Source organism: Deinococcus arboris, from assembly GCF_009755355.1.
GTDB classification, from domain to species: domain Bacteria; phylum Deinococcota; class Deinococci; order Deinococcales; family Deinococcaceae; genus Deinococcus; species Deinococcus betulae.
On record NZ_WQLB01000017.1, the window covers coordinates 1 to 56740 of the forward strand.

Consider the following 56740-nt stretch of genomic DNA (forward strand, 5'->3'; position numbering starts at 1 on the left):
TAGTCCCGGCTCAGAGCCTGAGGCTGTGACGAGCCGTTGGCCTGGATGAACTACAGGGGGACGCTGACCCACCCACCCTGCCGGGGAAGACCACGGCGAAACCCAGAGTCCCGCGCTACGCTGCCCCATGCCTCTGCCCGACGCGCCGCTGACCCTGGACACCGCCATCAATCTGGCCGACATCGAAGCGTTGGGCCGCGCCCAGCTGGACCGAAACGCGCTGGAATACTACGAGAGTGGCGCCAACGACGCACTGACCCTGCGCGAGAACCGCGCCGCCTACCACCGGCTGCGGCTGCGCCCGCGCGTGCTGGTGGACGTGTCTCAGATTGACACCTGCACCGAGGTGCTGGGCCTGCCGCTGCAAAGCCCTATCGGCATTGCGCCCAGCGCCTTTCACGGCCTGGCACACGCAGACGCCGAACTGGCCACCGCCCGCGCCGCAGCGGCGGCTGGCAGCGTCATGACCCTCAGCACCTTTTCCAATAAGTCCATTGAAGAGGTGGGCGCGGCGGCGGCCGGGCGGCTGTGGTTTCAGCTGTACCTGTGCGCTGACCGCCAACTCAGCCGCGACGTGATTGCGAGGGCCGAGGCGGCGGGAGCCCGCGCCCTGGTATTTACCGTGGACGCCCCCTACCTGGGCCGGCGCGAGGCGAACGAACGTCACCGCTTTGCCCTGCCGCCTCACCTGCACGCGCCCAACGTGGGCACCCGCGAAACGCTCGCGCAGGTAGAAACCGACACAGGCTCTCAGCTGGCCAACTATTTTCAGAATCTGGTGGACAAGACCTTTACCTGGGACGACCTGGCCTGGCTGCGTGCCCAGACCCGTCTGCCGATGGTGCTGAAAGGCATTCTGACGGCCGAGGACGCCGCGCTGGCGGCTGACCACGGCTGCCACGTCTGGGTCAGCAACCACGGAGGGCGGCAGCTGGACAGCGCGGTCAGCAGCCTGGAAGCCCTGCCCGAAGTGGTGGACGCCGTGGCGGGCCGCACCGAGGTCTACCTGGACGGCGGCGTCACGCGCGGCACCGATGTCCTGAAGGCGGTGGCGCTGAGCGCCCGCGCGGTGTTTCTGGGCCGGGCGGCGCTGTGGGGCCTGGCGGCCGGCGGCGAGGCCGGGGTGGCCCGTACCCTGGCGCTGCTGCACGACGAATTCCGGCTGGCCCTGGCGCTGTGCGGCAAGCCAACTGTGGCCGCGCTGGGGCCAGAGGTGGTGCGGAGGTAAGTGGACAGTCGGAAGTGGATGAACCGGCATGCCATGTGGGGGGCCTACCGCCCGGGATAAACCCGAGGGGCGGTTGCACCCTCTCCTCGCAGAGTGACATAAGACCGGGCGTCTCACGCTGCGTGGCGCGAGGCGCCCTGCTCACAGCGACTGCGTGGCCAGCTTTTTTCCACTGACTACTTCCCACTTCCCACTCTCTATATCTCTGTATTCATCGCCTGCACCAGAGCATTCAAGGCTTCAGGCGGCGCGGGGCGGCCCGTCAGGTACCCCTGCACCACCTCGCAGCCCAGGTCACGCAGGGCCTCCAACTGCGCCCCGGTTTCCACGCCCTCGACCACCACGCGCAGCTGGAGGCCGCGTGCCAGGGCCAGCAGCGCGCCGACGACCCGCTGGTCCAGCGCCGAATCGGCCACGCCGGTAATCAGCGAGCGGTCCAGTTTCAGTTCGTCCACCGGCAAGTGCAGCAGCGTGGACACCGAGGACTGCCCCATCCCGAAGTCGTCCAGCGACAGGTGAACCCCCAGCGCCCGCAACTGCGAGAGGCGCCGCGCCGCCAGATGCAGGTCGCGCACCGCCAGGCGCTCGGTGAGTTCCAGTTTCAGGGCGGGGCCACTCAGGCCGTGCCGGCGCAGCGTGGCGTACACGCCCGCAATAAAGTCGTCCTGCGAGACCTCCAGCGGCGAGACATTGACCGCCACCGGCACCCTCAGGCCCCAGGCTGCCGCCTGACGGCAGGCCTCGTTCAGCACCCAGGCGCCCAGCGGCTGAATCAGGCCCGAGTCCTCTGCGACCGGAATAAACCGTGCGGGCGACACGGCGCCCAGGAACTGGTCGGTCCAGCGCACCAGTGCCTCTAGACCCACCAGCTGACCAGTGCGGGCGTCCACCTGCGGCTGGTAGTGCAGGTGCAGCCCGCCGGTCTGCGGCGCGTCCAGCGCGCGGCGCAGGTGGCCCTCAATGCGCAGCTGGGTGTGGGCGGCCACGTCCAGGGTGGGTGCAAAGAAACGGACAGCATTTTTGCCTTCGCGCTTGGCCTGGTACATGGCCAGGTCTGCCTGCCGCAGCAGGTCGGCCGGCTGGGCGCTGTCGGGCGGATGCAGCGCGATGCCCACCGAACTGCGGACCGTTACCGCCGAGCCGCCCAGCGTCACCGCCGGTTCCAGCGCCGCCTGAAGCCGCGCCGCGTCGGCTGGCCCGCCCAGGTCGGGAATCACCGCCACAAACTCGTCGCCGCCCAGCCGGGCCACCGTGTCGGCGGGGCGCACCGCACCCTGAAGGCGGCGGGCCACCTCACGCAGCAGGTCGTCCCCGGCGTCGTGGCCCAGGGTGTCGTTGATGCGCTTGAAGCCGTCCAGATCGATAAACAGCGCGGCCACCGCCCGCCCGCTGCGGCCCACGCGGCGCAGTTCCAGGTGCAGGCGGTCCAGCAGAAGCGTGCGGTTGGGCAGGCCGGTCAGGGCGTCGTGCTGCGCGGCGTGGGCCATCTGGGCGGCCAGGGCTTCAAGCTGCGCGTGCGCCCGGCGCCGCTCGGAGATGTCGCGGTCCTGCCCCAGCACATGTTCGCGCCCGCCGACCATGACGAGGCTGCTGGCGGTCTCGATGGGAAAGACGTGGCCGTCTTTGTGGCGGTGTTCGCCCTCACCCTGCACGGGATGCTCGGCCCGAATCCAGGCCAGCAGGCGCTCGCCCTCGTCGCGCATCAGGGGCGTGGGGTGCAGCAGGTCAATGGACTGCCCCACCAGTTCGCCGCAGGTGTAGCCGTTCATGGCGCCAAACGCCGCGTTGCAGTCCACGATGCGCCAGGGCACCTGAGGGTCGTGGGGGTCCAGCAGCACCAGGCCGTCAGCCGACTGGTCAAACACCGCCCGGAACCGCGCCTCGGTTTCCTGCCGCGCCTGCTCGGCGGCCCGCTCGGCCGTGATGTCCATGCCGGTGGCCACCACCAGCGAGACCTGGCCATCCGCGTCCAGCAGCGCCGTGTTGGACCACAGGATGTACCGCCGCTGACCACCCGCCGCTCGCCAGTGGTTCTCGTAGCGGCCAGGAAAGTCGCCAGCCGTCAGGGCCGCGAACACAGTCATGACGCCAGGCACCTCTTCGGGGTCCAGCACAAAGGGCCACAGCACCTGACCGCGCACGGCATCCTCGGTCAGCCCCGTCAGCCGCTGACAGGCCGGATTGAAGCGCACCACCCGCCCCTGCGGGTCTAGCACCACGACCAGCGTGTCGGTGACGCCCAGCACCGCCTCGGCCAGCCCCCCGCCGCCAGAGAGAAGTTGTTCCGCGTTGGGCGGCTGCATACCCGAGCAGCTTAACTGGTTTGCCGCGTTCCCCGATATTCAGTCTGTGCGGGTCTCTGCTCTCAGGGGACGCAGGCGAACAGGGTCATTGGCCCCCGGTCAGCGGCGCTCTTTGGGCCAGGCCCCTGTACTCCAGAGCGCCCACAGCACCAGGACCGGCTGAAACGGCAGCCGGGCGGCGCGCTTGGTGTCCGTGTTCATCCCCAGGGCGCTGCGGTGATGCACAAACTGGGAAATATTGCCGGGAAACACCGCCACAAAAAAGGCTGCCAGACCCCAGCCCAGTGCGCGCCGGGTCGGCGGGGCCAGTGGTGCCAGCAGCGCGGCCCCCAGCGCGATCTCCACCACGCCCGACGCCAGGACGGTGGTGTCCTTGCTCACCGGCAGGCCGTCCGGCACCTGCGCCTGAAACCCGCGGCGGGCAAAGGTCAGGTGGCCTGCGCCCGCCAGGACCAGAAAGCTGCCCAGCAGCAGGCGGCCAGCGTGGCGGCGACCAGATGAAGCAGGAGGGGTGAGGGTCATGGGTCTACCGTAGAGGCCGCGGGCGCGGGGCAGATGTGCGCGGCTTCAGGCGGCGTTGACAGGCGGCTTGACCAAAGTCATGGCGGCGCCGCCGACCCGCACGGCAGCCTGGGGCATGGCCTACGTGATTACCTCTCTGTGTGCAGGCACGCGCGACGGCGCCTGCTTGCAGGTTTGCCCCAAAGACTGCATTCATGACGCGGGCGCGCAGTTTGTGATTGATCCCGAAGAATGCATTGACTGCGGCGCCTGTGCGGTCGCCTGCCCAGTGGGCGCCGTCTTTGACGAGGCCGACCTGCCAGCCGAGCACCGCGCGGCCCCCGACCTGAACCGCGCCTTCTTTCGGTAGGCCCCTGGGCCAGCCTGAAGGGGTGTGCCAGCATAGGCGAATGCCCGGCGCCCTGACCCTGCTGCGCCGCTCGGCGCCGTTTGCGGCGGCCTCGGCCGCGACCCTGAATGACCTGGCGGCGGGGGCGCGGTGGTGCTGGCCTGAACGCGGGCAGCACCTGTTCGGCCCTGGCGACCCGGTGGATACCCTCTTGCTGCCCGCGCAGGCCGGCGTGCGGGTGTATATGGTCAGCCCTGCCGGGCGCGAACTGACCCTGCGGGTGGACGGGCCCCAGCAACCTGTAGAACTGGCGGCGGTGCTGGGTGGGCAGGCCTGGCATGGAGTGGCGGCGCAGGCGCTGGGGGCTGACCCTCAACTGCTTTGTCTGCCAGCTCAGGCGGTGCAGGGCGCCGTCCTCCATGACCCGGCGCTGGCAGCGGCAACCATCACCCACCTGGCCCGGCGCACCGCCGACAGCCAGCGCCACCTGGCCGCCCTGGTGCTGGGCGGCGTCACCGAACGTCTGGCCGCCGAACTGCTGCGGCACGCCGCAGCCCCCTGGCCCCTGCCCACCAACAGCGACCTGGCCGCGCGCCTGGGCACGGTGCCAGAAATCGTGAGCCGCAAGCTGGGTGAGTTCTACCGGCGGGGCGTCATTGACCTGCGGGGCCGCACCGTGACGGTGACAGAACCTGCCACCTTGCAGCGGCTGGCCGAGGGCAGCTGAGAGAATCTTTGGCTGGTTGCTGACCACGCCTCTAAAGACCGAACCCAGGACGGCCACCTGAGACGGTTCTGAGGCGAGTAGCGAGAGTCACGGACGCTAGACGGCGGCCTGGTGTGAACGCCCCTCCTCCGACTTCCAGTTGCGCCATACACACACCAGACGAGAGCGGTTGTCTTCGGGTCCAGGACCTCTTCTGCTCTGTGAGCCATACAAAAAGAGCATCATCACGCCCACGACCTCACTGGCGACTGACCTACTTCTGGACCACGCAAAAGCGGTTGCCGTCCGGGTCGGCCAACACCACGTAATCGGCGCCCGGTTCGTAGCGCCAGTCCACCCGCTGCGCGCCCAGGCCCAGCAGGCGCTCGACCTCGGCCCCCTGGTCATCGGCGTACAGGTCAAGGTGGTGGCGGCGGTGGGTCTGGGCTTCACTGGTCACGAGCTTCAGGGCCAGCTGCACGCCCTCGCCGTGTTCAGGCACCAGCACGGACCAGTCATCAGACGGCGCCTCACGCGGGCGGTAGTGCAGCGCCGCAGTCCAGAAGGCCACGGCGCGCGCCACATCGCGCACACCCCAAACCACAGAACCAATGCGAATCATAGGCTGCACCTTACGGGAGCCGCAGCGACCAGACCAGCCCTGGCGCGGCTGCTCGCCTATATCTCCAGGCTCAATTCAGCGTGTGCCGTGTTCGCCTGTAGAGGGACATGATGACTGCGAATCCGCACGCCCCCCGCTTCCAGCGTAAACCCGTCCCCGGACAGGCGGGCTGCCTCCAGCCCCGGAATAATGATCTCTCGGAAGCCCGAGAGCAGCGGATTAAGACCAGCCGCCACCGTCAGGCACCCCTGACCCAGCACTTCCCCCTCGACCGCTCCATTGGCAAACTGTAGAAACCGGTGGTGGAGGACAGCCCCTTCGCCCAGCACCAGCGTATTGAGTGGATCAAACCCCCGCAGCCACAGGGGCTGGACAGAGCGCAGCACGAGCCGCTGCCCCCGCTGCCCTTCAAAGGTGCGCCGCGCCTCCTGCTGGCGGTGGGCGACCCGCGCGGCCTCTGCCCCGGCCCAGGCCTGGACCTCGGGGCTCATCGGCCCCCGCTCTGCCGGGAGAATATGGGCCGCCAGCAGCTCATCCAGGGCCGCGCCCGACGCTTCCACCAGGGTCTTCCAGTCGAGAGACAGGCGGTCCAGCAGCAGCGCGTAGGCCGCGCCGGTCGTGTAGGCGCGCTGGCGCACCGCCTCCGCAGCACAGTCCACCGGAGGAAACACGGGGACGGCCTGGGCAAATCCCAGTTCAACGTAATGGGCCAGGCCTTCTTTGCGTTCCATTGCCCGCTCATAGGTCACGTGTTCGGCCGCAAGCCGCTCACACCGGGCCTGACGCCAGGCCAGGGCGCGCCCTGCGTGAAGGGGCCAGGTGTTGGCGTCAGGCCGCAGTGCCCGCTGAAGCGCAGCGCTTTCCAGCGCGCGCGCCGCCAGAATGAAAGGGTCAGCCACCGGGTAGGTCAGGGCCGCCAGCTCATCGGCGTCCCAGAGGCCACGGGTGTCCCCTTCCTGATACACATGAAAGGCCTCATGGACAGCCAACCCTGCGAGTTGCAGGGCCGTCAGGTGGCTATCCAGACTGCTCAGCATCAGGCTGGCGGCCAGCCGACCGTCTGGAAGGCGGGTGGCCGTGTTTGCGGTCACGCTGGGGTGTCGTCCTGGGTAGACCCAGGCGTCCTTCTGTTCCTGCCAGCCAGGCTCGGGCGACGGCGCTCTCCAGAGGACGGTGCCGTGACCGTCGTAGATCAGGTACGGGATGGCCGCAGGCACAAAATTCGGCCAGAGGCATCTTGTGTCGGCCTGGATCAGCGTCAGGGCCTGCCGAAACAGAGCGGTGGAAACGGGCATCAGGGTCAGGCCTCCGGGGCAGAGCACACCCCTACGGGCCACCGACGCTGGTGGGCCAGGGGGCGGCTTCCCTTCAGTGTGCAGCCCTGGCCCTGTGTTGGAGGCCCAGGTTGACCGGGATTATTGGAGACGCTCCGTCAGCACCGCTTCAATCTGCCGCACCGAAATGGCCGCCAGCTCGGTATTGGTGTGCTGGTAATAGGGCCACGCCACCGCGCCGATACTCAGGGCCCAGCCGCGCCCGCGTGCCCAGGTGGCCGGGTCGGGGGCCAGGGCCGCGCGGAAGGTGGCGCGCGTGCTCGTATCCAGCAGATTCCAGGCGGGCTGGAGGTCCACCGCCGGGTCGCCCAGCGTCAGCGCGCCCCAGTCAATCACCGCGCTCAGGCGGCCCGCCTGGGCCAGCAGGTTGCCGGGTTTGAGGTCACCGTGCAGCCAAGTGGGCGGGCCAGCCCAGGCGGGGGCGGCCAGCGCTTCCTCCCAGACGGCCAGCAGCTGGGCAGGGTCAAAGACGGGGGCACAGGCGGCAATGGCTTCTCGGGTGCCCTGGTCGCGCTCCAGTAGTGGCCCCCCACGCGAGCCTTGCGGGAGATCAGCGGTGGGCGTAGGCACCCGCCGCAGCGCCTGAATGAACGCGGCCAGGTCACGCGCGAACTCGTGACCGTCGCGCACGGTGTCCAGCGCCGCCTCAGTGCCGGGCAGCCAGCGGTAGACCGCCCACGAAAAGGGAAAGCCCTCGCCCGGTTGGCCCACGAACAGCGGCTCGGGAATGGGGACAGGCAGGGAGGGGGCCAGCCGGGGCAGCCAGGTCGTTTCCTTGACCACATCGGCGGCGGCCCAGCCAATCCGGGGCAGCCGCACGAGCAGGTCGTCGCCCAGACGAAAGATGGCGTTGTCGGTGCCGGCCGAAAGCACGCGGCGCAGCGCAAGGGCGGCCCACTGAGGACACTGCGCCGCCAGCAACCGCGCCACCTGGGCGGCGTCTACCAGCACTTCAGCTTCGTGCATGCGTGTGGGAGGCTCGTCCATTCGGTCTACCGTAAACGGCCCGGCCTGGCCGCTGCATGGGCCAGGAGGCGTATCGCCCGCTCCGGCCGCGCCCTCCTAGACTGAAGGCCATGCTGCACCTTCACCCGATGGACGACGGCACCTTCGCACAGTTTCTCGCGCATACCGTGCCCCAGTACGCCGCCGAGAAGGTTCGGAATGGCCAGTGGACCCCCGACGAAGCGCAGGACCGCGCCGAGGCGGAGTATCAGCAGCTGCTGCCCCAGGGACTCAACACGCCTGACCAGTTTCTCTTTTCACTGCTGGACCCCAGCGTGGGCGCGCCCGTCGGCGTGTTGTGGTACGGCCTGCAACACCGGACTAACGGCACCGCGGCCTTCATCTATGAGATTGAGGTCTTCGAGGCCTACCGGCGCCGGGGCTACGCCACCCAGGCCTTCGCCGCGCTGGAAACGGACGCGGCGGCCCGCGGCACGACCAGCTTGCACCTGCATGTGTTTGGTCATAACACGGGCGCACGGGCGCTGTACGAACGCCTGGGCTTTCAGGTCACGAACGTCAATATGAAAAAAGAGCTGACTGATACGGTCCAAACACCGGCCAGCTGACCTGGCGCTTCAGGGCTGCACCACACCGTCTTGTCGGACCCGGCGGCTTAACAGTGGCACAGGCAGCGGCTCTAGAGCCTTCAGCAACGGGGCTCCAAAGACACAGAGGGTTCTCTGCCACGGATGGCCGAGGGTGCCCCAGGCCAGGCCCGGTCCCAGTGTGATGGCGTAGTCGCCGTCCGGGAACAGGCCGTGCGTGAACGGATGGCCCCGCACAGGCACGGCGCTGGCCTGAGGCATATAGGCAAGGCACTCATGCTGCTAGTCCAGGGCATAGACCTCCTCGCCCGGACGGGTCAGCGTGCGGAAGGCCGTCCAGAAGCAGGCGTACAGTTCATCTATATCCGCCTCTGACATCCGCCTCTGACCAGCGCTCTGGCAGCGCAAACGTCACCGAGGGCGTCGGCTCCCGGAAACCCGGCCAGCGGGACACACTGGGCGAAAACTTCAGCTCTTCGTACACGAAGTCCCAGACCTGCGTGGCTTCCGGTTTCTTCAGCGTTCGCCGGCCTCTCAAGCCGCCTTCTTCTTTCTGCCTCTTAGCGTCTTCTCGCTCTCCAATAGCCTTTTGAGGGCGGCTTCGCTGCGGGTCAGGCCGTCCAGGTCACCTTCACCCTTAGTGGCGCGCGGCTCGTAATCGTCCAGCACCTTGCCGTCCAGGTAGCGGTCGAAGATGACCGGGCAGATGTAGCTGCTGCGCGTTACCGCAGGGGTATTCCCCAGGTCGGCAGCCACGTATTTTACGCACTCCACCAGCACCTTGCGGGCCTGGCGGTCGGTGTCAGCCACACCCGCCTCGGCCAGATATTCGGCGGCCAGCAGGGTGCCGCCCCAGGTGCGGAAATCCTTGGCGGTAAAAGGGCCAATCACTTCCCCCAGGTAGGCGTTCAGTTCCCCCGAGCGGATACGGCGGCGCCCCCCCTCGGCGTCCACCGTCTGAAACAGCCACGGTCCCGGCAGTTCCAGCAGGCGGCTGATGTTGGCGGCCAGCGTGCGGTCGGTGGTGGCCTTGTGCTGGGTGATGCCGTGCTTGCCCTTGAAATGAAAGGTGACGGTGTTGCCCTCCACCTTCACGTGCCGCTGGCGCAGGGTGCTCAGGCCATAGGTCTTGTGCTGCTGGGCGTAGATATCGCTGCCCACCCGGAAGCGGGCCACGTGCAGCAGGCGCGACATCAGGGCGGCGACCTTGCGCGGCGGCAGGCCAGCGGCGCGCAGGTCGCTGCCCGTCACGGTTTTGAGGGTGCCCAGCGCGCCGGCAAAGCGGGTCAGGCGCTGCCATTTTTTCAGGGCGCCCGCCTGCACAAAATCCGGGTGGTAGCGGTACTGCAGGCGACCAGCGGCGTCGCGGCCAAACGCCTGCACCTCGGCGTCGGCGTCGGGCGAGACGAACACGGCCTCGTAGGCAGGCGGCACCGCCAGCTTGGCGATGCGGGCCAGCCCGGCCTCGTCGGCATAGGGCGTGCCGTCGGGCCAGGTGTAGGCAAACGCCTTGGGGTCATGGCCCTCCCGGCGCAGATAATCCTCCTGCAACAACTCGGTGCGGGTGGGCATTACTCCTCGGCCTTCTGAGGCAGTTGCCAGTCAATCGGCCCGCGCCCGGACGCCTCCAAGGCCGCATTCACCTGCGAAAAGGGACGGCTGCCAAAAAACTTGGCCTCGCTCAGCGGGCTGGGGTGCGCCGATTCGATGACCACGTGCTGCGGCCCGGTAATCAGCTTCTTTTTCTTGCGGGCGTAGGCGCCCCACAGCACGAACACCACCCGCTCCTCTTTGGCGTTCACGGCCTTAATGACCGCGTCAGTAAAGTGCTCCCAGCCCTTGTTGGCGTGGCTGTTGGCCTGGCCCTCGCGCACGGTCAGCACAGCATTCAGCAGCAGGATGCCCTGGTCGGCCCAGTGCTTCAGGTAGCCGTGGCGCGGCGGCACAAAGCCGGGCATGTCTTCCTTCAGCTCCTTGTAGATGTTCCGCAGGCTGGGCGGAATGGTCACGCCGGGGCGCACCGAGAAGCTCAGACCATGAGCCTGGCCGGGACGGTGATAGGGGTCTTGCCCCAGAATCAGCACCTTCACGTCGTCCAGCGGGGTAAAGCGCAGGGCATTGAACACGTCGGCAGCGGGCGGATAGATGGTCTGCTCGCGCCGCTCCTGCACCAGAAAGTCCTTGAGGTCATGAAAATACGGCGCGGCAAATTCCGGCTCCAGCGCCCGCTGCCAGGATTCGGGCAAGCCGGCGGGCAGGATGGCTTTGGGGGTCTCGGGGGCCGGGGTCAGGCCAAACAGGTCGGGTTGGTCACTCATGGAATCGGGCTCCTTTGCACCCCAGTCTGGCGTGTCTGACACGCGGATGTCTCGGGGAGATCCTGCGCTTTTCTTTTGGCTCGGTCCCAGGAAGGTAGTGAGCGACTTGCACAACGAAGGAATCGTCATAACCAGCCGCCGTGGAGTTGCGGGGGGTGATGTTCTTGCCAAGGTGTAAAGCAACACCGCTGTGAGGCGGGAGCAGGATATGGCTAGAGCCAGAGCCGCCGCTCTGGGGTGATCGGGGCCGCCAGACTTCGACAGCAACGCGGGCGGCCCCTAAGGAAGGCCGCCCGCGCAGGTGAGGGGAAAAGTGAGCCGGATTCCGTCTGTTCCGTTGGCGAAGTGAAACGGCGCCACTCCGCCAACTCCACGCCCAAAATCCGTTTCGTTCCTGCTCGTTCCGCTCGGATTGGGCCGCTTAATGAACGGCCGAATCGGAAAACTTTTACTGAATAGCCGCCCGGAAGCAGAAGGTGACGCTCTGGCCGGGGAGGAGCACGAAGCTGCCGCCCTGCACGCTCACCTTGCCGCCGCTCAGCACGCCGGCGTCGCCGTCGGCGGCGGCGGTGTAGTACACGGTGCTCGCCGGGGTGGTCACCTTGATGTCCTGCCCCGGCGCAAAGCCGTTCACGCGGAAGGTCGTGTTGGCAGGCACGGTGTCGCTGAAGACGATGTTGCTGGCGTTCAGGCCACCCTCGTTTTTCGTGACGATGCAGTATTCCAGCACGTCGCCGGGGGTGCCGCTGCTGGTCGTGCCCACCGGGCCGCCGCGCGTGATGTTCTGCACGGTCTTATTAACGGTCAGCTTGCTCTGGAACACGGGCGTGACGACCTCATTGGAAGGCACCCCCGTCTGAGGGCCGTCGGTGTAGCGCACCAGCGCCACGTTGCGCACTTCGGCGGGGTTCAGGGTGAAGGGGGTATTCACCGTCACGCGGAAGGTCACCACCGCTTCGTTGTCCAGCGCGTTCGGGGTGGTGTCAATCTTCAGAATCTGGGTGGTGCAGGCGGCTGCGGCCTGGCTGCAAATACCAACGGGTTGGGCGAAGGGGTAAGCGGCGCCGGTCAGCGGCGTGGGGGTGCCGCCCGTCACCGTGCTGGCAAAGCCGTTCACGCGGGCGCTGCCGGCCACGTAGGTGGTGCCGGCCGGCAGGGCGTCCGTAAAGGTCACGCCGCCGGCGGGCAGGTTGCCGCTGTTGCGCGTCACGATGGTGTATTCCAGCGTGTCGCCGGGCTGCACCTTGTCGCCCGTCGTGCCCGCCACCTTGCGCACACTCTTCACGACCTCCAACCTGGGGGCGTAGGAGGGAAAAAAGCAGCTGGCCAGGTCGGTCGAGCCCGGGGCCGAGGTGCCCACAGGGGTGTAGGTCACGCCGACCAGGTCAATCTTGACCAGGCGGCCCAGGTTGTCGCGGGCGTAGATGCCGCTGGGGCTGGCGGCAATGCCGGCGTACTGCGAGCCTTCGGCGGGATTGCTCAGGCGGCCCAGGTACTCGGCGCGCACGCTGGCAGGGGTAATCAGCCACAGGTCAATGCTGCTCGCGCCCGTCACGGCGCTGACCATGTACAGCTTGCCCGCGTTGTCAGCGAAGAAGTCGCCGTTGTCATAGAAGCTGGGGGCCCCGCTGCTGGCCGAGGTCACGGTGCCCAGCTTGGTGACGGCGTAGGGGCTGGCGGTCTCGAAGCGCCAGAAGTTCGCGCCTGAATCCATGGCGTAGCCGATGCCGGTGCTGGTCACGGCCATGCGCACCAGGCGGCCACTGATGTCGCTGAACACGCCGCCGCTAAACCAGGCCTTCGTCAGCGAGTCGTAAATGCGCAGGCGGCCGTCATCGGTGGCGGTGAAGAGGCGCCGGGCGTCGGTCGAGATGCCCAGCGTGGCCGAGGTGCCGCCGTCGGGCAGCGCAGCCACCAGCGCGCCTACGGCGTTCGTGGTCACGTCCAGCACGCGGATCTCGGTGCCGTTCGAGCTGCCCGCCGCGTTGGTCAGGGCGTACACCTGCTGGCAGGTGGGCTGCGCGGTGGGAGGCGTGACGGTGGTGGTGGAGGTGGCGCACTGGCCAGCGGTCGTGGTGCAGGTGCCGGGGTCTGGGATGGGGTCGGGGTCGCCGCCGCCGCCTACGCTGGCCTTGTTGACGATGGTGCCGGACAGGCCGCCGTCCAATGTCACAGCAACTGGGATGGTGACGCTGGCGCCCGCCGCCAGGACAGCGCTGCTCGTGCAGGTCACGGTCTGGCCACTGGTCACGCAGGTCCAGCCATTCGCCGTGAAGCTGGCCGGGGCGCTGACGCCTGCCGGCAGCAGGTCCCTGACGGTGAGGGTGCCGGCCGTGGGCACCGTGCTGGTGTTCTTGACCGTCAGGGTGTAGACAGCGCCGCTCTGGCCCGCCGTCCAGGGGCCGTTGTTGCTCTTGGTGATGGTCAGCTCAGGCTTGACGGGCACCGGGCAGGTCAGTTTCAGGTCGTCCAGCTTCAGCACATTGGTGTCGGCTGCCGTGCCGTCTTTCAGGGTGTAAATCTGGAGGGTGACCTGCGTGCCGGGGCTGGTAAAAGTCGGCACGGTCTGAAGGGTGTAGTCGGTGGTGACGGGCGAGCCGTCCGCCTGGCGCAGCAGCGCGCCGCCGCTGTCACGGAAGACGTAGCGCAGCTGCGTGGCCGTGTTCGAGTGGCTGCGCACCCAGTTCTGGTAACTCAGCTCGGCGCCTGCCGGCACGTTGATTTTCTGCTCGTACAGCAGGCCCGGCGTGGTCAGGGTGCCGCCGTTCTTGCCTTCAAAGCTCTTGATGTTCATATACACGGCGTGGCCGCCGTTGCCCGTGTGGTCAATATCGCGCCACAGGGTGTAGGTGCCGTCGGTATTCGTCACCGTGCCTGCGTCCGCGCGGTAGGCGTGGTTCTGCACCTCGCCCAGCGGGCCGCTGGCGTTGAAGGTCTGGGCAAAGGGCGAGTTGACCGTGCAAACGCCCGTGACCGGCGCAGGGGTGGGCACCGTCACCGTGGTGGTGTAGGTGGCGCACTGGCCGGCCGTCGCCGTGCAGGTGGCCGGGTCGGGCTGTGGGTCGGGGTCGCCGCCGCCGCCCACACTGGCGCGGTTGGTCACGCTGCCCGCCGCGCTCTGGGCCACGTTCACCCCAAAGGTCAGGGTGCTGCTGGCGCCAGCGGCCAGATTAGGTGTGCCTGTACAGGTCACGGTCTGCCCGCTGACCGAGCAGGTCCAGCCGCCCGTGGTAAAGCTGCCGCTGGTGGCCGTGATGCCGGTGGGCAGTAAGTCCTTGACGGTCACAGTGCCCGTGGTGGCCGCGTTGCCGGTGTTCTTGACCGTCAGGGAGTAGGTCGCGCCGCTCTGGCCGGCGGTCCAGGGCCCGTTGCCGCTCTTGGTGATGGTCAGGGTGGGTTTGGCCGGCACCGTGCAGGTCAGCTTCAGGTCGTCCAGTTTCAGGGCGTTGCGGTCCTCACGGGTGCCGTCTTTCAGCGTGTAAATCTGAAGGGTGACCTGTGAGCCGGGGCTGGTGAAGCCCGGCACCGTTTGCAGGGTATAGCTCGTGGTGGCCACGGCGCCGTTCACCTGTTGCAGCACGTTGCCGCTGCTGTCCCGGAAGACGTAGCGCAGCTGGGTGTCGCTGTTCGAGTGGCTGCGCACCCAGTTCTGGTACGCCAGGGTAGAACCGGCAGGCACGTTGATTTTCTGCTCGTAAATCAGGCCTGGCGTGCCCAGATTACCGCCACTGTTGCCGCTAAAGGCCTTGATGTTCATGTACAGCCCGTAGCCGCCATTGCCGGTGTGGTCAATGTCGCGCCACAGGGTGTAGGTGCCGTCGGTGTTCGTCACCGTGCCCGCGTCCGTGCGGTAGGCGTGGTTCTGCACTTCAGCCAGGGCGCCGCTGGCATTGAAGCTCTGGACGAAGGGGGCGTTCACCGTGCAGGTGCCGGGGGTGGGCGTGGTGTTGGTCGTGGCCGTGACCTGGGCGTGCGCGGCGAAGCTGCCGAGCAGAGCCAGGGCCAGGCCGCCCTTCAGGGCGCGCGTCAGACTATGCAGGGGCATCTCAGCGGCCCTCCTCGGTGGTGGGCGCGGCCTCGCCGGGGGCCAGGGTCACGCCATTAGGCTGGTTGTCGTCCAGCATCAGGTCCAGGCGCAGGTACAGGCCCTGACGGGTGTAGATGTTCGTGCCGATGCCGCTGAAGCCCACCGGGTTGTAGCCCAGGGTGACCCAGGTGCCGGGCAGGGCGCGGTAACTGGCTTCCAGACCCAGGCTGCTCAGGGTCGAGCCGGTGGCCGGCTGCACCAGGCCGCGCGCCGCCAAGCCCAGGCCCAGGCGGTCGGTGACGTAATAGGTGCCGCTCAGCGAGCCCTGATAGGTCGTGCCGCCGGCCTGGGCCAGCAGGGTGCGCCCGGCCACGCCGCCGCGCACCGCGAACTGCGGCGTGTGGTACTCGGCGTTGACTTCGCCAATAACTTCTGGGGTGCCGCCGGCCAGGGCGCCGTCCTTGTAGCGCAGGTAGGCCAGGCCCTGCCAGGGGCCGGCGCGCAGCGCAGCAGAGGCGGCGTAGTGGCTGCCCGCTCCGGCTCCAAAAATCTGGGTGGCGTCGGCCGCCAGGGTCAGCTGCTCATTCAGGCTGTAACTGCCGCCCGCCTTGAGGGCCACGCTGAACGCCCCGCCCGTGTTGGCCGCGTCCGCTGAGAGGCTCGCGCTGGCGCGGTCGCCGGCGTAGCGCAGGGCCACGCCCGCGTTCCAGCCGCCCTCGTTGGTGGCGTCGCCGTCCAGATCCAGAATGTAGCTGCCGCCCACCTCCACAGCCGTGGTGTCGTTGATGGGGAGTTTGGCGTCGGCGCCAAAGCGGGCGCGGTTGCCCCAGCCGTCGGCGCCGGGCAGGTCGTAGGTGACCGCCACGTTCGTCAGGCCCAGGCTGGCCTGGAGCCCCAGGCTGGCGCGGTGGCCCTCGTCCCAGTTGATGTCGTCGCGGGCGGTCAGCACTACGTTCTCGCCCACCGGCACGCTGGCCTTCAGGGCGGTGGTGGGGTCGAGGTCGCCGCTAAACGGCTGGGCGTGTTCGGCCGAGACCTTGAGGCGGCCGTTGTCGTACCCGGCGCTCAGGAGGCCAGCCACACCCTGCTGGCTGCCGTATCCGGCGCGCACGCCGGCACCCAGGGTAAAGGGCGAGAACGAGTACAGGCCGCGCACCTCGGCTGTGCCGCCGCTGACTTCCGGCGTTCCGGTGCCCGCCGGGGTGCGGGTGTAGGTCGCGCGGGCACTGACCCCAAAGCGTTCACTGACGGCGTAGGTGGCGCCGGCGCTCAGGCCCAGGCCAGGGGCCGCCGCGTTCAGGCCCGCATACGCGCTGTCCTGGTAGTGCGCCGAAGCGTTGACCGTAAACCGCTCGCCGGTCAGGTCGGCGCTGCCGTTGACCAGCACGCCACCGCCCGCGTAGGCGGCCAGCAGGTCGGCCCGCGCGCCGTCCGCCGCGTAGCGGGCGCGTACGCCGATGCTGGTCACGCCGCCGATATTGACAGCCGCCGCCCCAATGCGGGCATTCTCGCCCAGGCGGCTGCCCACCTGCACGCCCCAGGCCAGTTGCCGGGCGCCCAGGGGATTGTTCAGGCGGTACGACACGCGCACGCGCAGTTCGCGGCCGTCCTCGTCCACCAGATTCAGGGGCCGCTGGAAGTACAGCACGCCCGCCGCCGCGTCCAGGGTGTAGTCCGTCAGGCGAGTCAGGGTCTGCACCAGTTCCTCGGCCCCCGTGTCGGGGTTGAGGCTGACCAGCTCGACGGTTTCGCTGTCGCGCTGCAAGTTGCTCTGGCCCAGCGGCAGCACCCGCAGGCCGTTGGCGGCGATGGTGCGCCGCACAAGGTCACCCGGCAGCGCCGCCACAAAGCCCGACACCTGCGGGTTGCTGCGGGTAAAGCCGCTCAGGGCCGTGGGGGTAATGCCGACATTGAACACGTCCACCGGGAGGGGCGCCTGACGGTACGACACGCTGAAGCCGGGGTGCTCGTAGCGCGCCGCCACCGGGTCCACGCCTTGCAGCGGCAGGGTTTCGGTGCTGCTGTCGCCATAGTTGGGGTAGCGCTCCAGCGGGTTGGCGGTGGTGGGCAGGCCCTGCGCCGTGTCCTGGCGCACGGTGGTCTGTCCGGCGGCGGTGCGGTCAGCCACCACGGCGCCGTTGGCCGCTACGTACAGCTTGCCTTCGCCAATCGGGGTTTCCAGGTAGGCCGCGCCGCGCGCCTCGGCGCTCACCGCGCCGCCGCCCTGCAGCAGCACGCCGGCACTCACCATGCCGATGCCCACGCGGGTGGTGCTGGGCAGCGCCTCAAAGGCCTTGCTGATGGTGCGGTCGCCCAGGCGCACGCTCAGGTCAAAGCGGCCGGGCACCGCCATTGGTTCCAGTTCCAGCACGCCCTCGCCGTCCACCAGTTTCACCTGATAGCTGGCCACGGCAGGCTGGGCGTCGCTCTGGGCGGGTTCCAGGCTGGCCTGCACGGTGACGTTGCTGCTGGCGGTGGTCAGGCCGCCCGCGTCGGTCAGGCGAATGGCCACCCGAATGGGCGTCACGCCGTCGGCCACCAGTTGCTCGGCCTTCAGGTCGGCATTGACGGGCGCACCCGCCAGAAAGACGCGCACCGTCTGGTCGCCGTAGGTAATGACGTTCTCGCCGCTGCGCAGCGCGATGCCGTAGAACTCCTGGCGCTGGGTGCCGTTCGCCGGGTCCACGCTCTTGCGGCCCAGGGTGGCGGGGTCCACCGCTACGCCGTTCACGAGCGGCAGGTCAGTGCTGTCGGCGGGGCTTTCCAGTGTGACGGTAATCCGGTCGCGTTCACGGAACACCGCGCCGTCCAGCGGCAGCTTCAGGGCGCCGTCATTCTCGGCAGCCTGCGGCTGGGCCGCCGCCACCGGGCTCAGAGCGCCCAGGTCGTCCAGCTGGCCCTCGCCCACCAGCACCCGCAGCGTATTGCCCGCGTACTTGCCCACCAGGGTGGGGCTTTCCAGGGCGGGCAGGCTGCCTTCGTGGGTGACCGTGTAGGTCAGGACGCCGCGCGGCGCGCCGGGGGTGGTCCAGTAAAACTTGCCGCCGGGGCCCACCTGGGGGTCGGCCAGGGGCCGGCCGCTCAGCTGGCTGCTGCCGGGCACGTAGGTGCTGCCCTGGGGCGGCTGGTGCGCCACGATGACCTGGGTGGCGCCCCCGGTTCCCGGCACGTCGTAAGGAATCCGCACGGTGCTCTGGCGGGTCTGCGAGACCACCGGCGTCGGCGCCGGAGGCGTGGGGGTCTGCACGGTCAGTACGCCGCCCACGACCTGCTGGCTGTCACAGTTGCTGCTCAGGGTGGCGCGCAGCTGGCCTTCCTGGCCGCCGTCGCCCTTCACGCGGGCGCGGTAGGTCAGGGTCTTGGTCTCGCCGGGCGCCAGTTCACCGCTGAAGGTGGCGGGGTCCAGGGCCTCCAGGGTGGCGCCGGGCTCGTCGGTCAGGGTGTAGGGGGCCGGGGCCGAGGAGGTGTTGCGCAGCGTCAGGGTGACCGTGACGGTCTCGCCCGCCAGGGTGGTGGGCAGCTCGGCGCGGCGCAGCTCAATCTGGGTGGCGGTGGGCAGCACCCGCACCCCGACGGCCTGGGTTTTGTTCCAAGGCGCCAGGGTCGCGCGGGCCTCACCGCCGCCGGGGGCGTCAGCCCTGGCTTCAAAGGTCAGCACGCCGGGGTTGGCGGCGTCCACACGGGCCGTGGCGGTGGTCTCGCCGCTGGCGGTAAAGCCGGCGGGCAACGCCACCCGCAAGTTGGCGGGCAGGGTCTGCCGCTCAAAAGCAGTCTCGGCGCGGGCGGTGAAGGTCACCACGTCGCCCACGCAGACTTCCGGCTTGTTGGCCGTAAAGGTCAGGTCCACGCTGGGCCTCACCTGCACGGCCACGCGCGCCGTCTGGCCCTTGACCACCGTGGCGCTGGGGGCGTCCACAGTCACGTCGGCACCGGTAATCGGCTCGGCGCTGACGGGGTACTCCTTGGCGGGCAGGGTAAAGGGGCCGGCCGAGCCGTTCACGTTGTAGGCCTGCTCGCCTACGGTCACGGTGGCCTGGGTAGGCAGCACCTCGTCGGGCAGCACCAGTTCCGCGCGGATTTCCAGGCGGCCGGTGGTGTCGGCCGTGACGATCTTGATGGGGCCAGTGGTCAGTTCAAAGCCCACCGAGTTGCTGTACTGATAGGTGTCGGCCGGCTGGCGCAGGTACAGGGTGTAGTTGCCCGCGGCTTCAGGCACCGCCACGTCGTCCCACTGCAACTCGCCGCTCACCTTAACGGGGTAGGCGTTGCCCTGGGCGTCGCGCAGCTCGGCTTCCATCTCGGTGGGGCCGTCGCCGTCGTACATGCGGATGCCCATGGGGCCGCCGGGGTTGTAGACGTTCAGGGCGGGCACCCAGTCGTTGCTGCGGATGGTGACGTTCAGGTGGTCGGCTTCCACCGCCGCACTCACCGAGTTCAGGCGGAAGGCGAAGGTGTTCTTGCCGTTGCCCTCGGTGCGGACCTTCAGGGTGTAGGTGCCGGCGGGCAGGTCACTGTTCAGGAAGGTCTGCCAGTCCTGGGCGCCCACGCCGAAGTCCTGCTGCTTGACGACTTCGCCGGCGGCATTGACTAAGGTAAAGGTGCTGCTGACCGGCTCTTTGGGGGTGGCGGCCGAGTAGTTCTCGTCGCCGTACTGGTCGGGACTGCGGTAGTCGGCGGGGTCAAACTGGGCGCCGTAGACGTCCAGTTGCACGCGCGAGCTGAGGCCCACGATCAGGCGCAGGTCCTGGTCGCCCACCGTCCACATCAGCTTGTTGCCGACGGAGGTCAGGGGCAGGGAGGTGGCGATTTCCTGCGCTGCGGCCGTCCCAAGGAGGGCCGCCGTCAGGGTGGTGAGGGCGCGTTTCACTCAGTACCTCCAGCTCGCCGTCGGGTCGGTGACGGCGCCCTTGGGGTCGCCCGCCCAGCGGAAGCGGTAGGTCACCGCTCGCTCGCCGGTGGGCAGGGTGTCGTAGGTCAGGGCGTTCTGGCCGTCGATCAGCACAGCGCCTTCGGGGAGGGGATCGTTGACCTGCACGGCGCTCAGGTCAGCGGTGGCGCTCAGGGTCAGCTGCACGCGGTACTCGCCGGGCGTGTCGTCCACAAACAGCTGCTTGCGGATGGTCAGGACCTGGGGCGTTTGCAGCGGCAACGTGGCGGTCACGCGCAGGGTGGTGTCGCGGATCACTGCGATCTCGCCCAGGTCGGGGGCCAGCGGGAAGTCCACGCTGGTCAGGTTGCGCACGTACACCAGGCGGCTGCCGGGGCGGCCCGCATCCTGCGGCACGCTGAGGTTCTGGGCGCTCACGCTGTTCGGGTCCAGGCGCAGGGCGTGGGTGCCTTCCAGCAGGTTGCGGAAGTGGTAGCGGCCCTGGGCGTCGGTCAGGGCGATGCGGCCGCCGGCCAGAATCACGCGGGCATTCTGCTGCGGAATATCGGTGCCCAGGTCGTAGACGCCGTTGCGGTTGATGTCCATGAACACGTAGCCCACCACGTCGGCGGTGTTGCGCCCGAAGATCAGGGGGTCAATGGTGTTCACGGCGCTGCTGACCGGGGTCTGGGTCTGGCCGTTGTTGCTGATCGCCGTGGCAATCGCGCTGTTGCGAATCTGGGTGCCGGCCTCGGGGGTCACCTCGGCGTCGAAGGTCACGACGGCGGCGGCGCCGGGGGCCAGTCCCGGAATCTCCCAGGTGTAGGTGCGGCCCGAGACCGTCGGTTCAATGGGCGCGCCGTTCAGGCGGCTGCTGCCCTCGATATAGACCAGGCCAGCCGGCAGCGTGTCCTGCACGCGGATGGTCTGCAGGGCGGCCGTGGCGCTGCGGTTGGTCACGGTAAAGGTGTAGGTGATGGTCTGCCCAAACGACACCCGCTCGGGGCTGCTGGTCTTGACCATGCTGAGGTTGGCCTGGTCAAAGACGCCGTTTTCCACGGGGTTGGACTCGGTGGGCGTGGGAATCTCGTCACTGACCACGGTAAAGACGTTGAGGGCCAGCGCGCCGTCCGGGGTGCCCTGGGGCACGCGGGCGCGCAGGGTCAGGCTCACGCCCTCGCCGGGGTTCAGGCGAGAAAAGCGCCACACGACAGCCGTGCCGTCCAGCACGCCACCCTGATCCGCGCTGATAAAGGTCATGGTGTCGGTGCGCACCACATTGCCCTGGGCGTCCAGCACGCGCAGGTTGCGCAGGTCGTCACGGATCACGACGTTGTTCAGGGCAAACGTCTGGGTGTTGGTAAAGCTCAGGGTGTAGGTGATCTCCTGCCCCGGCGCCACCAGGCCGCTGCCCGCGCTGCCCGACTTGACCGGGCTCAGCAGGTTCTGGGACACCGTGGTCACCACGTCCACCGTCAGGTTGTTGGCGGCGCCCTGGCTGCTGGCGGCCGTCAGTTCGATACGCAGGTCCTCGGCCGCCGAGCTGACGCTGCCCGACCGGATGAAGTAGCAGGCGTTGAAGTCCTTGGTGGCCTGCGGGGCCAGATCGGGCACCCGGAAGGGCTCCAGAATGGGCGTGCCGTCGCGCTCGCTAAAGCGGATGGTCGCCTGGCCCAGCGCCACGCGCCCGGTAATCGTAATGGTGTCGGGGCGGTCACCCAGGTTCTGCACCGTGTGCGGGAAGCAGACCTCCTGGCCCAGCAGGGCATTGGCGCGCACCTGCTTGTCGTCCTCGCTCAGTTCGCCGCCGGGCAGGGCCTGTGGATTGTTCAGTGGCCCCAGCGCGATGGCCGGGGTGTAGCGCACCGTCACGTCGGCCGGCGCGTCCACGGCGATGTCGCCGCTGCGCAGCTGACCCACGTTGCGCCGGGTGCCCACCGCGTCAGCGGGCGCGCGCAGGCGGAAGGTCAGCGTCAGGGTCTCATTCGGGGCCAGGCTGGGGGTCCGCACGCGGATGGCCGCCACCGGCACGGTTTCGGCGGCGTTCCAGGCCGCGCCGTCAGCGCTGAATTCCAGCACGCCGCTGCCCGTCACGCGCGCGCTGCCGCTGATAAAGGTGAAGTCGCGCATCTCAGGCGTGTTCAGGAAGTCGGTGACCGTCACGGCGCGCGAGGGGCCGGCGCCGGTGTTGCGGGCAGTCAGGGTCACTTCGGTGTCCTGGCCGGGGCGCAGGGTGGACGGACTGAAGGTCTTAGTCAGCGTCAGCTCGGGGGGCTGGCCCACGCTTAGGCGGCCCACGTTGTCGTCGTCGGTTTCACCGGGGCGACCCGAGGCGTTGGTGGCGCAGGCGGCCACGAGGTTGACATAGGCGTCGCCCCGGTTGGCGGCGGTGGTCGTGGCGGGCACGAACAGCGTGACGGCCGCGTCGGCATCCAGGGTGACGGTCTGCACCGCCGGGTCGTCGGCATCCAGCTGGCCGTTGCCGTTCGTATCGGCCCGCACGCTCAGGTCGCCGGGCGTGAACTGCGAAGCCGCCTCGACCACAGGCCGCAGGCTAACCGTGTTGCGGGCGTTGCCAGCATTTGTCAGGACGTAGCGCAGGTCCGCGCCCTCGCCGGGCAGCAGCGTAAAGCTCTGGCCTGGCTGGGCCACCGTGCCGCTGGGCAGCACGCTGAGCGCGCATACCGGCTGCACGGTGGTCGTGACAGGCGGCGTCGGAACAGAAGTGGGCGGGCCGTCGTCCGGGGTGAATTCCAGGGTGGCCTGGTTCTGAATCACCGTTCCGGCCGGCGTGCCGACCGCGTGGGCTGGGCCAAACAGACCCAGCGCCAGCGCGGCGAGCGTTGTAAGCACCGAAGGGTTTCGCACGTTGCCTCCCAGGGAAAAAGGGGTGAAGTGAAAAGCAGTCTTGTGTTGAGGGGGCGTGGGGGAGCGAAAAAGAGGGGCAGGGCCTGCTCCCCCACGGTGGGGGGAGGCGCGGCCGCCCCTGTGGCGGTCGCGCCTGGGAAGGCTTACTTGACGGTGACGACGAAGGTGGCGGTGATGGTCTGGCCGGGGGCCAGGATGTCGCCGGTGTCAATCGTGCCGTTGCCGTTGGTGTCCACGCCGGCGTAGACGGTCACGCCGTCGTTCTGAGGCGCGGCGATGGGCGCGGCGCTCCAGTTGGTGCCGTTGGTCGAGTACAGCACGGTGCCGGTGGCCGTGCTGGTGGCGGTAAAGCTCTTATAGGTGGTGTTGGCGGGCAGCGTGTCGCGGATAAACGCGCGGGTCACGTTGGCGTTGGAGCTGTTCTTGCCGATGATGGTGTAGGTCAGGTCCTCGCCGGGACGGGCAGTGGCCTTGTCCACCGACTTGGTGGGCGCCGTCACCGGGGTCTTGCCCACCACGATGGTGTCGTTGGTGTCGGGCACCGTCACGCCGGTCGTGGGCGAGGTCGCGCGCTGGGTCAGGGTGATGATCTGGGCAGCGGCGGCGCAGGGCACGTCCACGGCGGCCACCAGTTTCAGCTCGGCGCCGGGGGCCAGCGGGCCGGTGTCGGCCACACCGTTGGTGTTGGTGTCGGTCAGGGCCACGTCGCCGGCGTCCAGCACCTTGTTGCCGTTCACGTCACGGAAGTACACCACATTCACGGTTATGGTGCTGCCGTCCACCAGCCGGATAGGCGCGGTGCCTCTCACGTCAAAGGTGTCGGTCGCGCTGCCCAGGTTGGCGATTTCCATCGCAATGCTGGCGCGCGTGGGCGCGGTGGTGTTGTCGCACACGGCCGGCGGAATGATAGGAGTGCCGGGGTTGCCAGGCTGCCCCACTTCGGGGGTGCCGGGGGTGGCCGGGTTGCCGCCAGGGGTGGGCGTGGGGTTACCGAACGACAGGCCCGGCAGGTTCACGATGTCGCGGGTGTCGTCTTTCTTGCTGGGATCGTTGGAGGAGGTGGTGGTGACCGTGACGGTGGGGGCCGCCGCTGGGGCTGCCGGCGCGCCGCCGGCCGGGAAGGTCACGCGCACCAGCACGTTGGCGGTGCCGCCGGGGGCGACCGTGCCCACGTCGGGCGTGCCGTCGCTGTCGGTGTCGGCCAGGGCCGTGCCGTCAGGCTTGAGCAGCGTCACGGTGGTGCCGGCCGGGAACCCCGCCTGGGCGTAGGTGATGTCCAGCACGTCGGGGCGGTTGCCGCCGTTTTGCACCGTGTTGGTAAAGGTGATGGTCGTGGTGGTGCTGACGGCCTGCGCGGTCTGGGTGTCGGCAGCGCTGGGCGTAATCGTGACGCCCTCGGGGCTGGCGTAGGGCGGGGTCAGTGGGTTGCCGTTGCCGTCGGCGTCGTCTTTCGGGCCAATCAGCGCGGCGTCATTGCGGTTCACGGTAACGGTGTTGTAGTTGTCGTTGTCCACGGGCTGCGTGAACGGCGCGGCGGGCTCAAAGCCCGTGCCCGTGGTGTTGGGCAGGCGCGTGCCCACCGGGTCGGCGCCCAGCTCCTGGGTGTTGGTGGCCGCCGCCGGCACCGTGTACACCTGGAAGAACTGCTTGGCCTGGTTCTGGTCCACGTCCGTGATGGTGGTGATCGGCGTGGCGGCGGCCAGTTCGGCGGCGTCCAGCGTGTTGTCGCTGTTGGTGTCGGCGGCCTTGGCGTAGTAGCGCACGTCGGTGGGCAGGGGCGCGCCCGCCGTGCTGGCCGTCAGGGTGGTCAGCGCGTAGTTCTCGTTGGGCACGTTGCCAGTGTTCGTCAGCGTGTACAGGAACACAGCCGTGCCCCCCGGCACCAGCGTGGCGCGCAGGGCGTTGTTCTGAGTGGGGAAGGTCGGGCCTGCCGGGCCCTCGTCGTTGGGGGTAATGGTAAAGCTGGGCACCGGCAGCACGGTGGTGGTAACCGGGTTGGAGGGCACGTCGGTGGGCGTGTTGCTGCCTTCAGGCGTGAACTCGATAGACGCCTGGTTGACAATCTGGGTGCCGGCCGGCGTGACGGCGAAGGCGGTGCCAGCGGCCAGCGCGGCAATCAGGGGTACAAACGTCCAGGTCTTCTTCATGTCTCTCCTCCGGGGGAATTAGGGGCAGGCTTATTTGACTTTCACGCGGAAGCTCAGCTTCAGCGTCTCGTCCGGGCTGAGGGTGACGGTCCAGCGCACGTTGGTGTAGCTGCTGGGCGGGGCATTTTCCTGCCGGGTGACCGCCCTCCCGTTTTCGGTCACGGTGACGGTGCGGCGGGGCGCGGCGCTAAAGGTCTTGCCGCCGTCCACGCTGTACTGCGCGGTCCAGCGGCTGGTGTCGGGCGTGCCCAGCACACTGAATTCAGTGCCCCTGGGCACCGGCACGTTGACCAGCAGGCCGCTCAGGCGCTGGCCGCTGACGTTACGCAGCGTCACCTGCTCGCGCAGCACGTCGCCGGGCTGCACCGTCTTGGGGTTTTCCACGATCTGCTCGGTGGCCTTACCGCTGACGACGACGCGCTGCACGAGGTCCTGCGCCAGGGTAAAGGCCACGCGCTGCCCCACCGACGTCTGAGCGGCCACGCCGCCCACAGGCAACGTGACCAGCATCAGGATGGAGATCAGGGAGCGGTTCAAAGCGGCGCACCTCCAGTGGCACAAAAAATTGACCGACAGCCCTGGGAAAAAGTCCCGTAGGTTCTGTCGGTCGCGCCACTGGCTCCTCACCTGACATAAGCGCCCGGATGCGCCAGGTGGTTCATTGCCTCAGAGGGTATCTCGGTCGGACAGAATGAGAGCAGCCTCTGGGCTTCACCTCTGACAGATTCATATCTGACTCAGGTGTCACTATGAGATTTCTCACGCTCCGTCCGAGGCTATCATCCCGGCCTGGGTGCCCCGCTGTCAAACCCCTAGGCGCCCAGGCAACGCTTTGGCAATGGGGGTACCAGTGCCCCCATCGAAGGCGTCAATCTCTTCTATAAAGCGGTCAAAGAGGTAGCGGCTGTCGTGCGGGCCGGGGCTGGCCTCGGGGTGGTACTGCACGGAAAACACCGGGTAGCGGCTGTGTGCCATGCCTTCCAGCGTGCCGTCGTTCAGGTTGATGTGGGTGGGCACGAAGGCGCCGTTGGGGATGGAATCAATGTCCACGGCGTACCCGTGGTTCTGCGCCGTGATTTCCACATTTCCCGTTAAGAGATTCTTCACGGGCTGGTTGCCGCCCCGGTGCCCGAACTTCATCTTGAAGGTCCGGCCACCCGCTGCCAGCCCCAGAATCTGGTGCCCGAGGCAGATGCCGAAGGTGGGCAGCAGGCCCATGAGTTCCCAGGCGGTCTTGTGGGCGTACTCCAGGGGGGCCGGGTCGCCGGGGCCGTTGGACAGGAAGAGGCCGTGCGGCTGCAAGGCCATGATCTGCGCCGGGGTGGTGTGGGCCGGTACCACAATCGGCTCAATGCCCACCTCGGCCAGCCGCTCGATGATGGTGTGCTTGATCCCAAAGTCCATCAGGACCACGCGCTTGCCGTGGCGCAGGGTGGGAAAGGCGTAGGGCAGGGCGGTAGTCACTTCACGGGTCATGTCGTGCCCGTCAATGTCCTGGTGGTCACGGGCACGGCCCACGTACACGGCTTCCTCGGCGGGCGTGAACTCGCCGTAGGCGTCTTCCGGGTGGGTGAAGGAGCGGTGGGCGATCACGCCCTTGACCACGCCGCCCTCACGCAGGCGCCGCACCAGCGCGCGGGTGTCGATGCCCTGAATGGACACGACCCCGTACTGCTGCATAAAGGCTTCTAGTGACTGCTGAGCGCGGTGGTTGGAATACTCGCCCGAGAACTCGCGCGAGATAAAGCCGCGCACATACGGCTTGTTGCTCTCCATGTCGTAGATCGCCACGCCGTAATTGCCCACATGCGGGTAGGTGATGGTCACGATCTGCCCGTTGTAAGACGGGTCGGTCATGATTTCCTGATACCCGGTCATGGAGGTGTTAAACACCACCTCGCCCACGGTCTCGCCGCGGTGTCCAAAGGCGTAGCCGCGGTACACGGTGCCGTCTTCCAGGGCCAGGATGGCCCGCTCTTTTCTAATCATGCGTGTGTCCTCCATTCGCGCCTCGCTGGACGCGTTTCATGGCTGGGCCAGCGCAGCACCGTGGTCCCCTGGCGGGGCTTACCAGCGGTAGCGCACGTTCGCCTTGCCGATGATGACATTCCCCGACACGCCGCGCTGTGAGGTCATGCCGTCAAAGCGGTTGATCACGTCGGCCGCCGCGTTCATGACCGGCGCCAGAAACTCGTTGAGGTCCTCGTCTTGCAGGTCTTCGGGCAGGCTGCCCAGCAGGTCTTGGCCGGTCAGGGCCGGCAGGTCAGGGGTATAGCCAAAGGCCGCCGAGGCGGTGGTGTCCAGGCCCGCCGCCCGGAAGGCCGCACTCTGGCCCAGGGTGGCTGGGGTCTCGTCCAGGGCCGCCTGCAGCGCCTCGTCACTGAACGCCGTGATCAGGTAGCCGTCCCGGAAGCCGTAGACCATCTTCAGGCCGGCCAGCAGGGTGTCCACCTGTTCCATGCTCTGCATGGCGGCGCCCAGGCCCACCATGCCCATGCCGCCCAGCGCGTCCATGTCCTCGCCGTCCATGACGCCCTTCATGGCACCGCCCAGCGTCTCTTTCAGGGTGGCCCGCACGCCCTGAATGGCCGAGTTCACGCTGGCCGCGTACTCGGGCAGGTGGGCTTCGGCGGCCGCCTGGTCGGTGACGCGCTGGTAGGACACGCTGGCCGCCAGCGAGGCCAGGGGGTCTTCCTGATTCAGGCTGGCCTTGGTCCCGCCGGCCAGGGTGACCTGCGCGCACTCGCCGCCCAGGTACGCCCCCGAACGTTCCAGGTGGCTGGCCAGCTGGCTGTCGGTCAGGAACCCAAAGGGCTCCAGGAGGTCAATGCGGGTCAGCCAGCGGCCCAGGTACGCGCCCGACTCGGGGGCGCAGGCGCTGGCTTGAACGGCTTCTACGTTGGCCGGAATGATGTCCTGCACGCCGAAGTCGGTGGTGGCGGTCAGGATGCGCCGCAGCGGGGCGTCCTTGCCGGCCGTGTTCACCGCCTGCGCGGAGGTGGTGGTCAGGCCGCTGGCGGTGGTGGTCAGGCCCCCGGCCACCTGGCCCAGGGTGTCAATGGCGTCCACGACGGGCGAGAGCAGACGCGGCAAAAAGACCTGGGTCAGCGAGGAACGGATGACCTTGGCGGTGGCCGAGAAGTTGGCGTACAGCCCAAATTCATTGGTGCCCGCCGCGCGGCTGACTGCCGCGTAAGCCGCCGACGTGGCCAGCGTGGGCGCCGCCTTGCCGCTCAGGCGCCCCAGGTAGGACATCAGCAGGGCCTTGTTGGTCGACACGTACACCAGGCCGCCCGACTGCCCCGCGAACAGGTCGCCCTGGCGCGAGAAGGTGTAGTTGCCCACGCGCGCACCCGGCTTCTTGCTGCCCAGCATCTCGCGTGACAGTTCACCGGCCCGCGCCACGGCCAGCAGCTCTGGGGTAAAGGTGTTGCGTTGTTCCTGCACGGCAAACACGCCCGCCACGCCCTCGCGGCCCAGGAAGTCGGTCAGGAGGGCCTGCACACCGTCCAGCATGGCGGCGGGGCTGTCTTCTTCGTCCAGCTGAACGGCGTCCAGCACGCGTGTCAGCACCCCGCCGAAGCGCTTCAGGGCGGGCGCAGCGTTTTTCGTTTCCAGCGTCAGCAGCGCGCCGGCGGGCAGCGAGGTCGCCAGCGGCTTCTGGGCGCTCTGGGCAGAGGCGGCCCCGGCCAGGCTGAGGGTCAGGAGGGACGCGGCAGTCAGGAAGCGTGTCATCCCCTGCATCCTATCCGCCCGGTCAGCCACTAGGGGCCGAAGATGCCGCTTCATGTCAGGGTCCTGAACATGGCGATTTCGTTGCAGTTCTCGAAGAACGCGCAGCGCTGGCATTCGCTCCAGACCTTGGGGTGGAGGTTGGTCTTGTCAATTCGGACAAAGCCGCATTTCTCGAAAAAGCCCTGCTGGTAGGTCCAGGCAAACAGCGCGGGCAGGTCAATCGCGCGGGCCTCGGCCTCGCAGGCTTCTACCAGTTGCTTGCCCAGGCCCCGCCCCTGCATGTGGGGGTGAATGGCCAGGCCGCGCACCTCGGCCAGGTCTGGGGCCAGAAGATGCAGCCCGCAGACCCCGGCCAGCCCCCCCGGCTTGTCCTCATGCGGCGCCGCCATCACCAGGTGGAAGTCCCGAATCGTCTCGGCCAGCAGCGCGCGCGAGCGCACCAGCATCAGCCCCCGCGCGGCCCAGTACCCGATCAGTTCGTGAATGGCCTCAATGTCCGAGAGCTTGGCTTTGCGCGTTGACAGTGGCGCTTCCGGATGCAGGTCCGGAACGGCGATGGAATCGAGGGCGAGGGTCATGGGGTGCCCTCAGGAGGTAGGCGGGACGCGGGCCCGGCCTTCGCCGCACCCCACGCTGCTGTGCTTAGCCCAGCGTGCGCATCCAGGTGGTGCCGCCGGGGCGCTCGCCGCGCGCGCGGTAGGCCTGAATCTGGGGCGCGTCGGGCAGGTCGCCCATCACGACGGCCAGCGGCACCTGTTGAAAGCCAAAGTTGCTCCAGTCGCCGCTCTTGGAAAACAGGTAAACCGTGCGGTCGCCGCGGCCCTGGGCGTACTCCAGGGCGCTCATGACCAGCCGCCGGCCCAGGCCGCCGCCCCGCACATCGGGCAAGACGGCCGCTCCGCGCAGTAGCGAGGCCCCGTCGCCGTGCTCCAGGCCGATGGCGCCCACCGGCTGGCCGCCGCGTTCCATCACCCAGTAGGTCGTGCCTTCGGCCAGCGCGGCGTCGGTGTCCAGGCCCGCATCGTGGAACACGCGGGTCACAGTGTCTTTGTCGGTGGGGCTGGCCAGGCGAATCTGCACAGAATCGGTCATGGAAGACTCCTTGAAATGGCAGGGGGCGTGGGGTCACGGTGACCACCAGTCGGGACAGGTTGTGCGTGGCGGCAGCATAGCGCAAGAGCCCCTGGAAGCGGTGCCGGTCTGGCTTCACCCCCTCTCCCCTCCCCCGCGCTGGCCCTCCTGGGGCTGCACATCCAGCCGCCAGGCCTGCTCATCGGCAATCCAGCCGCGCGTTAGGCCGCTGTGTACCTGGGGCGCGTCCGGCAGCGCCGCGCTGATTTCGGCCGCCGTCACCGGCACGAAGCCAAAGCGGCGCCAGTAATCGCCCGCTTCCTCGCTAAACAGGTACACGCTGCGGTCGCCGCGCAGGGTGGCGTGGGTCAGGGCACTGCGCACCAGCGCGCGGCCCAACCCCTGCGAGCGGGCGTCCGGCAGGACAGCGGTGGACCGGACCAGGGACACGCCTTCGCCGTGTTCCAGACCAATACAGCCGCCGGGCACGCCGTCCAGCTCGGCAATCCAGTAGGTGCTGCCTTGCGGGGTCACGCTGGCTGTGTGAAGGCCGCAGCGCGCAAGCAGGTCGAGAATGGTGGAAAAGTCTTCGGGCTGCGCCTGGCGCAGTTTGACGTGCATGTCAGTTAAGGTCATGAAGGGCTCCGGGAAAAGGCAGGGGGCGAGTGACGGCGAACAGGACCGGCGGTCATCGTCGTCGCGTCTGGTCCGCCCGGGCCGCCGCTTTCAGGAAGGAGCGCACCCCCGCCCCCGCCGACGCGTCCGTGGCCCAGCGCGGAATCACATGCAGGTGAACGTGGGGAATGTGCTGCCCGCCGACCGGGAAGACGTTCCAGCCCACGGTGTACCCGTCCGGCTGCACTGTGGCGTCCAGATACGCCCGGACCTCAGCCAGCAGAGCGTGGGTGGCGGCGGCTTCCTCTGGTGTGAGGTCAAACACCGTCTCACAGGGCCGCCGGGGGACGATCAGGCCCGAAAACGGCAGCCCCTCGGCGTAGCGCGCGTCCTGGGTATAGACGCACAGCTCGTTCTCCAGCAGCACCTCGCCCCCGGCAAATTCGGCGCGTGTGGCCAGCGGATTCTGATGCGGCGCGGCCAGATGCGCGGCCCACTCCTGCTGCCGCGCCGCCAGCAGGGTGCCGTCCAGGGTCACGGTCACGTCCATGCCTTCAGCCTTCCAGCGCCTGCCGGGCGGCCGCGATGGCTTCAGCCACTCGTTCCGGCGCCGTGCCGCCGTGGCTCTGGCGACCCCGCACGCTTTGTTCAACGGTCAGGGCCTGCGCCACCTCGGCCCCCAGCAGCGGGTGGGCGGCGCGCAGTTCAGCCTCGGTCAGGTCCCACAGTTGGCGGCCCGAACGGCTGGCTATGCCCACCAGGCCGCCCACCACCTCATGCGCTTCGCGGAACGGCACGCCCTGCCGCGCCAGAAAGTCGGCCACGTCGGTCGCGGTGGAATAGCCGCGCGCCGCCGCCGCCTTCGTCACCTCGGCGTGCCACACCGTTTTGGGCAGCATGTCGGCGTACAGCCGCAAGACGATGCTGAGGGTGTCGTAACTGTCGAACACGCCCTCCTTGTCTTCCTGCAGGTCTTTGTTATAGGCCAGGGGCGTGCCCTTGACGACCGTCAGCAGACCCATCAGATTCCCAAAGAGGCGACCGGCCTTGCCGCGCGCCAGCTCGGAGACATCCGGGTTTTTCTTCTGCGGCATGATACTGGAGCCGGTGGTATGAGAATCGGGCAGCGTCAGAAAGCCAAATTCGAAGGTGGAATACAGAATCAGTTCTTCCGAGAGGCGCGAGAGGTGTGCGCCTAGAATGGCGCCCGCGCTCAGAAACTCCATCGCAAAGTCACGGCTGCCCACGCCGTCCAGGCTGTTGGCCGTAGGACGCGCGAAGCCCAGCGCGGCGGCGGTCGCGTGGCGGTCAATAGGCCAGGGTGTGCCCGCCAGCGCCGAGGAGCCCAGTGGCGACTCGTCCATGCGCGCGGCAGCGTCCCGGAAGCGGCCCTCGTCGCGTTCCAGCATCGCCACGTAGGCCATGAACCAGTGCGAGAGCAGGATGGGCTGCGCGACCTGCAGGTGGGTGTAGCCGGGCAGGATGACCTCGGCGGCAAGATGCTTCTCGGCCTCTGCGAGCATTACTGTCCGCAGGGCCCGCGTCTTGTCGGCCAGGTCCAGGGCCGCAGCTTTGGTGAAGAGGCGGAAATCCACCGCCACCTGATCGTTGCGGCTGCGCGCAGTGTGCAGTTTGCCCGCCACCGGCCCGATGCGGTCACGCAGCGCGGCTTCCACATTCATATGCACGTCTTCGCGGTCCAGCCGCCACTGGAAGGTGCCGGCGCGAATATCGGCCAGAACGTCGTGCAGCCCGTCCGCAACCTGCGTCACTTCTTCGGCACTCAGGATGCCAACCTGGCCCAGCATCGCCACATGGGCCAGCGACCCCTGAATATCCTGCTCGGCCAGCCGCTGATCGAAACCAACGGAAGCGTTGAAGAGTTCGACTAGGCCGTCGGTGGCCTCGGCAAAGCGGCCACCCCAGAGCTTTTTGTCTACAGGAGGCTCAAGAGCAGTCTCTAGCGCTGGAGACTGCTCTTCAAAGGGGACAAATTCCTCAGCAATATAGTTGAGCACATCAATTTCTTCTCTAGCAGTACCAGTCTCTAGATCACGACCGATACCAACAAGAACAGTGAAGCTTTGATTATCAAACCCCTCATGAATTGCACGACCAGCGTAACAGTAATTGACGGCAGATCCATGCGAGAATCCAGCATCTTTTAGCCACGCAATCCAATTTCTTCCACCCGAATCGACATACATCTGGCGTGCACTGTATGCCTTGGAAGCTAGTTCTTTTCTTTCGGGCAGTGAGCGCGAATAGCGAAGTTTTATTAAATCACTCTTGACTCTATCAAGAAGGGTCTGACTTTCGCGTGAATGTAATTCAGACATCAGCTAGCTCCTTCACCAGCACCACGGGCGGCGGGCTGGCCGGGTGAGCGTGGGCGTACCGCTCATCCACCGACCTGTAGCCCAACCTCTCGTAAAACGGCAGCACCTCCAGGTTGTACTGGCTGACGGCCAGCAGCACCCGTTCGTAGCCGCCTATCCGGGCGGCGTGTTCGACCTCACGCACGAGGCGGCGCCCCACGCCCTGCCCGCGTGACCCTGGGCGGGTCGCCAGTTTGTTCAGGGTCAGGGTGGCCTCGCCGTCGGGGCGGTAGCCCACACACCCCAGCACCTCTTCACCCTCGCCGTAAGCTAGAAACCCCCCAGCGCCCGGCGAGAACAGTGACCGCTCCAGGTCTGCAGGGGTGGTGCGGTTCCAGCTGCTGCGGGGGTCCATCCCGGCGGCCATCATGACGGCGTGAAAGGCAGGGATGTCGCTGGGACCGACAGGCCGCACACTCACAGCGCGTCTCCCAGTGTCAGGCGCAGTTCGGGATGGGCCACCTCGGCGAAGCCCAAACGCTCATAGATGGCGCGGCCCTGAGCTGACGCGTGCAGCGACACACTTCTCAGGCCCCGCGCCTGCACTTCGGCCAGCACAGCGCGCATCAGGGCCTCAGCCAACCCCTGACGGCGCCGCTGGGGGGCCACGTAGACATTCAGCACGTAGGCCCGCACGGTGGCTGGCTCATCTGTGGTCGGCGCCTTGGGATGAAACATCAGCCCCGCGCTGCCCAGCGGTCTACCCGTCTCCTCGGCCACAAAGCCCACGTAGTCACCCGACGCCAGCACGCCGCGCAGCCAGCCGGTCCACAGGTCCACCTGGGCCTGCGCTTCCTCAGGCGTCAGGTCGCCCATGTCGGTAAACATCTGGGCGCGGTGAGCGGCAATCACCGGGGCGTCGTCCGGTACAGCGCGCCGGAGAGAAGAAACAGGCTGCGCCACCCCTTACACCTGCGCGGATTCCTGCTCTGGCTGCTCGGCCTTGGCGGCCACACGGGCCTGCACCCGCATCCTCAGGGCGTTCAGCTTGATGAATGCACCGGCGTCGTGCTGGTTGTAGTCGCCGCCCGCTTCAAACGAAACCAGATCCTTGTCGTACAGACTCTGCGGCGCCTTGCGACCCACGACGGTGCAGTTGCCCTTGTACAGCTTCAGGCGCGCGGTGCCGGTGACGCTGGCGGCAACGTGGTCAAAGTACACCTGCAGGGCCTCGCGCTCGGGGGCAAACCAGAAGCCGTTGTAGACCAGTTCGGCGTACTTGGGGCTCAGCTGATCGCGCTGGTGCAGCACCTCGCGGTCCAGGGTCAGGCTTTCCACGGCGCGGCGGGCGTGGTACAGCAGCGTGCCGCCGGGCGTTTCATACACGCCACGCGACTTCATGCCCACAAAGCGGTTTTCCACGAGGTCCAGGCGGCCCACGCCGTGCTTGCCCCCCAGTTCGTTGGCCTTGGCCAGCAGGGCGGCGGGTGACAGCGCCTCACTGTTGATGCTGACGGGATTGCCCGCTTCAAACGTTACTTCCACGTATTCGGGCTCGTCGGGGGCCTGCTGAGGGTCGGCCGTCAGCTTAAACATATGCGCGGGCGGCTCGGCCCAGGGGTCTTCCAGAATGCCGCCTTCATAGGAAATATGCAGGAGGTTGGCGTCGGTGGACCAGGGGTCTTTCTTGGTGGTGGGGACCGGAATGCCGTGCTCATGGGCAAAGGCTTCCAGGTCAGCGCGCCCCTGGAAAGTCCAGTCGCGCCAGGGCGCTACCGTCACGATGTCAGGCTGCAGGGCGTAGGCCGTCATCTCAAAACGCACCTGATCATTGCCCTTGCCGGTGGCCCCGTGCGAGACGGCCACAGCGCCTTCTTTCTGCGCAATCTCGACCATCTTCTTGGCGATTAGTGGGCGGGCAATCGAGGTGCCCAGCAGGTAAAACCCCTCGTACAGCGCCGAGGTGCGGAACATAGGAAACACGTAGTCGCGCACGAACTCTTCACGCAGGTCCAATGCGTAGGCCGCCACGGCGCCCGTATTCAGCGCCTTGACGCGGGCTTCTTCGACCTCATCGCCCTGGCCTAGATCGGCGGTAAAGGCCACCACATCGTAGTTCCGCTCAGTCTGGAGCCACTTGAGGATGATGCTGGTGTCCAGGCCGCCGCTGTAAGCCAGCACGATTTTCTGCCGCTGCTCGTTTGCCATAGGGGAATTGTCTCCTGTGTGTGTGAAGGTCATGCAAGGTGGCCCGGCACGCACGCGCCGCCCGACTTCTCTGCGGAAGTCAGGCGGTCGGTTAGCGTCGGGAGGTCAGGGTCTGCATCTATGTATGGTTATGCGTTAAATCCGCATAGCTATGCACAGAGCGTATCAAGGGTGCCCGAGGGGGTCAAGCGGGCTGTCCAGCAGCAGGCGCCTTAAAGGCAGGGCAGCTCTGTCTTGCTGGGGCTTCGGGAGCGGGTGGTACGAAATAGTCCAGACGCCTCGGCCCGTCGTCAGGCCGCTCTGTGGCCGCCAGTCAGGGCGCACTGCACGTCTAGGTGCATCCCCATCCTGGCTTTGTCACCCATCCCAACAACAGAAAAATCCTCTTCCGGTGGCATACGCCGCAAGAAGAAGAGTCAGCAGAGATGATGAATTCTTTCAACGGAGCGGGACGGGACCACCACACATGGTCCCGTCCCGCAGTCCCTGCCCTTAGGGCAGGCGGTAGTTCAGGCCAATGCGAGCGGTGCCGCCAAAGCCGACGGCGCTGCTGCTGACGCCGCCAACGTACACGGCGGGGCCCAGGTCACCTTCCACGAAGACGCTGAGAGGGTCGGTCACGTTGTAGCGCAGGCCCAGCGTGCCGTGGGGGTACAGCACGATGCCGCCGCCCGTGCCGAGGTACAGGCCGGCGCCCAGACCAAAGCCGTAGTAGGGGCTCAGGCCGCCCAGGCTGGCGTCACTGGGACCAAAGTCGGCCAGGTAGTCCACGCTGCCGCCCACCGAGAGCCGGTTGAAGTTAAAGCCGGTGGCGGTCAGGTTCAGGCCGTAGCGAATGGCCGAAGACGGCGTGAGGTCGTTTTGCAGGTGCAGCGAGGCGCCCGAGCCCACCGAGCCGCCCACAGAGGTTGCGGCGGCGGCAGTTGAAACAGCGGTCAGGGCGAGCAGGCCAAGCAGGGTCTTCTTCATGACCCGCAGCATAGGAGGTGCGGGGAATTGTCAGCCAGTCCACGGTGATGACCAAACTTGCACGGAACGTTCATGAAGTGTTTAAGCTCCCAGCGCTGCGCCGCCTCAGCTGCCCAGCGTTAGGCCGCTCATTTACTTCACCAGAGGTGAGGGTGCTGTCAGGTGCGGGCCGCTAGATTCACCCCATGCGTGCCCACTGTCAGCTTGCTCGGGTGGCCGCGTGACCCGCCCGCTTCGCCACTACCAGCGCCTCCTGGCGCCGCCCGAACCCGACACCGCCGAGTTTGCCTACCGGCGCGGCGGCCTGCTGACGCTGCTGGCCTGCGGCATCTTCGTCAGTGCGTTCACGCTGCTGGTGCAGACAGGGCCAGATTTCAGCACGGCGGACCGCCTGGGCCTGGCTGTCATCATCGTCAAGGACGTGGCGCTGACGCTCTGGCTGTGGCGGCGCCCCCGTCATTTTCTGGCGATTGGCCTGACCGAATTGCTGCTTCAGGTCGTTGCCTCGGTGGTGCGGCTGTACCTGACCCTGCACAGCCCGCCCACCTTCAACGGCCTGGGCGGCTACGCCCCCTGGACGACCGTGACCTATCTGGCTGCCTTTCTGGTGCTGCCCACCCGCCCGGCTCTGGGCGTCAGCCTGGCGCAGTTCGGCGGCCTGCTATTGGTGGGCTTGGGCTTCATGCTCAGCCCGCGCAGCGACCCAGCGATGAAAGCGGCGCTGGGCAACACGCTGCTGCAAACGGCGCTGGTCCACGCCACCTTCATCGCCTTTTTAACGCTGCAACAGCGGCTGCTTCAGCACTATGTACAGGCGCTGGTGGGCGCCCGCCACGAGGCCACCCTGGCGGGGCAGGACGCCCTGACTGGCCTGCCCAACCGGCGGCAACTGAATCTGTGGCTGCGCGCGCCGCAACCGCCCCTCCTGAGCGTGGTCCTGTTTGACCTGGACCATTTCAAGCGGGTGAATGACACTTACGGCCACAGCGTCGGGGACGAGACCCTGCAACATGTGGCGCGGGTGCTGCGGCGCACAGTGCGCCAGCATGACCGCGCTGGTCGCTGGGGCGGCGAAGAATTTCTGATTCTGGTGGCGGGCAGTGCCCAGGACGCCGCGCTGGTGGCCGACCGGGTGCAGGGGGCTCTGCGCGCCGCGCCCTACGATCCGGTGGGCACGGTGACCATCAGCTGCGGGGTGGCGCAGGCCGCGCCCGGCGAGACCGCCGATACCGTCCTGCGCCGCGCCGATGAGGCCTTGTACCGTGCCAAACGGGCGGGCCGCGATACGGTGTCTGTGGCAGCCTGAGGGCGGTGCTAGGGGAGAGAAAGAGGGACGGCAGAGTCTTGCGGTATGGCGCAGGTGTGTTGTCCGAGGAGCAGAGGGGGAGTTTGCAGATCGCCTGAGAGCCTGCTTTCAAAGAGTGGCAAGCATGTCCATGCCCCTCACGCTCGGCGGTGATCGGTCCTGCTGAGCCCCTGCTGTTGGCCGCCACGATGGAGGCGCAATCGGCGAAGCTTCAGGGCGGTTGGAATGCTTCGTGGTCAGCCTGTGCAGGTTCTGCCACTCCTGCATGGTGTCTGCTCAGCCTCTTCCAGTGAGTCGGCAGAAGCCGCTGATCGTGCGCTTAAACAGGATGCGCAAGGGCTTGACGGACTTCCCCTGTCGTTCCTGAGCGGTAACCCCAGACGGACGCCCAATCGGCAGCTCCGCGCCAGCGACCAGACGCAGGCCAGTGGTCCGCACGACGCCCCCGCCGCTTCTCTATCCTGGCCTCTGTGCCTCCGTTTCTGCGCGGCCTGACGCTGGGCCTGTCTCTGATTGTCGCCATCGGCCCGCAAAACGCCTTTGTGCTGCGCGCCGGCCTGACGCGGCGGCACGCCCTGCTCTCGGCACTCACCTGCGCGCTGTGCGACAGCCTCCTGATTGCGCTTGGGGTGCTGGGGCTGGGCAGTTGGCTGGCCCGCGTGCCGGTTCTGGTGACGCTGGGCACGTTGCTGGGGGCTGCGTTTCTCGGTTGGTACGGTCTGAAAGCGCTGCGGTCAGCGTGGGCCGGTGGCGGGACTGGATTGGCGGCAGGCGAGAACGAGACGAGCCCCGCCACGCCCAGACAGGTTGTGGGGACGGCCCTGGGCTTCAGCCTGCTGAATCCCCACGCCCTGCTCGACACTGTGGTCCTGCTGGGCGGGGCCAGCGCTGGCCTGGACGGGGAGGGCCGCCTGGCCTTCCTGGGCGGCACGGCTCTGGCCTCGTGGGCCTGGTTTTTCGCGCTGGCGCTGGCGGGGCGCACCCTGGCGCCCATCATGGCCCGCCCGCAGGCGTGGCGGGTGCTGGATACCCTGATCGGCGTGACTTTACTGGTCACGGCAGTGAGCCTGCTACTGACAGCAGCGGCCAGTTTCACACTGGAGACGAGGACCCTCCTCCAGGCCGTTGAGGCGGCTTTCTCTTTCAGGCACTCTTGGCCGCTGTGGCTTTCTCTCTGAGCCTACAGAGCCAGCAGCGGAGTTCCCGACCCTTCCTCTAGGCGACGAATGGCGCTCAAGACCGCGCCCCAGTCAGTGGGGTCTTGAAGCCCCGATTCAGGAAAAAGAGTGAGCTGACGCTGCTGCGCCAGCGAGGTCAGGGCAGCCGCGTCCAGCTGACCCAGCGCGGCCACAGCCTGCACGCGGGCCGTCATGGCGGTGTCTAGGCGCCCACGAAAATCTTCGACCTCTGCCGCGAAAGCCGCCACACTCATGGCCTGCTGGCCCCAGGTTTCGGTCCAGCACAGGTGGCCCTGCACGCGCTGTTCTCGGGTGTCCCAGGCGACATTTACGTTCTCCCCCACCCGCCAGAAGCGCAGGAGGGGCGGCGCCGCCAGATAGCCCATGTCCAGCGCCCGCACGTTCGCCCAGCTGGTGGCCGCTGACCAGAGTTCCCAGCTGGCCTGCTCATCGTCGTCGGGCAGGGCGTGCCACCACGCCGACACCGGGGCGTGCCAGGCGTCCCATGCCCCGGAAGCCAGCGCGGCGGCCAATTCCGCAGGGAGAGGCTCCAGCACCCGCGGCAGCAGCCCCTCCAGGTCAAGCCAGAAGCGGGCGACCAGATAGTCCAGGTGCGGCTCGGGGCCCGGGGGCTGCCCCAGAGCATAGTCAAACTCGGGGTGGTTGGTGGGCACGTCGCCGGCCGGTGTCCTCAACCAGTACCAGCCGTCGGTCAGCCAGTACCAGCCGCGCAGATACGGCAATGGATCAGCCCCTCCTGCCGTCCACCGCTCAAGCAGCTCGGGCAGGGGGCGCAGGCGAAACCCAAACAGCGGCGTCACCGCAGGTCTCCCTTGCCCGCGCGACTCAGGAGCGGCAGGATGGGCAGACGGACGAACGCAGCCAGGGCCAGCGCCGCGCGCACCCGCCACAGGTTCCCGGCCAGCCCGAACAGAGGCCCGCAGCTGACCTGCCCCAGCGCGTCGGCCTGCGAGGCGAAAGAATTGATGGTGGCGCGCGAACCAGGGGGCAAGCCCTGGTTGAGCCACGCGGCGTACAGAGGACTGTACAGGCCGCGCAGCACCCCATGAATCAGCAGCGCCCCCGCTGCCCACCCAAAGCCGGGCGCCAGCGCAAACGCCAGCAGCGCGGCCACGCTCAGCCCCAGGACCACGCGCAGGGTACGCGCCACCTGTGCGGGCCGGCTCAGGTCCAGACGGCGGCGCAGCGGTTCTAGCACGGCCCAGCCTAGCCCAGAACCCACCAGCGCCAGGGCAATAAACCAGCCCTGCGCGCTCAGGCCCCCAGGCAACCCGGTTTCGCGCAGCAGCAAGAACTCGTTCAGCCGGTCCAGAGCTTCAGTGCTGGCGCCGTACAGGGCCGCCGCCACAATCAGCAGGATCAGGACCAGGCGGCCCCTCACCTCGCGCGCGCCCTGAACCAGCGGGGCCGTCAGGCCAACCCAGGTATGGCGCTCGCCAGGAGCGGCAGGCGCAAACTTCTCTTCCGGCATGGCGCGCGCCAGAAACGCCGCCAGGACCAGCATTGTGCCGCCGCCCACCACGATGCAGAGCGCGGGGCCGCCCACACCCGACAGGCCCGCTGCGCCCAGGATGCCCAGCACCCCCGCCACGCGGGCATACTGGCCGCCCAGCAGCAGAGCGCCGCCCAGGCGGTCCTCGCCCAGTTCATCGGCCAGCCACGCTTCCTGGGCGCCGCTGAGGCAGGTGTAGCCCACGGCGCTGACCACCTGCGCCGCCAGAATGACCGCAAACACGGGAAATGAGCCCACCAGCAGCATGGCCGCGCCCAGGGCCGCGCAGCCCACGACCACCGACCACTTGCGCGAAAAGGCGTCGGCCAGGACGCCTGTAGGCACCTCTAGGACAAACGTCGAGAGTTCCAGCGCCGCGCCCACCAACAGCAGCTCAAAGGGCGTGAGGCCCACAGTTTGAACGAAATACAGCCCCTGCAGCGTGTAGGCCAGGGCAAATGCAGCGGCCATGACGGTCTCGGTAACCAGATAAACCCGCAGAGGGCGGGAGGGATAGGACATGACAAACCTCGGGGGGTGAATGTTCAGGGGTCAACGTGAAGCGGCGCGTGGCCTGAAGGAGGCCCGCCGCAGCTTCAGAACGTGGTGGAGGTCAGTTCAGGGTTGACATGGTGAATCACTCCCGAGGTTCGGGATGGGGGCAGGATAGGGGGGCGCGGCGCCGAGCGCGATAAGCCAGGTGGCGCAGAGGGGTGCTCCCTGTCCCGCATGGCTGCATAAGTTTGCAGACTGGCCTACCCCCCAGGCCTCCAAACCGTGTTACGCTCGTTCTCTGGAATGCCTAAGCGTACTGACCTCCAGACCATCCTGATTCTCGGCAGCGGTCCCATTCAGATTGGGCAGGCGGCCGAGTTCGACTATTCGGGCACGCAGGCGCTGAAGGCGCTGAAAAAAGAGGGCTACCGGGTGGTGCTGGTCAACAGCAACCCCGCGACCATCATGACTGACCCCGACCTGGCCGACGCGACGTACCTGGAGCCGCTGACGCCGGAATTCGTGCGCAAGGTCATTGAGAAAGAGCGCCCCGACGCCCTGCTGCCGACCCTGGGCGGTCAGACGGCGCTGAACCTGGCGATGGACCTGAACGCCGACGGCACCCTGGAAGAATTTGGCGTGGAACTGATCGGCGCCAACGCGGCGGCCATCAAGAAGGGTGAGGACCGCGAGGAATTCCAGGCCGCCATGAAGAAAATTGGCGTGGAAACCGCCAAGGGCCAGATGGTCCACTCAATGGAAGAAGCGGTCGAATACCAGAAGGAAATCGGTCTGCCCATCGTGATCCGGCCGTCTTTCACGCTGGGCGGTACGGGCGGCGGCATTGCCCACACCTACGAGGACTTCCTGAAGATCACGGAAGGTGGCCTGCGCGACAGCCCCGTCACCAGCGTGCTGCTTGAGGAGTCCATTCTGGGCTGGAAGGAATACGAACTGGAGGTCATGCGCGACACCGCCGACACGGTGGTGATCATTACCTCCATCGAAAACTTTGATCCGATGGGCGTGCATACCGGCGACTCCATTACCGTGGCTCCGGCGCAGACCCTCAGCGACGTGGAATATCAGCGCCTGCGCGACCAGTCGCTGGCGATCATCCGGGAAATCGGCGTGGATACGGGCGGCAGCAACATCCAGTTTGCGGTGAACCCTCAAGACGGGCGCGTGATCGTCATCGAGATGAACCCGCGCGTCAGCCGCTCCAGCGCGCTGGCCAGCAAGGCCACTGGCTTCCCGATTGCCAAGATTGCGGCGCTGCTGGCGGTGGGCTATCACCTCGACGAGCTGAAGAACGACATTACGCTGTCCACGCCGGCTTCCTTCGAGCCCAGCATTGACTACGTGGTGACGAAGATTCCGCGCTTCGCCTTCGAGAAGTTCCCCGGCAGCAGTGACGCGCTGGGCACCCAGATGCGCTCGGTGGGCGAGGTCATGGCGATTGGCCGCACCTTCAAAGAAAGCCTGCAAAAGGCGCTGCGGAGCGTGGAATCTGACGTGCGGGGCGCTTTCGCCGCCATGAGCGACACGGACCTGCGCGGCCTGCTGTACGGCAACCCCCGCCGCCTGGAAGCCGTGCTGGAACTGCTGCGCCGGGGCGAAGGCGTGGACGCGCTGTTTGACGCCACCAAGATTGACCCCTGGTTCCTGGCCCAGCTGAAAGAAATCACCGACGCCGAGACGGAACTGAGCGACCTGGGCCCCATTGCCGAGTGGAAGTACGAGATCTGGCGCGAGGTCAAGCGCCTGGGCTTTAGTGATGCCCGGATTGGCGAGATCGTGGGCCTGAGTGAACTTCAGGTGCGCGAGCTGCGCAAAACGGCCAAAGCCCTGCCCGTGTACAAGACCGTGGACACCTGCGCCGCCGAATTCGAGGCCTTTACCCCCTACCACTACTCCACCTACGAGTGGGAGGACGAGGTAAAGGCCACCGACAAGCCCAAGATCGTGATCCTGGGCAGCGGCCCCAACCGGATTGGGCAAGGTGTGGAATTCGATTACGCCACCGTCCATGCCGTCTGGGCTCTGCAAGAAGCCGGGTACGAGACCATCATGGTTAACTCGAACCCCGAGACGGTCAGCACCGACTACGACACGGCCGACCGCCTGTACTTCGAGCCGCTGACCTTTGAAGACGTGATGAACATCGTGGAACACGAGCAGCCCGTGGGCGTGATCGTGCAGCTGGGTGGGCAGACGCCCCTGAAACTGGCGAAAAAGCTGGCCGACGCGGGCGCCCCGATCATTGGCACCAGCCCCGAAACCATCCACGAGGCGGAGGACCGCGCCTCCTTCAACGCCCTGTGCGAGCGGCTGGGCCTGCCACAACCGAAAGGCAAGGTGGCCGAAACCCCAGACCAAGCCACGGCCCTGGCCACCGAACTGGGCTTTCCACTGATGGCCCGCCCCTCCTACGTGCTGGGGGGCCGCGCCATGCGCACCGTGCGGAGTATGGAGGAGCTGACCACCTACCTGAACGAGGTCTACGCCGCCGTGGAAGGCCAGCCCAGCATTCTCCTCGACCAGTTCTTGGAAGGCGCGCTGGAACTGGACGTAGACACGCTGTGTGACGGCCAGACGGCCGTGGTCGCCGGGATCATGGAACATATAGAGGCCGCCGGGGTGCATTCCGGCGACAGCGCCTGCATCCTGCCGCCTGTGAATCTGAGCCCCGACCTGCTGGCCCGCGTGAAGGCCGACACCGAACGCCTGGCGCTGGAACTGGGCGTCAAGGGCCTGATGAACGTGCAGTGGGCAGTCAAGGACGGCACTGCGTACATTCTGGAAGCCAACCCGCGCGCCAGCCGTACGGTGCCGTTCGTGTCCAAGGCCGTCAACCACCCACTGGCCAAGAGTGCGGCGCGCATTGCCGTAGGGCACACGCTGGCGCAGATTGGCCTGACCGAAACGCCCACGCCGGACATGTACTCGGTCAAGGAGGTGCATCTGCCGTTCCTGAAATTTGCAGGCGTGGTGCCGGTGCTGGGGCCAGAAATGAAAAGCACGGGCGAGAGCATGGGCATAGACAGTGATCCCTACCGCGCCTTTTACCGCGCGCAGATTGGCGCGAAGAACTACCTGCCCACGCAAGGCACGGCGCTGGTGATGGGCGACGGGCTGGATGACGTGGCGAAAGCGCTGGAAGGGGCTGGTCTGAACGTCATTCGTGAGCAGACCGGTGACGAACTGCCCGCCCTGCTGATTGATACCACCGGCAGCCAGTTGCTGAGAACGGCCCTGGAACGCGGCGTGCCGATTGTCAGCACGAAAGAAGGGGCCGAGTGGACGGCCAAGGCGATTGCGGCGGTAAAGGGTGAGGTGCTGGGCGTTCAGAACTTGCAGGAGTGGGTTAACGCCTAAGCTGAATTCTAGAAAAGAGGGCGCCCTGTGGCGCTCTCTTTCGCTGTTGTAGGCATGATGGAACGGTACGCTAGCGCCACTGTGCCTCTCTTGCGCCTCCGCTTTTTCTTTGACACTGGCTCTGGCATCTGCCTGTGGGCGGGCGATGCGGCCACAGAGGAACGCTGTGGGCTGGCCGTCGAAGCCCAGGATCTCCCTCTGCCGCCCGAGGTGGTGGCCGAGGCCGAACGCCTCATTGACCTCTGGGATACCGGCATTGACTGGAACAATCCAGGCGAGCCATCCCCCTGGACAGCAGAGGATGAGCAGGACTTTCAGGCGCAGGCGGATGCGCTGTTGGGGCGGCTGCGGGCGGCATTGGGGCCAGATTTTGAGGTGGTGGACGAGCGATAATCCCACCCAGACAAAGAGACGGCGCGTCAAGCTGCCGTCTCCTTTTTCTTTGCTCCGTGTGCCCAGCGTTTTTACTGCACAGTGATGCGCGCGGTGGTTTTGGCGTAACGCGTAGAGAAGGTCACGACATACTCGCCTGCCTGGGACAGCCCTGGCACCGACATGGGGTAGCGGGCGCTGCCACCGGGGGCCAGCGTGACGGGCTGGATATACCGCGCGCAAAGTGTAGCGGCCGGGTCCATCAGAGTGATCGTGGCCCCAGTACGAACCGACTTGGCCGTGACTGCCACCGGGCACAGATTCATGTCAACCTGCTGCGACTGGGCCGAGGTATTCATTAAGGTCAGGACGGTGTCAATGTCCCCAGCTCGGGCGACCCGCACCGGCACACGCGCCGTTAACTGAAAATTCTGGGTGGTCTGGGCCGCCACTGGACTGGAGGCGGATGGAGCAGCGGTCAGAGAGGTCTGGCAGGCGGCAAGCAGAACTGGAACGGCAAGCAGAAGAAAACGAACAGGCTGCTGTTTTTTCATAACAAAGCTCCCTGGGCGCCGCTGTGTTCAGCAGGTCACGCCCCTGGCTGAGAAGACCCTGAGTTCATCAGGGCAGTGTCTGATTCGCTCAGTCCCCAGAGAAGCACTCGGCTCAACGAAGACTGACGTCAGGCTTCAACCCCCGTTCACCCTCCGTCAGCTTTCGGGTGTCAGGCTGCCCCCTATGCACAAGATTGTTCAAGCCTCTGCCCTCGCCCTGGCCTTGCTGGGCACCGCGCAAGCCGCCACCGCCGTCACGACCACCACGGCCAATCTGCGCCGCGCGCCTTCCATGTCAGGCCCAGTGGTGGCCGTGGTGCCCCAGGGCCGCCTGCTGACTGTGGCCTGTCAGGGAAACTGGTGCCGCACCACCTTCCAGGGGCGCGGCGGCTACATGGCCCGCACCCTGCTGCGCCCCGTCACCAACAGCGCGCCCTTGGCCGGTGAAGGCACCCGCTTCTTTGCCACCTGCCAGGCTATGCGCAGGGCGGGTGTCGCCCCACTGCGCATTGGCAACCCTGGCTACCGCGTGGCCCTGGACCCCAACCACAACGGCTGGGCCTGCGACGCAGGCGAACGGTAAAGCCAGCTCAAGACCGTGGGAAAACCCCTTCTCACGGCCCTGTCTGTTCTCTCTGCTGACAACTCTAGAGAGACAGGCGCATGACGCCCAGGCCGCCTTTCTTGGCGATATACATGGCCTGGTCGGCATACGAGAGCAGGTCGTCAGGGTCTGGCCGCTCCACGTGTGGCGGCACCTCCACCAGCCCCAGGCTGAGGCCCACCGAGCCGGGCCTGTCTGGAAAGGCGACCAGCAGCTCGGCACTCACCTGTTGCGCGCGCAGCAGGGCGTCTGGTCCAGTAAAGAGCAGCGTGAACTGATCGGCTTTCAGGCGGCCTGCTTGCTCGCCGCTGCGCAGCAGGCTCTGAGCCGTTTGGCCCACCCGGCGCAGCAGTGCGTCTCCGGCGGCGGGGCCATGCGTCGCATTCAGGGCCCCAAACTGGTGAAGGTCAAGCAGGCCCACCACCACCGGCGTCTGGGTAACGGCGGCCTCCTGCTGGGCCAGGAACACCGCGCGCATGAAGGCGCGGCGGGTGGCCAGGCCGGTCAAGTCGTCCCGGAGCGTCTGGTCGTACAGGCGGCGGGTCAGGCGGCGCAGGTGCAGCTCACTGGCCACCAGCTCGGCAAAATTGGACAGCGTGGTTCGGTCAGCGGCGGTGAAGGGGCGCGGCTCCTGGTCAATGACGCAGATGGTGCCCACCGCGTGCCCGGTCTCCGTGACCACCGGCGCACCTGCGTAAAAGCGGATATGAGGCTCGTGCGTGACACCGCGCATGTGGGCGGTGGCGTCCAGGCGGGCCGCGTCCTCAATCACCGTGACGCCCGGCTGCCCGATCACCAGGGCACAGATTGAATCCTGGCGCGGGTCCTCCGAGTGCCGGAAGCCCACTGTGGCCTTGAACCACTGCCGGTCCCGGTCAACCAGGGTAATGGAGCCGTAAGGCGCCGAGAAATGCTGCGCCGCCAACCCCATAATCCGGTCAAACTGCGGTTCGCGCGGCGTGTCAAGAAGCCTAAGGTCATGCAGGTCCGCCAGGCGCTCTTCCTCGCGGGGGTCCAGGGCAACAGCCATACGGCAGGATAGGGCGCGGGCGATGACGGTTTCCTGTCACTGCCCCCTTTTGCGCTGGCCTCTTTCCTTACTTGTACTGCGGCCAGGGCCAGGTTTTAAAGGTCACTTCCTGCCATTTGGGGTGCATGCCCTCGTCTTCTTGCAGGTTGACCAGTTTGCTCATGGCGCATTTCTGGTATTTCATCAGCAGGTCTTTTTTCTCGGGCGTCTTGAAGTCGCGGGTGGCCAGCACGCTCTGGACCGCCACAGTGGGCACACTGGCGGCGCCCAGGTTGGGATACAGCAGCTTGGCGCTGGTGTAGATGCCCTGCAAGCTGGGCGCGTAGGGCACTGGCACCAGATTCACGCCGCTCAGGTCCTTGACCCAGGTGGCCGGCTGCCCCACCACGGCCAGCACGGCGTCGGCCTGATTGCCCCTCAGGGCGGCAAAGGCGGCGTCGCGGTCTTTGACACTCAGGACGGTGTAGGGCACGCCCAGCTTGGCGCTCAGCACCTTGGCGGTCACCAGGCTGCCGCCCCAGGCGGCCACGCGCTTGCCCTTCAGGTTGGCAAAGGTGGCCACCCCCGTGGTCGTCACGCGGCCCAGCAGGTCGCGCTTTTGCACCGGCGGTTTGGCAAAGAGGTGAATTTCCTCGCTGTGCAGCGGCAGCAGGGCCTTGATGTTGTCCACACGGGTGTCGCCGTCAATCTGCTGCTTGGCCTTCAGCACATCACTCTGGACAAACGCCAGCGAGACCTCGTTACCCAGCAGCAGGTCAATATTTTCCAGGCTCCCGCTGGTGCCACGTTCTTTCAGGTAGGCGCTCTGGGTGCAGACCTTGCCGACGTTCTTGAACATGATGGAATAGGTGCCAGTCGAGCTGCCGGTCGCCACATTCAGTATGGTCGGCGTGGCCGCCTGGGCGAGAGGGATGGTGAGGAGCAGGGCGGTCAGGGCCAGTCGTTGCATGGGTCTCTCCGGGTTATTTGAGGTCGCCGTAGCCGCTGCCGCCGCTGGGGGTGGCCGGCACGGTTTCGGTGGGTGCACTGGGCGCTGGATCGGTCCCCACATTAGCGGTGGCCGAGCGATTCTGGTCCAAGGCAATCACCACGCCGCAGACCACCAGAATCAGGGCCAGCAGCCCGCCCAGGCGTGCCGCGCGGTTCATGCACTGCCCCGGCGCTGGCTCGTGTTTTCTTCACCAGCGGCCAGCGCCTGATCCAGCAGCGCGGCGTTGCGACCCGCGCGGCGAGCGATCTCAGACAGGGCGCTTTCGGTAACGTGGCGGTCCTCGGCACTGAGTTTGGCCTGTTGCAGGGCCGTGGCGACGTTGCCCTTGGCCTGCGCCAGCTGCGTGTCAATACGTGCCTTTTTAATCTGACGGTCAAACTCGGCCAGGTCGGCGCGCAGGTCGGTCAGGTGGGTCTGGGCGCGGGCAAAGGCGTCGCGGCTGACCTGCAAGTCGTTTTCCCAGCGGGCCACATCGGCCGCGTCCATATCGGCGCGGCTCTGGTCAATCAGGCGGCGAAAGTCTTCCAGATGCCCGTTGGCCTCCTGAAGCTGCCGCCCCTTGGCCTGAATCAGGCTTTCAAACTGCTTGCGCTGCACGATCAGGGTCTCCAGCGGCATGGCGCGCGCCACCCCCTCCTTGGCCCGCACCCGCCCGGCATTCAGCGCCAGCATCAGGGCCGGCATCAGGAACACCACGGCCAGCAGGGCCACCAGAAACGCGCCGATGGTTACGGTAGTCAGGGCCACGTTAAACACGGCAATGGCCGCGCCGCCCAGGGCCGCCAGCGCCAGCACGCCTCCGCCGGTCACCAGGGCAAGTTTGCCCGCTGTGACCGGCCGCTGCACCGGCGTCTGCGTGGAGGGGCGCAGTTCTATGACACTCTCGTCCCGGAAGGGCTGGCTCATACCCTCCTTATACGCCGAATTTGGGCCGGGCGTTGCGGCGCTGGCCGAGAACCGGCGACTTTACAGAGCGGCGCTGGGGTGCTACCTTTCCTGGGCCCGCAAACACGGGGCTGTGGCGCAGTTGGGAGCGCGTCTGAATGGCATTCAGAAGGTCAGGGGTTCGAATCCCCTCAGCTCCACCAGAACAGCAAGGCCCCTCCGGTTACAGGAAGGGGCCTTCTCGTTTCAGTCACGCCTCTGGTGGACTGAAAGGGGCGCCGCCACACTGCTGGCATGACCCAGCAGGCTTCTCTGTTCGTGACTGACCCCACCGCCGCCCGCGCCCTGCGGCAAGACCACACCCTGCTGGGCCTGTTCGTCTCGCCGCAGTCGCCCAGCGACCTGGCCCCGCGCCTGGGCATGGCCCCTAGCCTCGTCCATCACCACGCGCGGCGGCTGACGGACCTGGGCCTCCTGTTTGAACAGAGGCGCGAGGGCGGGCGCGTGTATTTTCAACTTGCAGCGCGGGAATTTCGGGTGCCCAGCAATCTGCTCCCGCCGGAGGATACGCAGGGCAACGGCACGGCTGACCTGCACGAGCTGAGTAAAGGCTTTTTGCGCGCCTACGGCCGCTCATGGGCTCAGCTGCACGACAGCGAGGAAGATGTGTATGGCTTTGGCGACGCCGAACATCCAGCCGCGCCCATGACGCCGCCGGATGCCCCCAGCCCAGAAGGCCACCCCACCCACCTGGACCGCCTGACCCTGCACCTGACACCAGCCCGGTATCAGCGCCTGGCCCGCGCCCTAAGTGCCCTGCTGGACGAGGCATCCGCCGAAGGCCACAGCGAGGGCGGCCAGCCCTGCACCCTGGCGGTCCTGGCCTACCGTGAAGTCCCTGGTCCCGCCCTCAGCCTCTCCCGTTCGATCAACAGTTTTCTGGGTGCACAACAGTAGGAAAGAGGCACGCCTGTCAGCGGCGTGCCTCTTCTTCCAAACTCTTCTTTACGCCGTAACGAGTTGCTCCCAGCCGAAGACCGCGCGGTCATCCACGGCCAGCGTTTCGTTGCCGGCCTTGATGGTCGCCGCCAGGGCCTTGGTTTCGGGGAATAGTTTGGCGAAGTAGAACCGGGCCGTCTGCACCTTGCTCAGGTAGAAGCCGTCCTTGTCCTGACCAGCGTCCACCTTATCGTGGGCGATCTTTGCCATCCGCGCCCACAGGTAGCCGTACACGACATGCCCGAAGAAGCGCAGGTAGTCCACCGCCGCTGCGTTCACCTCGTCGGCGCCGCCCTCCTGCATGGCCTTCTGACCGATCACCATGGTCAGGCTGCCGAGTTGCTGCGCGGCCTTGCCCAGTTGGGTCACATAGTCGCCAATGTGCTCGTCGCCCTCGTGCTCCTCGGCAAATTCTTGCAGGGTGCCGGCCAGCTTCTGGAGCTTCTTGCCGCCGTCCATCAGGACCTTGCGGCCCAGGAGGTCGAGGCTCTGAATGCCGTTGGTGCCCTCGTAAATCTGACCAATGCGGGCGTCGCGGACAAACTGTTCCATGCCCCATTCCTGAATGTAGCCGTGACCGCCGAAGACCTGCTGGCTCTGCACGGCCACGTTGAAGCCATTGTCGGTCATGAAGGCCTTGGCGATGGGGGTCAGCAGCGCCACCAGATCGGCGGCTTCCTTGCGCTTGGCTTCGTCGGGGTGGTGGTGTTCGGTGTCCAGGCTCAGGGCCAGCCACATGGCCATGGCGCGGCCCGCCTCGCTGTAGGCCTTGCCCGTCAGCAGCATGCGGCGCACGTCGGGGTGCACGAGAATCGGGTCGGCCTGCTCGCCGGGATTCACGCGAGGCTCGTGGCGCATCTGGGTGCGGTCCTTGGCATAAGCCAGCGCGTTCTGGTAGGCGACTTCGCCCAGGCCCAGACCCTGAAGGCCGGTGCCCAGGCGGGCCGCGTTCATCATGATGAACATGTGGTTCATGCCCTTGTTGATTTCGCCGACCAGCCAGCCCTTGGCACCGTCGAAGTTCAGCACGGCGGTGGCGTTACCGTTGATGCCCATCTTGTGCTCAATGGAGCCGCAGACCACGCCGTTGCGCTCGCCCAGGCGGCCGTCATCGCCCGGAATGTACTTGGGCACCAGGAACAGAGAGATGCCTTTGGTGCCTTCGGGGCTGCCGTCCAGGCGGGCCAGCACCAGATGCACGATGTTCTCGGCCATGTCGTGCTCACCGGCCGAGATAAAGATTTTGGTGCCCGTCACGCTGTAGGTGCCGTCGCCGTTGTCGCTGGCCTTGGTGCGGATGATGCCCAGGTCGGTGCCGGCGTGGGGCTCGGTGAGGCACATGGTGCCGGTCCACTCGCCGCTGACGATCTTGGGCAGGTACAGGTTTTTCAGCTCGTCGCTGCCTACGGCGTGCAGGGCCGAGTAAGCGCCGTGCGAGAGGCCGGGGTACATGGCCCAGGCCACGTTGGCGCTGTTCATCATCTCGACGAGCACGTTGCTGATCAGGTGGGGCATGCCCTGGCCGCCGTAATTCGGGTCGGCGTCCAGAGCGGACCAGCCGGCCTGGGTGTACTTCTTGTAGGCGGCCTTAAAGCCTGTGGGGGTCGTGACCTCGCTGTCGTCGTGGCGCACGCAGCCCTCCTGGTCGCCCACACGGTTCAGGGGCACCAGCTCGGTTTCCACAAACCGGGCAGCCTCGTCCAGCACCTGGCTCAGCAGGTCGGCGTCGGCAACCTCGTTGGCCGCGTAGTAGGGCATCTTGGCCAGTTCGGCAGGGGCGTCAAGCAGTTCGGTCATCAGGAACTTGATGTCGCGCAGCGGGGCTTTGTAGCTGGGCATGAGTACGGCCTCCTCGTGGGGTTTCGCCCCTGGGGGACGCCACCCGGCACTGTTAGTTGAACCGAGTATAAAACTTTTGGGGGCAAATGTCATGTGGTCTGAGCTGGAATTGACCGTCAGTGGTGACCTCTCGACAGGCCTTACTCGACCGCTTCAAGGGGGCTGAGGAGGCAGCCTAGGCCAGCGCTCTTACTCCAGGTGCATAATCAGTGCGGTCAGCTCTGCCCTGTTAAGTCGTGTGGGTGAGGGTTTTTCGGAGCTGCCGGCTGGGGTTGACCTGCGCTGCATACCGCGTTATGCTTTCTCTATCACCGCCGAAGAAGGCGGCTTTTTTATTTTCCGCGTGAAGTGGCCCCGCTTAGCTATGTTCGGGAATGCCGGAAGGTAGGCAGGCCAAGTTGTTGGCTCCGTGCTGGCAGTCCGACCAACCGGATTGCCGTCTCTGACGGACTTGCGGCACAGGCCGCTGGCCCGGCTGGGGTGAGGCACGGGTTTTTCGGGTATGGTGTGAGGAATCATGAACTACCCAAGCCTGGTCTGGCACCTCAAGCGCACGGAGCTGTTTGCCGACCTTGAACTTGCCGAACTGGAGCGTGTGGCGGCCAGCACGCCCTACCGCTCGTATGGGCCAGGCGAGGTCATCTACCGCATGGATGACCCAGCCGACGCGCTATATTTCGTGCGCAGCGGTCTGGTGAAAATCAGCAAACTGTTTCCCAACGGCAAGGAAGCCATCCTGGGCGTCATCGGCCAGCATGACACCTTCGGCGAACTGCTGCTGCAACCCGAGGAGCGCCGCCCCACCCAGGCCGAAGCCCTGGAGCGCACCACCCTGATCGTGCTGCCGCGCAGCGAGTTGCAAAAACTGCTGAGCAGCAAGCCTGACCTGGCCATGAAACTGATTCGCCTGATGGCGGCGCGGCTGTTCGAAGCCCAGGCCTGGACCGCCACCGTCAGTGCTTACAGCGCCCCCGAGCGCGTGGCCAGCCTGCTGTACCGCCTGGCACGCGAATTTGGCCGGCCTCACAGCCAGGGCGTGGAGCTGAACCTGAAGCTCAACCAGGAAGACATTGCCCGGATGGTGGGCGCCACCCGCGAAACAGTCAGTCATTCGCTGGGCAAGCTGAAGCAGGACGGCGCCATCGTGCGCGCCCGCACGCCCATTATCGTGCGGATGGACGCGCTGAAGCGGTACATCGAGCAGGGCAGCTAAGAGACTGGGTTCAGGGCCAAAGCGGTGAATGGACGCCGTCGTAAAGCGGCTTTCGCGGGTCAGAACGGCTCGCACACGTAACTTGCACCATTCCATCAAGCCTAAAGCTGAATGGTGGAAGCTGAGATGCTACATCAAAGCTACCGGCCAGACAACGTTTGCTGTCTACCCAGAGCAGCGTCCAGATTTCTGCCTGACACCATCCGCAGGCCTCTTCCACCGGGCCTGTTCACTGGCCCTGCGTGACGCAAGCAGAGTTTTCTATTACTCTGCTCTGTGTAGAACCAGCGCAGTGATTATGTCATCAACCCATTTCCAGAGAACCGCAGGAAGATGTCTTCGACCCTCTCTCCCAATAAGGAGAAATTCCATGAAACTTCTGCTGACTTCTGGCGGCGTCACCAATGCAAGTATCCACCGCGCACTCCTCGGCCTGCTGGGAAAACCCGTCGCCGAGGCCAGCGCCCTGTGTATTCCAACCGCGCAGTGGGGCCATCCGTGGTGCGGGCCTGCTTCGGCCCGGCGCTTCATTACGGACGGCAGCCCGGCGACCATGTGCGGCCTGGGCTGGAAATCGGTGGGCGTCCTCGAACTCACCGCGCTGCCCAGCGTCAGCCAGGACCGCTGGGTGCCGTGGGTCAAGGAGGCGGACGTGCTGCTGGTGGACGGTGGCGACGCGACCTATCTGGCCCACTGGATGCGGGCTTCTGGGCTAGCGGAATTGCTGCCTGCCCTCTCTGAAACCGTCTGGGTGGGCCTGAGTGCCGGCAGCATGGTGATGACGCCCCGCATTGGAAAGCTGTTCGTGGAGTGGCCCGGCGCGCCAGATGACCGCACGCTGGGGCTGGTCAATTTCTCCATCTTTCCGCATCTGGACCACGAGATGATGCCCGGCAACACCCTGGCCGCCGCCGAGCAATGGGCGTCCAGCGTGGCGGGGCCGTGCTACGCCATTGACGATCAGACCGCCATTACCGTGGTGGACGGCACCGCTGAGGTGGTCTCTGAAGGGCACTGGAAGCTTCTGAGGGCCTGAGCGCAGAGAACGGAAGGCCTGTCAGCATCCAGACACACCTGGGCAACTGCAGTCCCCTGGCCGGAAGCAGCCGCCTACACTGCCCTATGCCCGCCATCCGTCCTGCCAGGCCAGAAGATGCCCGTGCCATTGCGGCCATTCATACCGACAGCTGGCGCGAAACCTACGCCGGGCTGATGCCTGAAGACTTTCTGGCGCGCATGACGGATGAGGCGCAGCGTGAGCGCCGGGCAGCTTTCTGGGCGCAGAACATTGCAGCTGGGCAGGACGTGGTCCTCGTGGCCGAGGAGGACGGTGAGGTCATCGCCTTCGCTTCAGCCGGAGCACCGCGCGACCACGATGGCTACGGTGCCGAACTGTTCACGCTGTACAGCCGCCGGGCCACGCAGGGGCAGGGCACCGGGCAGGCGCTGCTGCAGGCGGTGGCAGTTGCCCTTCAGGCACGCGGCGCCCAGAGCCTGGCCCTGTGGGTGCTGGACGTGAACCCTACCCGCCAGTGGTACGCCCGCCAGGGCGCGGCCGAGGCGGGCGAGAAAGCAGAGCCGATTGCCGGCGGCGAACTGCGGGAAATCCGCATGGGCTGGCCGGATCTCCGGGAGCTGGCGGCTGGTGAGGCCTGAACCGCTGTACACGCCAGACCAGTCTTGCCTGAGGTTGAAGGTTGCTCAGTCACCTCAGAGCGGATGAAGTGTCACAGAGCGCCCGTCACCTATCACCCTGGCATGGCTTTGAAGGGCAACAGTACACCTTCCAGCCCGCGAACCTCTACCCTCAACACTAGGCTTCACAGGCCACTCTCCTTTACCGCCGGAGTTTGCGCGCCGCCTCATCTGGGGTAATCTCGCCGCGCTCCAGACTGGCCAGCACCTCGGCCTGGGGGTCGGCCTGCTCGGGCTCGTAGCCGATGGCGCGCAGCAGGGTGTCAAAGCGGGCGCGCACGGTGGGATAACTCAGGCCTAAAACCCGCTCGACCTCCTTCAGGTTGCCCCGCACGCGGATGTACAGACGCAGAAACTCCAGATTTTCGGGCGACAGCACCGCAAATTCATTGAGTTCAAAGACCCCGCGCACTGTGACGTCGCTGGTGGGAAAACGCAGTTCGGTGACCAGCGGGGCTTCGGTCTCGTCGGGAAACGGCAGGGGCAGGGGGCGCATAAGGGTCATGGTTGATGGTTCCTGGTGGCGGGTCAAGTGGGGAAGCAGGGCGGGCTGGTGGTGGAGAGAACGGCTGTGTCCCTTCCACCACCAGCCCGCCGCCCCTTACTTCAGGGAAATATGCACTTCGTTGCCGTGCTTGTCCTCGGCCTCGATCAGGGGACCGGGGGCCGGGTTGGCCTCCAGCAGCAGTTGCAGGGTCTCCAGGCTAAAGCCGGCGGCTTCCAGGGCGGCGATGCCGTGCGGCGGAATCAGTTTGCCCAGGTGCGGGGCCAGACTGACCGGAATATTGGCCTTGTACTCGTCGCCGTGCTGGGACTCCACATGCACCCGCAGGATGCGGGATGAGGCCGAACTGTGGGGGCCGTGACTCCAGGAGCGGCTGCCCACACTGCGCTCGACCTCCTCGGCCACGCGGCCCACCATGTCTTCAATCTCGCCGGGCAGCCGGTCCAGAAAGCTGTCCAGACCGCGCGGGCGGGCGCCGCCAATAATCACCTGGGGGCGGCGCGGCGCCTGGGGTGGGCTGGGGGGCGCCGGCGGGGCTTCGCGCACACCGCGCAGCAGCATCAGGTGCTCGGCCACCTGGCCAGTGTCCAGTTCGGGGCGGGCCAGCAGGGCAGACACCAGTTCGCGGTCGGTGGCGGCCAGGGCCAGCTTGGGGCTCAGGGCGGCCAGCAGCGGCGCGGCGTCGTCCAGGGTCAGTTTCTCGGCGCGAATCAGGTCCAGGATGCGTTTAATCTTCTCTCTCATGGGCAGTCCCCCCGGGGAAACCAGGCAGCGCTCCGGCACGAGGCCGCCAGGTAGAGGCTCCGGCGCGCGTCATATTCGGCGCGCAGGGCCGCGCGGTGCTGTTGGCGGGCCAGCAGCGTCTCGGGCGCCGGCGCTGCTGTCAGCCTGGCCCACAGGGCCTGCAGGCCCAGCCGCAGGGTCAGCGGCGCCAGGGGCCGCGCTGCGGGCAGATGCAGGCGCATCACTGGGTCACCACCTTCAAGCTGCCGGCGGCCACTTTGCCGCTCAGGAAGGCCTCGCCGCCGCCCAGCTGCCCGCTGTGGCGGGTGTTGAGAAAGCCGCCCTGGCGGTGGGTGGGAAAGTCGGCCCGGAAATTGCCCACCGTCACGCTGGCGTCCAGGCGCACGCTGCTGCCTTCTTTCAGGCGCAGGGTGGCGTTGCCTGCGTTGACCTCGACGCGGTGGTCGCCGCCAGTGAGCACGCCGGCCCACTTGAGGTTGCCGCCATTGACGCTGGCGTTCAGGGTGCGGGCGCCGCGCAGCGAGAGGTTGCCGCCGTTCACGTTCAGGTGGGTGGGGCCGCTCAGTTCGGCGGCGGTCAGGTTGCCTCCGTTCACCTCAGCGCTCAGGCTGACGGCGCGGCCCATGCGGACGTTGCCGCCGTTGACCTCGGCGCGCATCTCGCCGGCGATGTCCGGCAGGGTCAGGTTGCCCCCGTTGACCTCGGCTTTGACGTGCCCCGGCACGAACGGCACCGTCAGGATGGCCTTCAGACTGCCGGTCTGGTGATGAGCCCCAGGCACGCGCGCCACCCGCCAGCCCTGCTCGGTCTCCTCCAGGGTCAGGCGACCTTCTTCACTGGCGCTGAGGTGTGGGGCCGTCAGCGAGGCGTCCTGCAACACCGTCAGGCTGTAGCCCTTGACCAGCAGGTGCAGCGACTGTCCTTCCTGAAGGGGTGGCAGCGCGGCTGGGTCGCCCCAGTCGGCCTGCGGCTCGGTGGCTGGCACCTCGCCTTCCAGTAAGCCCTGGGCCTCCTCGGCGGTGAGTTTGCCTTCGGCCACCAGACGCTGAACGTGCGAACGGAACTCGTCCTGCCCATGCTGTTCATTCATGCTCGTCTCCTTTGCAGATATAGAAACATGATTTTTATAGATTGTCAAACTTGAGTTTTTAATCTACTCCAGAGAGGGTGTTTGGGAGCTGTCTTCGGCCCTCTAAGGCGAGGTTTTACAGGACTCTTTGACAAATAGAAAGTGGAGTTTTCCAAAGGCCTCTTCCTCACCTCTCCCCTATGCTCTGGCTATGACGCTCCCCGACCTCACCCCGGCCCAGCGCACCGACCTTGAACTCCTGGCGCGCGGCAAGCAGGACAAGAGCCGCACCCTGCGTGACCTGAAACTGCCAGAAACGCCGCAGGCGGCCCACACCCTTCTGCTGCGCGCGGGGCTCTGGACTGAGGCGCGCACGCCCTATGCTGACCGCCTGGGCGCCGCCCTGAGCGCCCTGACCCTGGAGGTGCCGCCCTTTGTCCCAGCCGAGCGGCTGGACCTGACGCAGCTGGACGCCTACGCCATTGACGACGAGGGCAACCGCGACCCCGACGACGCTGTGGTTGCCGAGGCCCTGCCGGACGGAGGCACGCGCCTGTGGGTCCATGTGGCGGATGTCGCGGCGCTGGTGGCCCCCGACAGCGAGCTGGACCTGGAAGCCCGCGCGCGCGGC

50 protein-coding genes, 1 tRNA gene and 1 pseudogene (1 of these 52 cut by a window edge) are annotated in these 56740 nt (G+C 66.9%); 15 read left to right on the plus strand and 37 right to left on the minus strand.

What is annotated here, in order from left to right; translation table 11 throughout:
• The first annotated feature begins 127 nt into the window (after window positions 1-127).
• The gene (locus GO986_RS12780) at window positions 128-1228 is read left to right on the plus strand and encodes an alpha-hydroxy acid oxidase (protein ID WP_157459693.1); all 1101 of its coding nucleotides are present in this window, start codon (window positions 128-130) and stop codon (window positions 1226-1228) included.
• A 197-nt stretch (window positions 1229-1425) separates the two neighbouring features.
• Here GO986_RS12780 and GO986_RS12785 read toward each other — a convergent pair whose 3' ends face one another.
• Together GO986_RS12785 and GO986_RS12790 are read right to left on the minus strand one after the other, a co-directional pair.
• A complete protein-coding gene (locus GO986_RS12785; RefSeq protein ID WP_157459694.1) occupies window positions 1426-3531 on the minus strand; it encodes a putative bifunctional diguanylate cyclase/phosphodiesterase in 2106 nt (701 codons plus the stop codon).
• 99 nt (window positions 3532-3630) lie between these two features.
• Window positions 3631-4053 (minus strand): DoxX family protein, encoded by a 423-nt coding sequence (locus tag GO986_RS12790; protein WP_157459695.1) that lies wholly within the window; start codon window positions 4051-4053, stop codon window positions 3631-3633.
• 115 nt (window positions 4054-4168) lie between these two features.
• Here GO986_RS12790 and GO986_RS12795 point away from each other — a divergent pair, with 115 nt between their 5' ends.
• Together GO986_RS12795 and GO986_RS12800 are read left to right on the plus strand one after the other, a co-directional pair.
• Window positions 4169-4402, plus strand: coding sequence for a ferredoxin family protein (locus tag GO986_RS12795; RefSeq protein WP_157459769.1), 234 nt, complete (start codon window positions 4169-4171; stop codon window positions 4400-4402).
• A 40-nt stretch (window positions 4403-4442) separates the two neighbouring features.
• A complete protein-coding gene (locus GO986_RS12800) occupies window positions 4443-5108 on the plus strand; it encodes a Crp/Fnr family transcriptional regulator (RefSeq protein ID WP_157459696.1) in 666 nt (221 codons plus the stop codon).
• 253 nt (window positions 5109-5361) lie between these two features.
• Here GO986_RS12800 and GO986_RS12805 read toward each other — a convergent pair whose 3' ends face one another.
• The 3 genes from GO986_RS12805 to GO986_RS12815 form a co-directional block, all read right to left on the minus strand.
• Window positions 5362-5709 carry a VOC family protein gene (locus GO986_RS12805; protein ID WP_157459697.1) on the minus strand — a complete coding sequence of 116 codons (348 nt, stop codon included), beginning with the start codon at window positions 5707-5709 and terminating at the stop codon, window positions 5362-5364.
• A 56-nt stretch (window positions 5710-5765) separates the two neighbouring features.
• A complete protein-coding gene (locus GO986_RS12810; protein WP_157459698.1) occupies window positions 5766-7004 on the minus strand; it encodes a hypothetical protein in 1239 nt (412 codons plus the stop codon).
• Between the two features lie 120 nt (window positions 7005-7124).
• Window positions 7125-8030, minus strand: coding sequence for an aminoglycoside phosphotransferase family protein (locus GO986_RS12815; protein ID WP_198170653.1), 906 nt, complete (start codon window positions 8028-8030; stop codon window positions 7125-7127).
• An 89-nt stretch (window positions 8031-8119) separates the two neighbouring features.
• Between GO986_RS12815 and GO986_RS12820 the strand changes: the two genes are divergently transcribed.
• The gene (locus GO986_RS12820) at window positions 8120-8617 is read left to right on the plus strand and encodes a GNAT family N-acetyltransferase (RefSeq protein WP_157459699.1); all 498 of its coding nucleotides are present in this window, start codon (window positions 8120-8122) and stop codon (window positions 8615-8617) included.
• A gap of 9 nt (window positions 8618-8626) precedes the next feature.
• Here GO986_RS12820 and GO986_RS23455 read toward each other — a convergent pair.
• From GO986_RS23455 to GO986_RS12920, 20 genes and pseudogenes are all read right to left on the minus strand, one after another.
• Window positions 8627-8866, minus strand: a pseudogene (locus tag GO986_RS23455) (DUF2716 domain-containing protein); the annotation flags it as partial.
• Window positions 8867-8951: 85 nt separating this feature from the next.
• On the minus strand, window positions 8952-9134 hold the full coding sequence (locus GO986_RS23460; protein WP_157459701.1) for a DUF2716 domain-containing protein: 183 nt from the start codon (window positions 9132-9134) through the stop codon (window positions 8952-8954).
• Window positions 9131-10168 carry a DNA topoisomerase IB gene (locus tag GO986_RS12835; protein ID WP_157459702.1) on the minus strand — a complete coding sequence of 346 codons (1038 nt, stop codon included), beginning with the start codon at window positions 10166-10168 and terminating at the stop codon, window positions 9131-9133. Before GO986_RS12835 ends, GO986_RS23460 begins: the two co-directional genes overlap by 4 nt.
• The gene (locus GO986_RS12840; protein WP_157459703.1) at window positions 10168-10914 is read right to left on the minus strand and encodes a uracil-DNA glycosylase; all 747 of its coding nucleotides are present in this window, start codon (window positions 10912-10914) and stop codon (window positions 10168-10170) included. The genes GO986_RS12835 and GO986_RS12840 overlap by 1 nt, the downstream gene beginning before the upstream one ends.
• Before the next feature lie 448 nt (window positions 10915-11362).
• Window positions 11363-14959 (minus strand): DUF11 domain-containing protein, encoded by a 3597-nt coding sequence (locus GO986_RS12845; protein ID WP_157459704.1) that lies wholly within the window; start codon window positions 14957-14959, stop codon window positions 11363-11365.
• A gap of 1 nt (window position 14960) precedes the next feature.
• Window positions 14961-19808, minus strand: a complete 4848-nt coding sequence (locus GO986_RS12850) for a hypothetical protein (RefSeq protein ID WP_232337773.1) — start codon at window positions 19806-19808, stop codon at window positions 14961-14963.
• Window positions 19809-22676, minus strand: a complete 2868-nt coding sequence (locus GO986_RS12855; protein ID WP_369409348.1) for a DUF7933 domain-containing protein — start codon at window positions 22674-22676, stop codon at window positions 19809-19811.
• A 143-nt stretch (window positions 22677-22819) separates the two neighbouring features.
• Complete coding sequence (locus GO986_RS12860; protein ID WP_157459706.1) at window positions 22820-24823, minus strand: DUF11 domain-containing protein; 2004 nt, start codon at window positions 24821-24823, stop codon at window positions 22820-22822.
• 30 nt (window positions 24824-24853) lie between these two features.
• On the minus strand, window positions 24854-25360 hold the full coding sequence (locus GO986_RS12865) for a hypothetical protein (protein ID WP_157459707.1): 507 nt from the start codon (window positions 25358-25360) through the stop codon (window positions 24854-24856).
• A 267-nt stretch (window positions 25361-25627) separates the two neighbouring features.
• Entirely contained in the window at window positions 25628-26812 is a 1185-nt protein-coding gene (gene carA, locus GO986_RS12870; RefSeq protein WP_157459708.1) for a glutamine-hydrolyzing carbamoyl-phosphate synthase small subunit, read from the minus strand.
• A gap of 78 nt (window positions 26813-26890) precedes the next feature.
• Window positions 26891-28558: a hypothetical protein gene (locus tag GO986_RS12875; RefSeq protein WP_157459709.1), complete on the minus strand. Its 1668-nt coding sequence runs from the start codon at window positions 28556-28558 to the stop codon at window positions 26891-26893.
• 50 nt (window positions 28559-28608) lie between these two features.
• The gene (locus GO986_RS12880; RefSeq protein ID WP_157459710.1) at window positions 28609-29136 is read right to left on the minus strand and encodes an N-acetyltransferase; all 528 of its coding nucleotides are present in this window, start codon (window positions 29134-29136) and stop codon (window positions 28609-28611) included.
• A 64-nt stretch (window positions 29137-29200) separates the two neighbouring features.
• Entirely contained in the window at window positions 29201-29650 is a 450-nt protein-coding gene (locus GO986_RS12885) for a GNAT family N-acetyltransferase (protein WP_157459711.1), read from the minus strand.
• Between the two features lie 114 nt (window positions 29651-29764).
• The gene (locus GO986_RS12890) at window positions 29765-30265 is read right to left on the minus strand and encodes a GNAT family N-acetyltransferase (RefSeq protein WP_157459712.1); all 501 of its coding nucleotides are present in this window, start codon (window positions 30263-30265) and stop codon (window positions 29765-29767) included.
• 52 nt (window positions 30266-30317) lie between these two features.
• Complete coding sequence (locus GO986_RS12895) at window positions 30318-30794, minus strand: HIT family protein (protein WP_157459713.1); 477 nt, start codon at window positions 30792-30794, stop codon at window positions 30318-30320.
• Between the two features lie 4 nt (window positions 30795-30798).
• Window positions 30799-32262, minus strand: coding sequence for an argininosuccinate lyase (gene argH / locus GO986_RS12900; protein ID WP_369409349.1), 1464 nt, complete (start codon window positions 32260-32262; stop codon window positions 30799-30801).
• Window positions 32263-32575: 313 nt separating this feature from the next.
• Window positions 32576-33043 (minus strand): GNAT family N-acetyltransferase, encoded by a 468-nt coding sequence (locus tag GO986_RS12905; RefSeq protein WP_369409350.1) that lies wholly within the window; start codon window positions 33041-33043, stop codon window positions 32576-32578.
• Entirely contained in the window at window positions 33040-33525 is a 486-nt protein-coding gene (locus tag GO986_RS12910; RefSeq protein WP_157459714.1) for a GNAT family N-acetyltransferase, read from the minus strand. Before GO986_RS12910 ends, GO986_RS12905 begins: the two co-directional genes overlap by 4 nt.
• Before the next feature lie 3 nt (window positions 33526-33528).
• Window positions 33529-34770 carry an argininosuccinate synthase gene (locus GO986_RS12915; RefSeq protein ID WP_157459715.1) on the minus strand — a complete coding sequence of 414 codons (1242 nt, stop codon included), beginning with the start codon at window positions 34768-34770 and terminating at the stop codon, window positions 33529-33531.
• Window positions 34771-35262: 492 nt separating this feature from the next.
• Complete coding sequence (locus tag GO986_RS12920; protein WP_157459716.1) at window positions 35263-35739, minus strand: hypothetical protein; 477 nt, start codon at window positions 35737-35739, stop codon at window positions 35263-35265.
• A gap of 220 nt (window positions 35740-35959) precedes the next feature.
• On the opposite strand from GO986_RS12920, the gene GO986_RS23465 reads away from it, so the two are divergent.
• Both GO986_RS23465 and GO986_RS12930 read left to right on the plus strand, forming a co-directional pair.
• On the plus strand, window positions 35960-37045 hold the full coding sequence (locus GO986_RS23465; protein ID WP_157459717.1) for a GGDEF domain-containing protein: 1086 nt from the start codon (window positions 35960-35962) through the stop codon (window positions 37043-37045).
• 470 nt (window positions 37046-37515) lie between these two features.
• On the plus strand, window positions 37516-38223 hold the full coding sequence (locus tag GO986_RS12930) for a LysE/ArgO family amino acid transporter (RefSeq protein ID WP_369409351.1): 708 nt from the start codon (window positions 37516-37518) through the stop codon (window positions 38221-38223).
• Window positions 38224-38225: 2 nt separating this feature from the next.
• Here the strand turns inward: GO986_RS12930 and GO986_RS12935 are convergent, their stop codons facing one another.
• Both GO986_RS12935 and GO986_RS12940 read right to left on the minus strand, forming a co-directional pair.
• The gene (locus GO986_RS12935; protein ID WP_157459719.1) at window positions 38226-39044 is read right to left on the minus strand and encodes a DUF5984 family protein; all 819 of its coding nucleotides are present in this window, start codon (window positions 39042-39044) and stop codon (window positions 38226-38228) included.
• Complete coding sequence (locus GO986_RS12940) at window positions 39041-40258, minus strand: MFS transporter (protein WP_157459720.1); 1218 nt, start codon at window positions 40256-40258, stop codon at window positions 39041-39043. The genes GO986_RS12935 and GO986_RS12940 overlap by 4 nt, the downstream gene beginning before the upstream one ends.
• Window positions 40259-40534: 276 nt before the next feature.
• Between GO986_RS12940 and carB the strand changes: the two genes are divergently transcribed.
• Together carB and GO986_RS12950 are read left to right on the plus strand one after the other, a co-directional pair.
• Entirely contained in the window at window positions 40535-43609 is a 3075-nt protein-coding gene (carB, locus tag GO986_RS12945) for a carbamoyl-phosphate synthase large subunit (RefSeq protein ID WP_157459721.1), read from the plus strand.
• A gap of 81 nt (window positions 43610-43690) precedes the next feature.
• Window positions 43691-44002 (plus strand): immunity protein CdiI family protein, encoded by a 312-nt coding sequence (locus GO986_RS12950; RefSeq protein WP_157459722.1) that lies wholly within the window; start codon window positions 43691-43693, stop codon window positions 44000-44002.
• A 71-nt stretch (window positions 44003-44073) separates the two neighbouring features.
• On the opposite strand, the gene GO986_RS12955 is transcribed toward GO986_RS12950, so the two are convergent.
• The gene (locus GO986_RS12955) at window positions 44074-44535 is read right to left on the minus strand and encodes a hypothetical protein (RefSeq protein ID WP_157459723.1); all 462 of its coding nucleotides are present in this window, start codon (window positions 44533-44535) and stop codon (window positions 44074-44076) included.
• 184 nt (window positions 44536-44719) lie between these two features.
• Here GO986_RS12955 and GO986_RS12960 point away from each other — a divergent pair, with 184 nt between their 5' ends.
• Window positions 44720-45118 carry an excalibur calcium-binding domain-containing protein gene (locus GO986_RS12960; RefSeq protein ID WP_157459724.1) on the plus strand — a complete coding sequence of 133 codons (399 nt, stop codon included), beginning with the start codon at window positions 44720-44722 and terminating at the stop codon, window positions 45116-45118.
• A 64-nt stretch (window positions 45119-45182) separates the two neighbouring features.
• Here the strand turns inward: GO986_RS12960 and GO986_RS12965 are convergent, their stop codons facing one another.
• The 4 genes from GO986_RS12965 to GO986_RS12980 form a co-directional block, all read right to left on the minus strand.
• Window positions 45183-46169 (minus strand): GGDEF domain-containing protein, encoded by a 987-nt coding sequence (locus GO986_RS12965; RefSeq protein ID WP_157459725.1) that lies wholly within the window; start codon window positions 46167-46169, stop codon window positions 45183-45185.
• 67 nt (window positions 46170-46236) lie between these two features.
• A complete protein-coding gene (locus GO986_RS12970; protein WP_157459726.1) occupies window positions 46237-47118 on the minus strand; it encodes a TAXI family TRAP transporter solute-binding subunit in 882 nt (293 codons plus the stop codon).
• A 13-nt stretch (window positions 47119-47131) separates the two neighbouring features.
• Window positions 47132-47317, minus strand: a complete 186-nt coding sequence (locus tag GO986_RS12975; protein ID WP_157459727.1) for a hypothetical protein — start codon at window positions 47315-47317, stop codon at window positions 47132-47134.
• Complete coding sequence (locus GO986_RS12980) at window positions 47314-48066, minus strand: hypothetical protein (protein ID WP_157459728.1); 753 nt, start codon at window positions 48064-48066, stop codon at window positions 47314-47316. The genes GO986_RS12975 and GO986_RS12980 overlap by 4 nt, the downstream gene beginning before the upstream one ends.
• A 106-nt stretch (window positions 48067-48172) precedes the next feature.
• Between GO986_RS12980 and GO986_RS12985 the strand changes: the two genes are divergently transcribed.
• Together GO986_RS12985 and GO986_RS12990 are read left to right on the plus strand one after the other, a co-directional pair.
• Window positions 48173-48248 (plus strand) — tRNA-Ala (locus GO986_RS12985).
• Between the two features lie 91 nt (window positions 48249-48339).
• Window positions 48340-49002: a winged helix-turn-helix domain-containing protein gene (locus GO986_RS12990; RefSeq protein ID WP_157459729.1), complete on the plus strand. Its 663-nt coding sequence runs from the start codon at window positions 48340-48342 to the stop codon at window positions 49000-49002.
• A gap of 48 nt (window positions 49003-49050) precedes the next feature.
• Here GO986_RS12990 and GO986_RS12995 read toward each other — a convergent pair whose 3' ends face one another.
• On the minus strand, window positions 49051-50883 hold the full coding sequence (locus GO986_RS12995) for an acyl-CoA dehydrogenase C-terminal domain-containing protein (protein WP_157459730.1): 1833 nt from the start codon (window positions 50881-50883) through the stop codon (window positions 49051-49053).
• Between the two features lie 517 nt (window positions 50884-51400).
• On the opposite strand from GO986_RS12995, the gene GO986_RS13000 reads away from it, so the two are divergent.
• The 3 genes from GO986_RS13000 to GO986_RS13010 all read left to right on the plus strand — a co-directional run bounded on the left by GO986_RS13000 (window position 51401) and on the right by GO986_RS13010 (window position 53752).
• A complete protein-coding gene (locus GO986_RS13000; RefSeq protein ID WP_157459731.1) occupies window positions 51401-52096 on the plus strand; it encodes a Crp/Fnr family transcriptional regulator in 696 nt (231 codons plus the stop codon).
• Window positions 52097-52466: 370 nt separating this feature from the next.
• Window positions 52467-53132, plus strand: coding sequence for a Type 1 glutamine amidotransferase-like domain-containing protein (locus tag GO986_RS13005; protein WP_157459732.1), 666 nt, complete (start codon window positions 52467-52469; stop codon window positions 53130-53132).
• Window positions 53133-53218: 86 nt separating this feature from the next.
• A complete protein-coding gene (locus tag GO986_RS13010) occupies window positions 53219-53752 on the plus strand; it encodes a GNAT family N-acetyltransferase (protein WP_157459733.1) in 534 nt (177 codons plus the stop codon).
• A gap of 181 nt (window positions 53753-53933) precedes the next feature.
• Here GO986_RS13010 and GO986_RS13015 read toward each other — a convergent pair whose 3' ends face one another.
• The 4 genes from GO986_RS13015 to GO986_RS13030 form a co-directional block, all read right to left on the minus strand.
• Window positions 53934-54296 (minus strand): DUF2089 domain-containing protein, encoded by a 363-nt coding sequence (locus tag GO986_RS13015; protein WP_157459734.1) that lies wholly within the window; start codon window positions 54294-54296, stop codon window positions 53934-53936.
• Window positions 54297-54392: 96 nt separating this feature from the next.
• Window positions 54393-55040, minus strand: a complete 648-nt coding sequence (locus tag GO986_RS13020; protein WP_157459735.1) for a hypothetical protein — start codon at window positions 55038-55040, stop codon at window positions 54393-54395.
• On the minus strand, window positions 55037-55264 hold the full coding sequence (locus tag GO986_RS13025) for a hypothetical protein (protein ID WP_157459736.1): 228 nt from the start codon (window positions 55262-55264) through the stop codon (window positions 55037-55039). Before GO986_RS13025 ends, GO986_RS13020 begins: the two co-directional genes overlap by 4 nt.
• Complete coding sequence (locus GO986_RS13030) at window positions 55261-56130, minus strand: DUF4097 family beta strand repeat-containing protein (protein ID WP_157459737.1); 870 nt, start codon at window positions 56128-56130, stop codon at window positions 55261-55263. Before GO986_RS13030 ends, GO986_RS13025 begins: the two co-directional genes overlap by 4 nt.
• A gap of 190 nt (window positions 56131-56320) precedes the next feature.
• Between GO986_RS13030 and GO986_RS13035 the strand changes: the two genes are divergently transcribed.
• Window positions 56321-56740, plus strand: partial view of a ribonuclease catalytic domain-containing protein gene (locus tag GO986_RS13035; protein ID WP_157459738.1) — the 5' end (the start) only. 966 nt of this gene lie beyond the right edge of the window; only the first 420 of its 1386 coding nucleotides appear in the window; it begins with the start codon at window positions 56321-56323; the stop codon falls past the right edge of the window.

Bases quoted from the DNA above. Each gene is read 5' to 3' on its own strand.
- GO986_RS12990 (WP_157459729.1), top strand. From the start codon at position 48,340: ATGACCCAGCAGGCTTCTCTGTTCGTGACTGACCCCACCGCCGCCCGC.
- GO986_RS12880 (WP_157459710.1), bottom strand. From the start codon at position 29,136: ATGACCCTCGCCCTCGATTCCATCGCCGTTCCGGACCTGCATCCGGAA.
- GO986_RS12840 (WP_157459703.1), bottom strand. From the start codon at position 10,914: ATGAGTGACCAACCCGACCTGTTTGGCCTGACCCCGGCCCCCGAGACC.
- GO986_RS12995 (WP_157459730.1), bottom strand. From the start codon at position 50,883: ATGCCCAGCTACAAAGCCCCGCTGCGCGACATCAAGTTCCTGATGACC.
- GO986_RS13010 (WP_157459733.1), top strand. From the start codon at position 53,219: ATGCCCGCCATCCGTCCTGCCAGGCCAGAAGATGCCCGTGCCATTGCG.
- GO986_RS12920 (WP_157459716.1), bottom strand. From the start codon at position 35,739: ATGAAGAAGACCCTGCTTGGCCTGCTCGCCCTGACCGCTGTTTCAACT.
- GO986_RS12860 (WP_157459706.1), bottom strand. From the start codon at position 24,823: ATGAAGAAGACCTGGACGTTTGTACCCCTGATTGCCGCGCTGGCCGCT.
- GO986_RS12795 (WP_157459769.1), top strand. From the start codon at position 4,169: ATGGCCTACGTGATTACCTCTCTGTGTGCAGGCACGCGCGACGGCGCC.
- GO986_RS13020 (WP_157459735.1), bottom strand. From the start codon at position 55,040: ATGAGAGAGAAGATTAAACGCATCCTGGACCTGATTCGCGCCGAGAAA.
- GO986_RS12975 (WP_157459727.1), bottom strand. From the start codon at position 47,317: ATGAACCGCGCGGCACGCCTGGGCGGGCTGCTGGCCCTGATTCTGGTG.
- GO986_RS13030 (WP_157459737.1), bottom strand. From the start codon at position 56,130: ATGAATGAACAGCATGGGCAGGACGAGTTCCGTTCGCACGTTCAGCGT.
- GO986_RS12890 (WP_157459712.1), bottom strand. From the start codon at position 30,265: ATGACCTTAACTGACATGCACGTCAAACTGCGCCAGGCGCAGCCCGAA.
- GO986_RS13015 (WP_157459734.1), bottom strand. From the start codon at position 54,296: ATGACCCTTATGCGCCCCCTGCCCCTGCCGTTTCCCGACGAGACCGAA.
- GO986_RS12800 (WP_157459696.1), top strand. From the start codon at position 4,443: ATGCCCGGCGCCCTGACCCTGCTGCGCCGCTCGGCGCCGTTTGCGGCG.
- GO986_RS12835 (WP_157459702.1), bottom strand. From the start codon at position 10,168: ATGCCCACCCGCACCGAGTTGTTGCAGGAGGATTATCTGCGCCGGGAG.
- carB (WP_157459721.1), top strand. From the start codon at position 40,535: ATGCCTAAGCGTACTGACCTCCAGACCATCCTGATTCTCGGCAGCGGT.
- GO986_RS12875 (WP_157459709.1), bottom strand. From the start codon at position 28,558: ATGACACGCTTCCTGACTGCCGCGTCCCTCCTGACCCTCAGCCTGGCC.
- GO986_RS12965 (WP_157459725.1), bottom strand. From the start codon at position 46,169: ATGGCTGTTGCCCTGGACCCCCGCGAGGAAGAGCGCCTGGCGGACCTG.
- GO986_RS12815 (WP_198170653.1), bottom strand. From the start codon at position 8,030: ATGGACGAGCCTCCCACACGCATGCACGAAGCTGAAGTGCTGGTAGAC.
- GO986_RS12790 (WP_157459695.1), bottom strand. From the start codon at position 4,053: ATGACCCTCACCCCTCCTGCTTCATCTGGTCGCCGCCACGCTGGCCGC.
- GO986_RS12915 (WP_157459715.1), bottom strand. From the start codon at position 34,770: ATGGCAAACGAGCAGCGGCAGAAAATCGTGCTGGCTTACAGCGGCGGC.
- GO986_RS12805 (WP_157459697.1), bottom strand. From the start codon at position 5,709: ATGATTCGCATTGGTTCTGTGGTTTGGGGTGTGCGCGATGTGGCGCGC.
- GO986_RS12960 (WP_157459724.1), top strand. From the start codon at position 44,720: ATGCACAAGATTGTTCAAGCCTCTGCCCTCGCCCTGGCCTTGCTGGGC.
- GO986_RS12970 (WP_157459726.1), bottom strand. From the start codon at position 47,118: ATGCAACGACTGGCCCTGACCGCCCTGCTCCTCACCATCCCTCTCGCC.
- GO986_RS12845 (WP_157459704.1), bottom strand. From the start codon at position 14,959: ATGCCCCTGCATAGTCTGACGCGCGCCCTGAAGGGCGGCCTGGCCCTG.
- GO986_RS13000 (WP_157459731.1), top strand. From the start codon at position 51,401: ATGAACTACCCAAGCCTGGTCTGGCACCTCAAGCGCACGGAGCTGTTT.
- GO986_RS12810 (WP_157459698.1), bottom strand. From the start codon at position 7,004: ATGCCCGTTTCCACCGCTCTGTTTCGGCAGGCCCTGACGCTGATCCAG.
- GO986_RS12780 (WP_157459693.1), top strand. From the start codon at position 128: ATGCCTCTGCCCGACGCGCCGCTGACCCTGGACACCGCCATCAATCTG.
- GO986_RS12895 (WP_157459713.1), bottom strand. From the start codon at position 30,794: ATGGACGTGACCGTGACCCTGGACGGCACCCTGCTGGCGGCGCGGCAG.
- GO986_RS12820 (WP_157459699.1), top strand. From the start codon at position 8,120: ATGCTGCACCTTCACCCGATGGACGACGGCACCTTCGCACAGTTTCTC.
- GO986_RS13005 (WP_157459732.1), top strand. From the start codon at position 52,467: ATGAAACTTCTGCTGACTTCTGGCGGCGTCACCAATGCAAGTATCCAC.
- GO986_RS12980 (WP_157459728.1), bottom strand. From the start codon at position 48,066: ATGAGCCAGCCCTTCCGGGACGAGAGTGTCATAGAACTGCGCCCCTCC.
- GO986_RS12955 (WP_157459723.1), bottom strand. From the start codon at position 44,535: ATGAAAAAACAGCAGCCTGTTCGTTTTCTTCTGCTTGCCGTTCCAGTT.
- carA (WP_157459708.1), bottom strand. From the start codon at position 26,812: ATGATTAGAAAAGAGCGGGCCATCCTGGCCCTGGAAGACGGCACCGTG.
- GO986_RS12940 (WP_157459720.1), bottom strand. From the start codon at position 40,258: ATGTCCTATCCCTCCCGCCCTCTGCGGGTTTATCTGGTTACCGAGACC.
- GO986_RS12885 (WP_157459711.1), bottom strand. From the start codon at position 29,650: ATGACCGATTCTGTGCAGATTCGCCTGGCCAGCCCCACCGACAAAGAC.
- GO986_RS12785 (WP_157459694.1), bottom strand. From the start codon at position 3,531: ATGCAGCCGCCCAACGCGGAACAACTTCTCTCTGGCGGCGGGGGGCTG.